This window comes from Ruminococcus sp. YE71 (genome assembly GCF_900119155.1).
Lineage (GTDB): Bacteria > Bacillota > Clostridia > Oscillospirales > Ruminococcaceae > YE71.
Window position 1 is genome coordinate 1 of record NZ_FPIR01000021.1, and the last position, 57,671, is coordinate 57,671.

The 57,671-nt window shown below is 48.6% G+C and carries 56 protein-coding genes and 1 pseudogene (1 of these 57 running past the window's edge); 20 read left to right on the top strand and 37 right to left on the bottom strand.

Translation table 11 applies throughout. The features are described 5' to 3' along the window. The 11 genes from BT142_RS15735 to BT142_RS15785 all read right to left on the bottom strand — a co-directional run. The coding region (locus tag BT142_RS15735; protein ID WP_072418238.1) for a hypothetical protein at window positions 1-309 on the bottom strand (309 nt) is incomplete at its 3' end. 12 nt (window positions 310-321) lie between these two features. Further along, entirely contained in the window at window positions 322-2,145 is a 1,824-nt protein-coding gene (locus tag BT142_RS15740) for a VirB4 family type IV secretion system protein (protein WP_072419138.1), read from the bottom strand. Beyond that, window positions 2,142-2,714, bottom strand: coding sequence for a hypothetical protein (locus BT142_RS15745; protein ID WP_072419139.1), 573 nt, complete (start codon window positions 2,712-2,714; stop codon window positions 2,142-2,144). The genes BT142_RS15740 and BT142_RS15745 overlap by 4 nt, the downstream gene beginning before the upstream one ends. Beyond that, window positions 2,715-2,888 carry a hypothetical protein gene (locus BT142_RS19730; protein WP_242940039.1) on the bottom strand — a complete coding sequence of 58 codons (174 nt, stop codon included), beginning with the start codon at window positions 2,886-2,888 and terminating at the stop codon, window positions 2,715-2,717. 156 nt (window positions 2,889-3,044) lie between these two features. Then, window positions 3,045-3,233 carry a hypothetical protein gene (locus BT142_RS15755; RefSeq protein WP_072419141.1) on the bottom strand — a complete coding sequence of 63 codons (189 nt, stop codon included), beginning with the start codon at window positions 3,231-3,233 and terminating at the stop codon, window positions 3,045-3,047. A gap of 83 nt (window positions 3,234-3,316) precedes the next feature. Then, complete coding sequence (locus BT142_RS15760) at window positions 3,317-4,243, bottom strand: conjugal transfer protein TrbL family protein (RefSeq protein ID WP_084659526.1); 927 nt, start codon at window positions 4,241-4,243, stop codon at window positions 3,317-3,319. Beyond that, the gene (locus tag BT142_RS15765; RefSeq protein WP_072419142.1) at window positions 4,243-4,524 is read right to left on the bottom strand and encodes a helix-turn-helix domain-containing protein; all 282 of its coding nucleotides are present in this window, start codon (window positions 4,522-4,524) and stop codon (window positions 4,243-4,245) included. Before BT142_RS15765 ends, BT142_RS15760 begins: the two co-directional genes overlap by 1 nt. A 13-nt stretch (window positions 4,525-4,537) precedes the next feature. Further along, a complete protein-coding gene (locus tag BT142_RS15770; RefSeq protein WP_084659527.1) occupies window positions 4,538-6,295 on the bottom strand; it encodes a VirD4-like conjugal transfer protein, CD1115 family in 1,758 nt (585 codons plus the stop codon). Window positions 6,296-6,402: 107 nt separating this feature from the next. Continuing rightward, a complete protein-coding gene (locus BT142_RS15775) occupies window positions 6,403-7,749 on the bottom strand; it encodes a DUF3991 and toprim domain-containing protein (RefSeq protein ID WP_242940040.1) in 1,347 nt (448 codons plus the stop codon). Between the two features lie 70 nt (window positions 7,750-7,819). Further along, the gene (locus tag BT142_RS15780) at window positions 7,820-8,581 is read right to left on the bottom strand and encodes a hypothetical protein (RefSeq protein WP_139182268.1); all 762 of its coding nucleotides are present in this window, start codon (window positions 8,579-8,581) and stop codon (window positions 7,820-7,822) included. 16 nt (window positions 8,582-8,597) lie between these two features. Continuing rightward, the gene (locus BT142_RS15785; RefSeq protein ID WP_072419146.1) at window positions 8,598-9,023 is read right to left on the bottom strand and encodes a hypothetical protein; all 426 of its coding nucleotides are present in this window, start codon (window positions 9,021-9,023) and stop codon (window positions 8,598-8,600) included. Between the two features lie 296 nt (window positions 9,024-9,319). On the opposite strand from BT142_RS15785, the gene BT142_RS15790 reads away from it, so the two are divergent. Next, window positions 9,320-9,814: a YgjV family protein gene (locus BT142_RS15790; RefSeq protein ID WP_072419147.1), complete on the top strand. Its 495-nt coding sequence runs from the start codon at window positions 9,320-9,322 to the stop codon at window positions 9,812-9,814. Between the two features lie 94 nt (window positions 9,815-9,908). Here BT142_RS15790 and BT142_RS15795 read toward each other — a convergent pair whose 3' ends face one another. The 13 genes from BT142_RS15795 to dcm all read right to left on the bottom strand — a co-directional run bounded on the left by BT142_RS15795 (window position 9,909) and on the right by dcm (window position 23,672). Further along, on the bottom strand, window positions 9,909-10,226 hold the full coding sequence (locus BT142_RS15795; protein ID WP_242872014.1) for a DUF3852 domain-containing protein: 318 nt from the start codon (window positions 10,224-10,226) through the stop codon (window positions 9,909-9,911). Between the two features lie 17 nt (window positions 10,227-10,243). After that, window positions 10,244-10,366 (bottom strand): hypothetical protein, encoded by a 123-nt coding sequence (locus tag BT142_RS19925; RefSeq protein ID WP_278277334.1) that lies wholly within the window; start codon window positions 10,364-10,366, stop codon window positions 10,244-10,246. Next, the gene (locus tag BT142_RS15800) at window positions 10,366-16,272 is read right to left on the bottom strand and encodes a SpaA isopeptide-forming pilin-related protein (RefSeq protein ID WP_139182269.1); all 5,907 of its coding nucleotides are present in this window, start codon (window positions 16,270-16,272) and stop codon (window positions 10,366-10,368) included. Before BT142_RS15800 ends, BT142_RS19925 begins: the two co-directional genes overlap by 1 nt. 71 nt (window positions 16,273-16,343) lie before the next feature. After that, window positions 16,344-17,267 carry a hypothetical protein gene (locus BT142_RS15805; RefSeq protein WP_139182270.1) on the bottom strand — a complete coding sequence of 308 codons (924 nt, stop codon included), beginning with the start codon at window positions 17,265-17,267 and terminating at the stop codon, window positions 16,344-16,346. Between the two features lie 119 nt (window positions 17,268-17,386). Then, window positions 17,387-17,737, bottom strand: a complete 351-nt coding sequence (locus BT142_RS15810) for a SpoVG family protein (protein ID WP_072419150.1) — start codon at window positions 17,735-17,737, stop codon at window positions 17,387-17,389. Window positions 17,738-17,750: 13 nt separating this feature from the next. Continuing rightward, complete coding sequence (locus BT142_RS15815; protein WP_072419151.1) at window positions 17,751-18,764, bottom strand: YodL domain-containing protein; 1,014 nt, start codon at window positions 18,762-18,764, stop codon at window positions 17,751-17,753. Beyond that, window positions 18,757-19,038, bottom strand: a complete 282-nt coding sequence (locus BT142_RS19255) for a hypothetical protein (RefSeq protein ID WP_072419152.1) — start codon at window positions 19,036-19,038, stop codon at window positions 18,757-18,759. The genes BT142_RS15815 and BT142_RS19255 overlap by 8 nt, the downstream gene beginning before the upstream one ends. Then, window positions 19,035-19,868: a DNA adenine methylase gene (locus tag BT142_RS15825; protein ID WP_072419186.1), complete on the bottom strand. Its 834-nt coding sequence runs from the start codon at window positions 19,866-19,868 to the stop codon at window positions 19,035-19,037. Before BT142_RS15825 ends, BT142_RS19255 begins: the two co-directional genes overlap by 4 nt. Window positions 19,869-19,950: 82 nt before the next feature. Next, window positions 19,951-20,139 carry a hypothetical protein gene (locus BT142_RS15830; protein WP_072419153.1) on the bottom strand — a complete coding sequence of 63 codons (189 nt, stop codon included), beginning with the start codon at window positions 20,137-20,139 and terminating at the stop codon, window positions 19,951-19,953. Window positions 20,140-20,175: 36 nt separating this feature from the next. After that, complete coding sequence (locus BT142_RS15835; protein WP_072419154.1) at window positions 20,176-20,754, bottom strand: hypothetical protein; 579 nt, start codon at window positions 20,752-20,754, stop codon at window positions 20,176-20,178. After that, window positions 20,751-21,644 (bottom strand): LPD28 domain-containing protein, encoded by an 894-nt coding sequence (locus BT142_RS18860; protein ID WP_072419155.1) that lies wholly within the window; start codon window positions 21,642-21,644, stop codon window positions 20,751-20,753. Before BT142_RS18860 ends, BT142_RS15835 begins: the two co-directional genes overlap by 4 nt. Further along, a complete protein-coding gene (locus tag BT142_RS15845) occupies window positions 21,644-22,402 on the bottom strand; it encodes a phage antirepressor (protein ID WP_072419156.1) in 759 nt (252 codons plus the stop codon). Before BT142_RS15845 ends, BT142_RS18860 begins: the two co-directional genes overlap by 1 nt. After that, on the bottom strand, window positions 22,395-23,672 hold the full coding sequence (gene dcm, locus BT142_RS15850; protein ID WP_072419157.1) for a DNA (cytosine-5-)-methyltransferase: 1,278 nt from the start codon (window positions 23,670-23,672) through the stop codon (window positions 22,395-22,397). The genes BT142_RS15845 and dcm overlap by 8 nt, the downstream gene beginning before the upstream one ends. A gap of 293 nt (window positions 23,673-23,965) precedes the next feature. Between dcm and BT142_RS15855 the strand changes: the two genes are divergently transcribed. The 7 genes from BT142_RS15855 (at window position 23,966) to BT142_RS15885 (ending at window position 32,247) form a co-directional block, all read left to right on the top strand. Further along, window positions 23,966-24,196 (top strand): DUF6809 family protein, encoded by a 231-nt coding sequence (locus BT142_RS15855; RefSeq protein WP_072419158.1) that lies wholly within the window; start codon window positions 23,966-23,968, stop codon window positions 24,194-24,196. Window positions 24,197-24,412: 216 nt separating this feature from the next. Beyond that, window positions 24,413-25,975, top strand: coding sequence for a type I restriction-modification system subunit M (locus BT142_RS15860; RefSeq protein WP_092983356.1), 1,563 nt, complete (start codon window positions 24,413-24,415; stop codon window positions 25,973-25,975). Window positions 25,976-26,118: 143 nt separating this feature from the next. Then, entirely contained in the window at window positions 26,119-27,240 is a 1,122-nt protein-coding gene (locus BT142_RS15865) for a hypothetical protein (RefSeq protein ID WP_072419159.1), read from the top strand. Beyond that, the gene (locus BT142_RS19735; RefSeq protein ID WP_242940041.1) at window positions 27,164-28,429 is read left to right on the top strand and encodes a restriction endonuclease subunit S; all 1,266 of its coding nucleotides are present in this window, start codon (window positions 27,164-27,166) and stop codon (window positions 28,427-28,429) included. The genes BT142_RS15865 and BT142_RS19735 overlap by 77 nt, the downstream gene beginning before the upstream one ends. Continuing rightward, complete coding sequence (locus BT142_RS15875) at window positions 28,426-28,890, top strand: hypothetical protein (protein WP_072419161.1); 465 nt, start codon at window positions 28,426-28,428, stop codon at window positions 28,888-28,890. Before BT142_RS19735 ends, BT142_RS15875 begins: the two co-directional genes overlap by 4 nt. A gap of 34 nt (window positions 28,891-28,924) precedes the next feature. Continuing rightward, the gene (locus BT142_RS15880; protein WP_072419162.1) at window positions 28,925-29,128 is read left to right on the top strand and encodes a hypothetical protein; all 204 of its coding nucleotides are present in this window, start codon (window positions 28,925-28,927) and stop codon (window positions 29,126-29,128) included. Window positions 29,129-29,139: 11 nt separating this feature from the next. Beyond that, window positions 29,140-32,247: a type I restriction endonuclease subunit R gene (locus tag BT142_RS15885; protein ID WP_072419163.1), complete on the top strand. Its 3,108-nt coding sequence runs from the start codon at window positions 29,140-29,142 to the stop codon at window positions 32,245-32,247. 819 nt (window positions 32,248-33,066) lie between these two features. Here the strand turns inward: BT142_RS15885 and BT142_RS15895 are convergent. The 7 genes from BT142_RS15895 to BT142_RS15925 are packed head-to-tail and all read right to left on the bottom strand — an operon-like array spanning window position 33,067 to window position 36,991. Further along, on the bottom strand, window positions 33,067-33,576 hold the full coding sequence (locus BT142_RS15895; protein ID WP_072419165.1) for a DUF4314 domain-containing protein: 510 nt from the start codon (window positions 33,574-33,576) through the stop codon (window positions 33,067-33,069). A 28-nt stretch (window positions 33,577-33,604) separates the two neighbouring features. Then, on the bottom strand, window positions 33,605-34,096 hold the full coding sequence (locus BT142_RS15900; RefSeq protein ID WP_072419166.1) for a hypothetical protein: 492 nt from the start codon (window positions 34,094-34,096) through the stop codon (window positions 33,605-33,607). Beyond that, a complete protein-coding gene (locus BT142_RS15905) occupies window positions 34,086-34,226 on the bottom strand; it encodes a ribbon-helix-helix domain-containing protein (protein WP_072419167.1) in 141 nt (46 codons plus the stop codon). The genes BT142_RS15900 and BT142_RS15905 overlap by 11 nt, the downstream gene beginning before the upstream one ends. Beyond that, the gene (locus BT142_RS15910; protein WP_072419168.1) at window positions 34,223-35,062 is read right to left on the bottom strand and encodes a DUF6329 domain-containing protein; all 840 of its coding nucleotides are present in this window, start codon (window positions 35,060-35,062) and stop codon (window positions 34,223-34,225) included. Before BT142_RS15910 ends, BT142_RS15905 begins: the two co-directional genes overlap by 4 nt. Then, window positions 35,059-35,337 (bottom strand): hypothetical protein, encoded by a 279-nt coding sequence (locus BT142_RS15915; protein ID WP_072419169.1) that lies wholly within the window; start codon window positions 35,335-35,337, stop codon window positions 35,059-35,061. Before BT142_RS15915 ends, BT142_RS15910 begins: the two co-directional genes overlap by 4 nt. 8 nt (window positions 35,338-35,345) lie before the next feature. Continuing rightward, window positions 35,346-35,888 (bottom strand): gamma-glutamylcyclotransferase family protein, encoded by a 543-nt coding sequence (locus tag BT142_RS15920; protein WP_084659529.1) that lies wholly within the window; start codon window positions 35,886-35,888, stop codon window positions 35,346-35,348. Between the two features lie 11 nt (window positions 35,889-35,899). Then, window positions 35,900-36,991, bottom strand: a complete 1,092-nt coding sequence (locus BT142_RS15925) for an amidoligase family protein (RefSeq protein WP_072419170.1) — start codon at window positions 36,989-36,991, stop codon at window positions 35,900-35,902. 323 nt (window positions 36,992-37,314) lie between these two features. Here BT142_RS15925 and BT142_RS15930 point away from each other — a divergent pair, with 323 nt between their 5' ends. Continuing rightward, window positions 37,315-38,685: a recombinase family protein gene (locus BT142_RS15930; RefSeq protein WP_072419171.1), complete on the top strand. Its 1,371-nt coding sequence runs from the start codon at window positions 37,315-37,317 to the stop codon at window positions 38,683-38,685. Window positions 38,686-38,750: 65 nt separating this feature from the next. Here BT142_RS15930 and BT142_RS15935 read toward each other — a convergent pair whose 3' ends face one another. The 3 genes from BT142_RS15935 to BT142_RS15945 form a co-directional block, all read right to left on the bottom strand. Continuing rightward, the gene (locus tag BT142_RS15935) at window positions 38,751-39,956 is read right to left on the bottom strand and encodes an IS256 family transposase (RefSeq protein WP_072419172.1); all 1,206 of its coding nucleotides are present in this window, start codon (window positions 39,954-39,956) and stop codon (window positions 38,751-38,753) included. Between the two features lie 68 nt (window positions 39,957-40,024). Further along, window positions 40,025-40,333, bottom strand: a complete 309-nt coding sequence (locus BT142_RS19260) for a hypothetical protein (RefSeq protein WP_139182271.1) — start codon at window positions 40,331-40,333, stop codon at window positions 40,025-40,027. A 558-nt stretch (window positions 40,334-40,891) separates the two neighbouring features. Beyond that, entirely contained in the window at window positions 40,892-41,662 is a 771-nt protein-coding gene (locus BT142_RS15945; protein ID WP_072419174.1) for a tRNA threonylcarbamoyladenosine dehydratase, read from the bottom strand. A gap of 400 nt (window positions 41,663-42,062) precedes the next feature. On the opposite strand from BT142_RS15945, the pseudogene BT142_RS15950 reads away from it, so the two are divergent. The 9 genes and pseudogenes from BT142_RS15950 (at window position 42,063) to BT142_RS15985 (ending at window position 50,813) form a co-directional block, all read left to right on the top strand. Beyond that, a pseudogene (locus BT142_RS15950) lies at window positions 42,063-44,528 on the top strand (pyruvate formate lyase family protein). Then, a complete protein-coding gene (locus BT142_RS15955; protein ID WP_072419175.1) occupies window positions 44,525-45,346 on the top strand; it encodes a glycyl-radical enzyme activating protein in 822 nt (273 codons plus the stop codon). The pseudogene BT142_RS15950 and the gene BT142_RS15955 overlap by 4 nt, the downstream one beginning before the upstream one ends. Window positions 45,347-45,362: 16 nt before the next feature. Next, a complete protein-coding gene (locus BT142_RS15960; protein WP_072419176.1) occupies window positions 45,363-45,725 on the top strand; it encodes a hypothetical protein in 363 nt (120 codons plus the stop codon). Window positions 45,726-45,738: 13 nt separating this feature from the next. Continuing rightward, entirely contained in the window at window positions 45,739-45,987 is a 249-nt protein-coding gene (locus BT142_RS19740; protein ID WP_242872015.1) for a hypothetical protein, read from the top strand. Continuing rightward, window positions 45,984-46,607 carry an ABC transporter ATP-binding protein gene (locus BT142_RS15965; RefSeq protein ID WP_242872016.1) on the top strand — a complete coding sequence of 208 codons (624 nt, stop codon included), beginning with the start codon at window positions 45,984-45,986 and terminating at the stop codon, window positions 46,605-46,607. The genes BT142_RS19740 and BT142_RS15965 overlap by 4 nt, the downstream gene beginning before the upstream one ends. 219 nt (window positions 46,608-46,826) lie before the next feature. Beyond that, window positions 46,827-48,194 (top strand): sensor histidine kinase, encoded by a 1,368-nt coding sequence (locus tag BT142_RS15970; protein WP_175444978.1) that lies wholly within the window; start codon window positions 46,827-46,829, stop codon window positions 48,192-48,194. Continuing rightward, on the top strand, window positions 48,191-48,970 hold the full coding sequence (locus tag BT142_RS15975) for a response regulator (protein WP_072419178.1): 780 nt from the start codon (window positions 48,191-48,193) through the stop codon (window positions 48,968-48,970). Before BT142_RS15970 ends, BT142_RS15975 begins: the two co-directional genes overlap by 4 nt. A gap of 447 nt (window positions 48,971-49,417) precedes the next feature. Continuing rightward, the gene (locus tag BT142_RS15980) at window positions 49,418-49,876 is read left to right on the top strand and encodes a hypothetical protein (RefSeq protein ID WP_072419179.1); all 459 of its coding nucleotides are present in this window, start codon (window positions 49,418-49,420) and stop codon (window positions 49,874-49,876) included. Window positions 49,877-49,886: 10 nt separating this feature from the next. Beyond that, window positions 49,887-50,813, top strand: coding sequence for a hypothetical protein (locus BT142_RS15985; protein ID WP_072419180.1), 927 nt, complete (start codon window positions 49,887-49,889; stop codon window positions 50,811-50,813). A gap of 101 nt (window positions 50,814-50,914) precedes the next feature. On the opposite strand, the gene BT142_RS15990 is transcribed toward BT142_RS15985, so the two are convergent. Together BT142_RS15990 and BT142_RS15995 are read right to left on the bottom strand one after the other, a co-directional pair. Then, window positions 50,915-51,463: a flavodoxin family protein gene (locus tag BT142_RS15990; protein WP_072419181.1), complete on the bottom strand. Its 549-nt coding sequence runs from the start codon at window positions 51,461-51,463 to the stop codon at window positions 50,915-50,917. Window positions 51,464-51,494: 31 nt separating this feature from the next. Further along, window positions 51,495-51,863, bottom strand: coding sequence for a NusG domain II-containing protein (locus BT142_RS15995; RefSeq protein ID WP_084659531.1), 369 nt, complete (start codon window positions 51,861-51,863; stop codon window positions 51,495-51,497). Between the two features lie 502 nt (window positions 51,864-52,365). Between BT142_RS15995 and BT142_RS16000 the strand changes: the two genes are divergently transcribed. Next, window positions 52,366-54,177: an ammonium transporter gene (locus BT142_RS16000; protein WP_072419182.1), complete on the top strand. Its 1,812-nt coding sequence runs from the start codon at window positions 52,366-52,368 to the stop codon at window positions 54,175-54,177. 81 nt (window positions 54,178-54,258) lie between these two features. Here BT142_RS16000 and BT142_RS16005 read toward each other — a convergent pair whose 3' ends face one another. Further along, window positions 54,259-56,082, bottom strand: a complete 1,824-nt coding sequence (locus BT142_RS16005) for an adenylate/guanylate cyclase domain-containing protein (RefSeq protein WP_072419183.1) — start codon at window positions 56,080-56,082, stop codon at window positions 54,259-54,261. A gap of 232 nt (window positions 56,083-56,314) precedes the next feature. On the opposite strand from BT142_RS16005, the gene BT142_RS16010 reads away from it, so the two are divergent. Next, window positions 56,315-57,671, top strand: part of the annotated coding region (locus tag BT142_RS16010) for a FecR domain-containing protein (protein ID WP_139275811.1) (this coding region is incomplete at its 3' end). The annotated region continues 1,426 nt past the right edge of the window; 1,357 of its 2,783 annotated nt are in view.

Here is a 57,671-nt window from a genome sequence, read left to right on the forward strand (position 1 = left end):
CGAATCGAGATCATGCTTGTCATAAATCTCACGGAGCATTTCGCTGAATGTTTCTCTTGCCGCTATATCCATCGGGTCGTAGCGGCTGGCAAGAGTGCCCATCAGCACCTCCAGCGGATTCTTGAAACTGAGCAGATAGTCAGCCGCATCATCGAGAATACAGGATTCAATATTCGTTCTGATGAACTTGACGGCTGCTATCTGTTCGGCGTTCTCAATCAGCTCATCGGCTGTCATGTCCCACCAGATTTCACGCATGGATTCGTATTCAAGGTTTATCTTTTTCAGCAGCTTATCGATCGCAGTCATGCTCTCACCTCACTATCTTCCCCCAGCCGCTCCGAACAGCGCTGCCTTGTAGGGCGGTGCGATGACCACCAGCAAATACCTCTCATTGCCGCAGCGGTACAGACATGTCCCTCGCTCAGGAAACTTTATTAGATCAAACTCCGAAGGTTCAAGCTGCAAGGTGTCGATGAACGGCTCGGCTGCGATATTGCCGGGGTTGAAAAGAAAATGATGAGACGGTATGCTGAACAGCGGTTTTGTGAACTCCTTTATCTCCGGTAATAAGAAATCCTCAATGTTCTGACTTGCCAGAATGAAACTCGATTCCTTCTTGCGAACACGTTTCATGCCATTGCGGATATACTCTATCGCCGTCAAGTTGGTGAGAAATAAATACAATTCATCAACAGCCGCCACCGTATTTCCCTTGCCAAGAAGCTGATTTGACATATAAGACAGAATATTGAACAGCAACGTATCTTTCAGCCGCTTGTTTGTGTCCATAAGACCCTTGACCCCGAAGCACACAAACTCGCCGTCTTTGACGTTTGTATGACCGTTGAAATACTTGCTCTCCGCACCTCTGCACATAGAGTGCAGCCCAAGACAAATATTCTGGAGCATATCCTCGGTATAGATATGCTTCACTTCATTGTCGAACGCCATGAACTCCTTTTCGATAAGGTCGTAAAGGTCACTCATTATCGGATAGTCCTCGTCTTTTAGCGTGTCAAGGTCGGTCATATCGTCAATGCCGAAACGTGCATATAGCTTTATGAGCATAATCTCGATAGTGTCAATTTCAGCGTCAGTGAAATCCTTGTACGCCCTGAAAAAATCCTTGAGGTAGCTGATATGCTGACTCAGCTTTGTGACCTTCTTGAACGCTTCGGGACTGTCACAGCCGCCCCTTTCACCGTCCGTCCACGCTTTCGGTTCGAGGGGATTTATCATAAATTCTCCCGACATCATATCGATATAAGTTCCGCCGAGATTGCGGCACAAGTCCTCATATTCATGCTCAGGGTCGAGAACAAGAACACTTTTTCCTGCTTCACGATTGTTACAAAGCAGCAGCTTCATGAGGTAGCTTTTGCCCTGACCGCTGTTGCCGAGAATCAGGACATTTGAGTTGGTCTTATCCTCTGTCCTGCGGTCGAAATCTACCAAGACATTTGAACCGTACTTGTCACGTCCGAGATAGAAGCCATGCTCATCGGTTTTGCCGGAATAATTCAGCGGATACATATTCGCCACACTCGAAGCCGGCAGCACCCTTTCAAACTGACTTGCAAACGAATTGCTGCCCGTAGGAAGTGCAGACAGAAACGCCTCTTTCTGCCGCAAAATCAGTCTATCTACACTTATTTTTGAACGGGTCAGTTCCATCTGTATATCCGACTGGAGTTCTTTCAGCTTGTCCTCTGATACTGCTTTCAGCTCGATAAACACAGCGCAGTGCAGCAGAGGCTCCTTGTTGCGCCGAAGCTCCGAGATAAGCTCCACCACATCGTTGATATTATCCTGTGCCTTGATATTCTCGTTGACATCGCTGACTGTGGTCATCATGTGGTTCTTCCGCATCGCCTGCTGAACGATTTTTCGCTGCTCCATGCTGTCAACAAGGCGGTTGTAGATGCGGAGTGTCACGCCGTTGCGGTCAGCAAGATGTGCGAGTATTGCCGTTTCATCAGTGCTCGGCGGATACTCGGTAATCGCCCAGCATGACTTGTAATAATTGCCGCAGATATAATGATCGGAATAAAAACGCAGTATTCCCGGCACAGCCCTGTCGAAGAATTTCTTGGTGTTTATTATCTCCCGCTGTTCTTCTGTCAGTTCTTTCTTTTTCTTCATACCGTCACCTCCATGTCAAAGTAATTTTCTCCCTCAATGTCGGGTATCTCATCGCCTGCGATTGAAGTTCCGAAGTATAGTGCGAGCATTCTCTTGACATCCGCTTTGGACATTCTCTTTGCAGAAAACCCATGCTCAGACAGCGTTTTATCCACACGGCTTACGATGTTGAAAATCTGCTCCGGCTTCTCCCTGCGGAAACGCACCGCAAACATGAACTGTCTCGCCGAGGACATTTCAAGCTGAATCTCATCGAGAAAATCGTGATCTGCCTGCAACAGCTTTCTCACCGCTTCGTTCTGCTCGGTCTGCAAACGTCTGCGGATATACCACTTGTTATCGTCAAACCTCTCGGCACTGTCTGTGGCGATAATTTCAAGGTCGGGTATCACCGACAGCACCATCATGAGATTATGCACCTTGCTCTCGATATTTTCAGCAGACAATACGCTGATATTCGTCGGCTCGACCGAGAAAAAGACCACCTCTGCCTTGTCCGTTTTCACGCCATAATTAGTAAAGCGTTCAAGCCCGATGAGTGCCTGAACGCCGTTCTTTTTCTTCTTCATTTATTCACCTTCCTTTAGCTGCCAGCGGAATTCTTGCTGTGTCAGCATAAAATACTTGACAGCGTTTATGATATAATCCATTACCGATGATTCGTCAGCGCGAAGGCTCAGAAACGCATAGCACAGTGTCACCGCCGCAGGTATGATGTTCCAAAGCTCTGCAACAACCGCCACAGACACAATGATTCCACCGCAAATAATTATAAAATCCCGAACGCTCCAAAACCACAGCTTTACGCTGGATTTTAAGTTTTCGGGGTAGATATAGGTCTTTATTTTCATCACTCCAATCAAAAAAAGCAGCCGGCATTTCTGCCGACTGCACAAAAATCATGAAGCTATCTCGAAGTTCTTGAGAAGCTGTTCTTCAGAAAATTTAGCCTGACCGCCGTCCGTCCAGTCAACAAATATCTGGTCGAAATCATCGATATAAACTATCGTTGCGGTTGAACCTATCGGGGTCTTTCCGTCAATATCTTTTATCAGCGTTATCATACTGCCGACTGTTATCATGTCCATTTCAATGCCTCCTTGCTTTAACTGCTTTATTATACTACTTCGGGTCGGCGGTTTCAATACAGCATTCCAACAATTTTATGAACTTATTTTACCGCCTTAATAAGCCCAGCCGCCTTGCTGCCAAGACTGACCGTCTGACTAATGCTCGTCATGTTCACCTTTACGCTCGTTTCAAGACCATACATCTGAGCAACCCTCGGAACTTCGGTCGCAGATAGACACAAGCCTATTGCAATCAGCGGATGTGCCGTGTAGGTTAGCAGTCCGAGGTACAGTATCGTTGTCTGCAAAAATGTCGTCAGACAGGTCGCAATTACCTGCTTGCACCAACCGTAGAATCCGTCTGTGAACCCTCTCGGAACGCCGAACATATATAGACTGCCGACCGCAATCTGACACAGCAAAATGCCCCCACGCTTGATGTTTGCAAAGACTATTTTCACCGTACAGTAACCGATGAGAATTATAAAAACGAGATTGAACAGCGTTGCATTTCCGCTGAGTTCCAAAAGAACCAACTTGGCGGTCGTCGAAACGTCAGAAGACATCGCCCCCGTGAAAGCACTTACCAGGTCGCCGGCAAACGACCCTTGCAAATGACAACAGAGAGCATACAATTTCGGCGGAATGTCCGCAAAAAGATACGCCGCCATGAAGCCCTTGAAAATGTTTATCGCCGTGTTTTTGATATTCGCACCGCCGTTCTCATATGCAACCGCACAGTCGAACACAGCGACAATGAATCCGCAAACGAATAGAATCTGCCCCATTGAAGCAAACAGCGAAATAAAAGTTTGCACCCACGCAAGAGTGAAAATGTTGCTTGTGGTGGAGTTGATGAATTCAAAAAAGTCGGAAAAGCAGCCGTAAACCGTTTCAAACAGCCACGAAAACATCATGTCCCAGACCGCTTCGGTCACAGCCGATGCTGCCGACCCGACTGTATCATCCCACAAGCTTGAAATACCGTCACCTATCCAATCAATCGCATCGCCTATCCAGTCAAACACTATGCACCGCCCCCTTTGCCAGAAATATCTGTCAGCTTGTAGAGGTTGGAGCTTATGCCGCCGCTTGTGCGGATACGCTGTTTTTTCTCTATCAGACCGCACTTTTCAAGGTCATTCAACGCCCTGAAGACCGTGCGTCTGCTGAGGCTGAGGTCAAGCGCTATCGTTTTTGCCGACGGAAAGCACTCGCCCATTTTATTTGCCCTGTCGCACAGATAACAGTAAACAGTCACCGCCCTGTGCGGCAGACCAAGATCGTAGATCCGTCTCGCTACTATCAATATATCAATCCCCCTAACTTCCGGTTTTTATTGGTCTGCCACGTTTCTCCGCAAAGCTGCCGTCCTCGGGACAATATTCGTCAGGCGGCTCCGGCTTTGCCTGCGGATATTTCTGCTCAATGGCTCGCATCAGCTTGTCTCGCTCGGCGTAGCTGACAAGCCTTGCACCCTTGTCCGACAACAGAAAAGGCGTACCAAACTTTATGCCCCATTTGAAGTATAATTTCAGCTTTGAGATCATCGGGTGCGTTCCTGTTTTCATCACGATGAACTGTCCTTTGGGCATCGACTTTAACTCATCGACCGTCATCAGCGGTCTGCCTATCATCTGTATCGACTGTGATTTTTCCTTGCCCAGCGACACCGAACCGCTCTGAACAGTCTGCTCTCCAAGTGCTTTGGACAGCACCTCTGCGCTTTGGCTATTCGGTGCAAAACCGCCGAAAACAGTCAATTGTGTGTTATCTGTGATTATCTCCATGCCTTCTTTGCCGTATTTTTGTTCAAGCTGGGCGAAGCTCTGAATTATCGCCACGATGGATATTTTTCTCGAACGTCCTGCGGAGAACATTGCTTCTGCGCCCTCTATTTTCGGGAAAGTGCCGAACTCGTCACAGTAGAACATGACACGGTTATTAAGGCTGCTGCCGTTCTCGTCAGCAATCGTCAAAATCTCACGATATAGCTGCTGAATCAAAAGCGACACCATGAAATATTTTGACTGATCTTCTTCCGGCAGGATTATAAAAATAGCTGACTTTTCGTTGCAAAATTTCTCCGCATCTATCGCCGTCCCAAAACACAGTATCTGCTCCATTTCGCTGTCGAGAAAACTGTTGAGCCTTGAAAGTGCGGTTGACATGACCGACATCATTGCCTGATCTGCCGAGTTGAGTGCCGCACCAGCAAGCCATTTTGCCTTGTGTTCAGAGGGAAGTTTCTCCATAAGAGAAGTGAAATACATCTGCGGTTTCTCTTTTGCAGACCTCGCCGGAGTTTTTGCGATGAGGTCTTGTATCAGCTTGAACACCGAAACAATGTGCCGTTCGTTTTTCTCTCCAAACTCCGCAAGAAGCAGTATAACCGACCCGAGCAGCCCCTCTGCCGCATCGTAGAAAAACGCATTCTGTCCGTAGTTTGCACTGTCACCGCCGCCGATGTTTATGATCGTTTTGGCGGTGATCTTTGCGTATTTCTCGGCTTTTGCCTTTGCTGACAGGTTCGTCCTGTCCGACAAATAAATATCCATATACTTGTTCACAAGGTGCAAAATATTATTTTCATCACTTCTGGTCGGATTACGCAGGTCTATCACCGAGACATTGTAACCGTAACAGTCACGGGCAATTGAACCGTAATTTCTCGCAACATCACCTTTGGTATCGGTTGACAAAAAACTCATACCCGAAGCACACGCAAATTCAATATTCGGGTACAGAAAATACGCCGTCTTGCCGACACCTGCCGCACCTATCATGAGCGTGTGAACGTCGCCGGTGTCAATAAGAGCAGTCGTGTGCTTGCCGCCATTGCAGGCAACGATCGTACCCTGAACAGACGGCAGATTCTTGCCCTGCCGCCACATCTCAGGCTCGAACAGCGAAGAAGAAAAAGTCCGCCGTATTTCACGCTTAGTCGCCCACCTCGCCGTTCCGTGCTGTCCGTCGCCTATTCGCTTTGACTTTATGCCGTTTATCGACTTGCTGTCCAGGATGCTCACAATGATAAAAAACACGATGAACGCCGCAGTCATCAGTCCTAAAGCTAACATTTGACTTTCATTCAATTAAACACCTCATTTTCCTTTTCCACTATTATAGAAATAGTTCATTTGAATACTTATTGTTATGCCACCATGACGCAGGGGATATGACGATTTTATCCGTAACCGAAATGCTGGGTCAGAAATTCATCTTCATCTTCGTTTTCAGACTGCTCGGGAACAGGCTTGTTGTACTCGTCCTCGACTGCGACACGCATAGCACAGTCAGCAAGTTCAAACAGCTTCTTCGCCGTCGCTACCGACTGTTCTTCCGTCCTCGCAGTCTGCCGCAAGTCACGCATGACTTCGCTGTATTTGTCCGACAGAGAGCGTGTTTTGGCGTTCATCCGACCCTTGTCGGCATACGCACGATATGAATTTGACAGCTTCTTTTTCAGATTCTGAAACCCCTGCGGTTCGTCCTTCACACGCATAAAAAACGCCGAGCCTGCAAGCGCATACTCGGCGAGATATTTCATCTGAGTGTTTTTATACGCCGTCCGGAGCTGTTCGGCAAGTTTGTCTGGGCGGCAGCGGTAATACTTCAACTGCGAAACAAACCCTTGATACAGAACCTTTCGCCTGTGCGGTTCGGCAGAAATGGGAGGCTGACCGTGAGCGGCTTTCAAGTCCTCGTTCCAGTCCTTGTAGGTCGGGTACAGCCTTGTGACATTGGTGAAACCACGCTCGTGAAGAATGTCCCTGATGCGTTCCGCACCGTCAATGCCGCCCTCGTCATCGTCCGTACAAAGCACAATGTGGCTGATATTTTCGTGAGTATCGAGCGCCTGCAATACCGCATTTTCATACACACCGTTCATGGCGATATAGCTGTGCTGCTGCCAGTTTTCGGGGCGGAGCGTGATATACGACAGCATATCGATCGGAGCCTCGAACACATACAGCCTCCCCGAAGTGCCAAAGTGAGCAAAGCTGTATTTCGTGTCCGAACCCTCGACAGTCAGCTTCACGGTCTTGCCCTTAGTGGTCGTGGAACGCTTGCTCGCCTGACGCGGCACACCGTTTTCGTCAACTCCCACGAACACCGCATTGTGATATTTTGCGTCCTCGTAGAGCTTGCCAGCCTTTGCAAAGTGTGTGATAATATCAGCACTTATGAACCTCTGTTTGATGAGGTAAGCGTAAACTCGGTGCATGGTTTTGTTCTTCGGCGGCAGTTCAAAGGGCTTTCTTTCTTCTTTCACCATGACCTCATTGCTCTTGTGCGACACCGGCGAAACAGACACTCCGAGCAGTTCCTGAACCGCTTCGGTAAACGTCATTCCGTAGAACTCCTGCATGAATTTTATAGCACCGCCGCCGATCTGCCGCTTGTGGTCGAACCACTGTGAGCCGTGTATCATGATGCTGTCGTGCCTGCCCGAGCCGTCCGTATAAATGAGCTTTGAGGAGATGCCGGCACGTTCAAGGCGTTCGCCACGCATACGCAGAAATCGTTCCAAATCAACGCTGTTTGCGAGCATTTTCTGCTCGTCTGAAAATGGAATATATGGCATATTGTCACCCCGCTTCTTAATATCTCACATTGTCGCACATCGCCGTCAGCAGAGCCGTGAACCCCTGACGCTCCATCATGTCGATTGACGAAAACTGTCCGGATACGACCGTCAGCGTATTATTCAGCAGAACAGCGTAGGTCTTAACATACCCGAACTGCGTCGCCGAACCGTCCGACTTCTGAACTGAGGCGGTACGCTCGAACTTGCCCTTTGACACAACACTGCTTATCATGCGGTATTTGCTCGAAAATTCGTCCTCGCTCACTCCGGTCATATTCCGGGCGGTGATTCCGAAATAATAATCGCCGAAAGTGCTTATCATTGTATCGAGGTCATACGATAGACCACTGCCCGAAAGGTCGATGACCATAACGTCAACGCTGCCGCTGCCGTTCTTGCCTTTAACGGTTATCTTTTCGATGCCGTTGCTTTCCGATTCGCACTCGAAAGGGTTGGTTCTGAGCGGTTCTTCGGTAATAGCTTTGGTATCCTCGAAAGTTATCTGCGAGTCGAAAAACTCAGCGATAAAAGTGTCCTGTTCGAGTTGCCGCTTTTCTTCTTCGCTGATTTCCGATGAACTATCGGCTATGGTTTCCGTTTCCATAACACTCTCAACTGGTGGCGAAGTAGTCACTGGCGTTGTGGTCGTTTCGGGGACGGGTGCTTCTGTGGCAACAGTTGTGGTCGTCTGTACCGGCGGCGAGATCGTGCCGCAGGCGGTCAGTACAGCAGCAATAAAAACGGCGGTCAGAGCCGACGTGATTCGTTTTGTCAATTTTATCACTCCATTCTTAGCTGAAAGTCGGATTCAGCAATTCATCTTCAAGAATATCCTGATCTGTAAAACAGCTCAGATAATCGTCCGTAGTTTCTGCCATTTTATCATAATCACTCTCGGTCGGGGCGAAGCCGTACCAGGAGACATCGCTGCCGGCACGCCAAATATGCGGAGCTACCGTATTTCCGCTGCGCATCTTCTTCATGCCGAGCAGTTCCGCAAGATCGATTATCTGACAGTCTATCTGTCCCTCTTTGCGATTAAACAGCGAAATCTTCAGGGCAGAATAATGGTCTGCGTACCCTCTTGTGACGAACTCCATTTTGCCCGTGACACAATCCGGCAGCCTGAACACAGCAACTCTGCCGACAAATTTCGGGTCCTGTATATACTCGCTGCGGTTGCAGATTTTCTTTAGTTCCTGTGTGAAAAAGTTCATAGCATTTTTCCTTTCGTATTTTTTATAAATATAGAATTTATGCCTGGTGAGTGAAAGAGCTGACCATAATTTTAGATTGATCTCCGTAAAAGCCAAAACCGCACGCTTTTTTCCTCATATTGTCGTTTATATTTGCTATTGATTTATTATTTCAAAGGTGGTATAATATATCTCACGGCAAAAACAAATAGGCTAATATACTTATATGTTTTTGCTGCTTACATAAATAACGCACGTATATAAAGAAAATATGAGCTTTTTACGAGGTGAGTATTATTTTATTATCAAATGCGGTGATGATCGGAAACATCATCTCTTTTTTCGCCTGCTCCCTTACGACTGCGAGCGGCTTCATCAGATCAAAAAAGATCGCCCTGCTGCTCCAGTCGGTTCAAATGACTCTGAGCGGTCTCGTTTGTATTATCCTCGGTTCTCCGTCGGGGGCAATAATCAATTTCATCTCAATATTCAGAAATATCCTCTGCTCAAAGGACAAGCTGAACAACACGGCTAAAGGCGTTATTATAGGTCTTTCGACCGTGCTTTCGCTGATGTTCAACACAAGAGGCATGATCGGACTTATACCTGTCGCCGCAACTATCCTTTACACGTTGTTCCTTGACAAATTTGAGGGGACAAAGTTCAAATGGCTGATGATAGCGACATGGGGACTGTGGACTGTTCATGACTTCGCAATTCAGAGCTATGTGTCCTCGGTGTTCAATGTGTTAACAATGGTTACTGCGTTTATTTCGATCGTCAGGAGTGGTTCAAAGACCGCAGAACCGTAACTTCTTACTGTAATGAACGGAGTTCGGACAGCAACACGGCAAAAGCTTTTGTCAGGCGGACTTCTGTTCCTGAGCAGTGTGAACCACCTCCTTATCAAATTATCGTCCAGACATACATCGGAGCAGTCAGACTGAACAGCAGACCGCCGAAGATTATCGCTATCGGTGTCCACTCAAGCTGTCCGTGCTTGCGGTAATCGAGATACGCAACGGCAATCTTCACGAACAGAAGTATCGCCAAAATAACGTCTATCACGGGAAACACAACGTTGTTGACAATATCCTGAATCTGCGATTTTGCCGTTGTCCAAGTCGAAGTCACCGCCCCCGACACGCTCGCACTTGCAGTAATCGTCATCATCGAAACCGCAAGCATTACCGACCCTATCGCTGCTATAATTCTCTTTCTCAAAGACATCACCCCTTTCGTCAAACCATTATCATTCGCCAGTCAAAATCAGCATAAGCCCCCGAAGCCGCAAACCATACAATCCCGCCGGCAAGGAGTGCGGCTGCCGAAACAGCCGCAATTATCGTGAGTAACTTTTTCATCAGTCGTTATCCTTTCTGCGTTTTGCAATCACCATAACAGCGGCACATAAAGACATGACAGCAAATGCACCATTCATGACCTTGCCGTCCATACCGGTGTGAGGGTTGCTCGTTGTAGTGGTTGTGGTAGTCGTTGTTGTAGTGGTAGTAGTCGGCTTGTGCTTGTCGTGCATTACGACCTCTGTCACAGTGCCGTCCGTGCTTACAGTGAAAGTCACATCGTTGGCGATCTCGTAACCATCGGGAGCAGTTATCTCACGCAGAGTGTAGGTCTCGCCGGCGATGAGTTTGCCCTCGATATAGTGAGCTTCGGTTGTGCTGACCCATTCCTCGACTGTTTTACCGTCCTCGTCAAGAATAATGAGCTTCGCACCCGGGAGTTCCTCATCGGTCGTGATGTCACGCTTGCTGATTCTGACCTTTGTAGTATCGTCCTTCATTATGACTATATCAACAGAACCGTCCTCGCCAACAGTGAATGTGATGTCATTAGCGATCACATAACCGTCAGGAGCAATTTCTTCGTGAAGAGTGTAAGTCTCGCCAGAAGTCAGCTTGCCCTCGATGATGTGAGCTTCGGTGGTGCTTACCCATTCATCGACAACATTTCCATTCTCATCAACGACTTGAAGTGTTGCACCCACAAGCTCCTTGTCGCCTGTGATGTCTGTCTTGGTGATGTGAACTTTAGTGGTGTCATCTTTCATAATGACCTTATCGACTGTACCGTTCTCGCTGACAGTGAATGTGATGTCATTCGCAACAACATATCCGTCAGGGGCAATTTCTTCGTGAAGAGTGTAGGTCTTTCCGGCGGTCAGCCTGCCCTCGATGATATGAGCCTCAGTCGTGGAAGTCCACTCATCAACAACATTTCCGCCCTCGTCAATGACCTGAAGCTTCGCACCCACAAGTTCATTTTCGCCGGTAATGTCAGTCTTGCTGATCTCGACCTTAGTTGTATCATCAACCATAATAATCGTGGGAACACCATTCTCGTCAGTCGCCAGAGCGTCGATATTATCAACAGTCACCACGTTATTCTCATCAATGCTGAATTCAATATCTGTTGCTATAACAAATCCGTCGGGCGATGCAACTTCGTGAAGCACATAGCTGCCAGCCGGGAGCTTTGTGACAATATGCTCAGTTCCGTCAGAAATCCACTCGTCGAAGATACTGCCGTCTGCGTAGATGATCTGCATAGTCGCCCCGGCAAGCTCGTTTCCGTAAACATCTCGCTTGGAAACCTGTAACTTTATCTCGGTATTTTCAGCCTTGATCTCGACCACATCGCCATCCTCGTCAATGACAACATCGTACTTCTCATCGCTGAAAATATAGCCTTCGGGAGCCTTGATTTCAGTCACAATATACGAGCCGTAGGGGATGTCATTTATCTCAAAAATACCATTTTCATCGGAAACAGCGGTTGCAATAGCGTTATCCGATACATAGTTCTCACAGTTGGTGCGGAAGATACCAAACACCGCATTTGCCAGCGGTTCGTCATGTTCGTTCACCTTGATGCCGTGAACAGTACCGCACTTGAGTTCATTCACGAACCTGCCGCCATCAATGTCAACGACCTCGGTGTCCTGTCCGGCGTACTCAAAAGTCACGATATGCTTTTCGCCGCTGATAACGTACTTTTCATCGGTCGAAATCTCCTGCACATAGTATCTTCCAAAGGGCAGTTTGGTGTTGAATCTCGCGGTCATATCCTCGCTGACATAAGCGACAGCCACAAGTCCGTTTTCGGGGATCGCGGTGCCGTTAGCAGCAATAATGTTTTCGTCAGCATACAGACCGAACACAACATTCTGTGCATCGGAATTATTGCCGACACCGTACTGCTCATCATGCTCCATGAACTTCGTAAGATGAACATTCACACCCTGATATTTGTTTGTAAAATCGGTCTTTACGGTGTCCCTGACCTCGACTTCCTGACCTGCGTAGGTCAGCTCAACAGTCTGCGGAGTGCGGTTAATGACATAACCGGGAGCCGCCTGAATCTCTGTCACCTGATATTTTCCGAGATAAAGCAGACCAGTCTCAGCGTTGCCGTTCTTGTCGGTGGTGATAGTCGCCACGACCTCGCCAGCATTTGCACGAACTGTACCGTCAGCGGTCACAATGTCCTCAGCAGCCTTCACCTCAAAAACAACACCTTCAAGGTCGCCCATTGCGAAAACGGGAGTGAAGATATTGTAGCCGTTCTCGTGGATAACGCCGTCCTCGTCCTTATAAATCGCCGTTCCAAGTGCAGACACGCTGCTGAAAATCTCGCCGGTCTTGTGGACAGCGATTTTACCCTGCTGACTGGTGTTGTCAAAGTCCATTTCGAGCCTGCTGTACTCCGCTTCATTGCCTGCAAAGCTGAACTCAAATGTCTTGCTGTCCTTTTTCAGAACATAACCGTCAACGGTGTGTGTCTCGGTCAGCGTGTATTTCGCACCCACATACATAACGGCATCACCGCTGTTTGCCCAGCCGTCAGCACCGGAAGTCATGGTGCAGATAAGCTCGCCAGAGGTGTGAATCTTAGTCTCGCCGAAGTAATAGTCATCGGCGGCTCTGACCTCGAACTCAGCACCGGCGAGTGCTCTTTTGGTGTCGCCGTCCTGCTTGTACACGAACAGTTTGCCTTTCTGGTGGTCGTTTGGGACAGTGACTTCAAGGGGGATTGTCAGCGTATTGTTGCTCTCTGAATTTGCCGTGAAAGTGGTCACGTTATTGGAAATGACGAAAGGAGCAGGAACGTAAGTCTCTTTCAGAGCGTACTCGAAGTTGGGGTATATTGCAATTTTCTTGGTGTAGCCCTGTGTACCGTCGCTCTCATACTCAACGTAGGAAGTGCTTGCAATGCCATTAGCGTCTGTTGTCAGAGTACCGAGCTTAACGCCAGCCTTCTGAATGGTCTTGCCATTGAAAACCACATCGGCAGTCGGGTAAATGTCGAAAGTCGCCCCCTTGATGTTGTTGCCGACCTCATCGACCTTGTGGACTGTCAGGTCAACGGTCTGGAGCGTGTTCGGAATATCGCAGGTGTAGGTGATGACGGGGTTGGTGCTGCTCTCGATATCGTCAAGAGTAGTTGTAATCGTAACGCTGCGGCTCACATCGCCGTCCTCATCTATCATGATATAGCTGTCATTTTTCTTTTCGGTGATTACATACACATTCTCGAAGGTCTTGCCGTTGAGCTTTCCGAGTGGCAGATGCTCGATGCAAGCATAGCCGTCAGCGTTGGTTTTCATAGTGCCGACACTCTTGCCGTTAAGGGTCACATCGAAAACAATACCCTCGACCTTGACATCGTTGATGACATCATACTTGTTGACCTCGATTTTCAGCTCATAAGGCTTGTCGTGAACCTCGCAGCTGTAATCGGTCAGCTTGGCGTTCTCGAAAGTATCGGTATCATTTACAACTTCATTACTGCGGTTGATCTTGTATGCTTTTTCATCCAGAACAAATCCGGCAGGCGGTACTAATTCCTTGACATAATAATCGGTGTTGGGAAGCAGATCGTAATGAAACCTCAGCTTGCCGTCCTTGCCTGTCGTGCCGGTTTTCAGGAGCTTTTTGCTTGAATTGTACAGACCGTACTTTGCTCCCGAAAGAACAGAATCCGCATCGTCCTTTTTGGTAAGGACAAGCTCATAGGAGGTCAGCTGATTGACGATCTCCGAATCGCTGTGAAGTCTGTTGCTCTCCAGCCTATTGGCACAAATGGGATAATACTTGCCGTTGCCGACAACATATTTGTTTGTGCTGTCTGTTATCGAAATATCACTGTTGGTGTCGTTCTTCACAAGCCCCTTTATGCTTCTCTTGTCGGAGACAGTGCCAAGTGCGGCGAGAGAGTACGCATTTTCAGTGTCAAGACTCTCATCGTAGCCATAACCCTTGTACCCGTTGACCTCAATAAAGAATACTTCCTGAGTATTTCCGTTACTGTCAAGCGGCAGAAGATTGAGGAACACCTCGCCGAAATGGTCGCAAGTGTCAGCGTCCGAATAGTTATATCCGGTTGAGAACACATACGCCTTCGACATATCGGTCGTGGTTCTTGTGCTGTCAAATGTGACCTTGTGATCGCTATTCAGCGTAGTCGGGGCATAGTACATTCCGTCGCCGTTTTTGTAGGTCACATCGGTGAAATCATTGAGGTCGGCAAGGTCGCCGTCAAAAGCTGATTTTGCCGAAAGATACGCATTTGAGAGATATCTCACCGTTGCGCCGTCCCAATAACCCGCGATGAACTTTGTAGATTTGTAAATGTCAGCAAGTGCGGCAGTATCGGCATCACTGTCGCCGTTTCTGACGATCTTATCGAGGGTAGCCGTGCCGAACTTTGCGTCATAGCTCGTTTCAGTGTTGTTCATCCTGACCGTCTTGATACCTGCGTTGGCGGTGAAGTCGTTCGTAGGCGAGGGGAGCGTCACGTCCTTCGTCAGTTTTTCATATCTGTCGTCATCGGGAACGGTATATTCGGTCACAGTGTAAGTTCTGCCGGATGATTTTGAAGTCGGTAGATCATAGACCGTGAAACTGCCCTTGCTGCCGTAAACAATATTTGCCTTGAATTTCGTTGCCTCGTTCTCGGTCGTGACATATTTTGAGAACCTGTAATCAGCGTTTATCGGCTCGGCGGAAACGTAGTAGATCTTGCCGCCGATATTGGTGGAGATTATGAACGAAGTCTCCGAAAGCAGATCACCGAGAGCAGTCGCCGTCACCGCATTGTTGTGCGAATCGGTGTAGGTTTTTTCGACCTTGAGGTCAGGCTCGTTGTACGCCGCCATGCCTATATATCCCGAAACAGGGTCGAGCTTGGTGGAGAGCAGACAGGTCTGGTAGCCGCTTTTGCAGAACAGAGACTCCTGCTTTTTCAGGTCGTTCCTCATCTGCATCTCGACAGCATCGGAGGTGTAAACAGTCGCATCGCCAGTGCTTGTGAACGGTCTCTTAACCGACCAGACAGTAAAAGTGGTATTGCCGTCAGCCTCTCTCTTGTCGATACCGTAGTCCTTGCCGAAAGTGCCGCTGAACTTAGACTTTACAAGGTTGGTCAGCTTGCTTTCAAGGGTGCTGAAATTATGGGCAAGGCTGTCAGGCTTGAGAAACGTCGTTGAAATAGAGAAGCTCGCCTCATAACGCAGCTTGTCTGAATTGTATTTCATGATGAGTGCAGGGTCTTCCTTTGCCTTCGATTTTGTCGAGCTGAGAGCAGAGGGGCGGTCGTAATGTGTCTTTACATTCGCAACAATGTCATTGTATGCCTTTTCAACGCCCGACTTAGTACACCAGCCGCCGTTTGGATAGGTGAAATCGTTCCACAGAACATCCGAGCAAGTTCCGAAAGTTGAAGTGCTGTGTCCCCTATACCCAAGGATAAGCTCCCAAATCAGAAGCTGGGTTGCAGCATAATAATCGCCGGTCTTGTGACTCGAATAGCCGTAATACTGAACAAGACCAATATATTTAGATAACGGTCCATTCGTGCCGCCAAGGGCATTCCAATAAGAAAGGCTATCCGCAGTATTTTGGTCAGTCTCATCTAAGGTATCGTATTCATTGAAACCGTTCTGAGTATACCAGGAACCGCTATTTGAACCCTGCATAGACTTCGCAGGCTCAATGCAGAATACCCAGTCATCATTCGTAGAGGATACGAAACGGCAGAGCTGCTCACCATATTTAACATACTGACCGCTTACGCCGTCATCCGTTGCATACTTGGTAGTGTAAATCGTGGGGTTGATATTGCTGTCCCACATATAACCAATATTTACTCCGCTTGTTATAGCTGAAGCACTCGTTCCGAGCGTTGTAACGCCGATAGCAGCCGCAAGCGTGGCAGCGACACAGCGTTTATAGATGTTTTTTATCTTCATGAATTTCTCCTTTGCAAAAAAAATGAGGGCGAACCGCTTTTTCAGCAATTCGCCCATGTTACGTTGTTCTTTTAATCTTCTGTTAGAAACCATATTGCCATATCTTCGTCGAAACCTACGTTAAACTCGATGTCAGAAGCATATTTCAAATCATTATTTATGCTGAATATCTCCCACCGATTAAACAGACCATAGTCTATTACATGGAGGCATTGTTCTCTCGTCTGCGAGACTATATCATAGATTTCGCTTTCGCTTGAAGCTAAATCAATCATAGCTTTTCGGTTAGGGTCGGTATATGCATCCATGTGAGCGTATGACATATTCTTTATATCATAGCGGATAGTCATATTCAGCGGCTTCTCATATGATATATCGTATTCATCATTGCCGAATTTAACGTGTATATCCTTCTTGCCGTTGAAGTTCTGCATGGCATACTCAAGTATCTCCGACCTGATAACGTCCTGCTCCGAATCCGAGAGCATATAGCCCTCACACAGCTTTCGCCACACCAGCATACTGTCCGACCACTCGATGCCGCCCGGATCGTCCGGGGTTTCAGTCGGCGGTGCTTGGGTGGTGGTCGTGGTCGGCGTTGTGGTCTGAACGGTTGTTGTAGCCGTAGACGGTTTAGTTTCAGCCACTGTCACCTCCGGCTTGGTCTGCTGAGTCGCCGGCTGTGTAACGTTGACGACATACGTCTGGACGTCGCCTTTCTGAGTCTGCTTTTTGGTAGTCACGGACGTTGATTTCTTTGTAGTAGTTGAGGTTTTCTTTGTTTCTGACACAGTAGCAGAGGTTTTTGAGGTGCTGCTTGTTTCAGCCGTTGTAACAGTAGGTACTGTAGTGCTTTCCGCTGTTGTTGTGATCTCGGTCTCGGAAGTTATTACTGCGGCTGTTGTTGTCTGGCTAACTGTCTCGGTTTCCGCACTTTCTTCTTTCGCCGTATTCGCACATCCTGACAATAGTGCTGTCAGTAATATGATAAACATTGTTTTTCTCATTTTATCAGCTCCCTTCATTCTTACCATACTACCAACTTTCGCTTTTGTCAAGTCTTTTCGGAAAATTTCTGCCAAACCGACTGTTTACACAGCCAAATCCAAGCACTTTACATAACATACTCCGGCACGTCAGGTTCAGTCTGCTGACCCTCGTCCTCCGGCACCTCGATCTCTGCCTGCTGAGACTGCATGAGTGCGATATTGTACGCCCTGATGACAGCAGCATTAAGAGCCTCCCTCGCACCCTTTGTAACGGCGTGGAAAATGTCGCTGTACTGCGTATTCCCGTCCTTGTCCTTGTAGGAATTCGAGGGCATATTCACAAACAGCCCCTTTTTCGAGTCCATGACCCTAAGCCCGTGAACAGCGAAGCAGCCGTCAAGCGACACGCTTGCGAACGCCTTGACTGCCGAATCCGGCTTATCTACAAGCCTGTTGATAGTTGCACTGATCTTCATAAAACTATTCCTTTCAATTCAAGTTCTGCCCTATATCCTCGGACATTTCTTCCGTTTCATCTACCTCCAAATCAGCCATACAGATCACCGACTGTGCGAACATCTGAGTATATTTGACTATCTGCTCATCAGTCAGCGAACAAGAATCATACTCGCCGTAAGCGTTCATTTTGTCGCCCGAAATGAAACAAGTACCATGAACAAGCACCTCGCCGATCTTTCTGTTCGGAGCAGACCCATTCAGCAGAAACTCATCGTTGCACCAGCAGACCGCATCGCCCTTCGGCTCGAAATACACAGTTTCAAAATTGCCGCCGACCACACTTTGCATGGCTTCTATACCATCATGCCGTATCTCCGCTGTGTATGGCAAACGGTCGTTTTCAAGTACAAGAATCTTCATCATCTTGCTATGGTCGGTCTTTTGAATATCGAAATCATCGAGCTTTTTGAAACCGAAGGCATCCACGAAATAGAAACCTGTGCCCATGCCCTCACAGACCTCGACCACATCGCTGACCGACAGCGAATGTCCGGAGTAACCGGGAGGATGGTCGCTGTTGCAAAGTGCGAACACTCCGTCAAGACCGTCCGCAAGCACTTCGCCGCCATAGACCTGACGATAGTTTTCAGCCTTAACACCGCTGTGAGCTGTTGTATGATCGTAGCTCATAAAGTGGGTGTCGGCATCGTTTTTGAGCTGAAAAATGCGTATTTTCAATTTCGGTGCCTCAAGTATTTCCAACCGCTTTGCCGCCCATTTTGGGAGCTGCTTTCTGTTGGCAACTCCAAGAAAATCACTGCGGTAAAGCTGATCTTTCTGCCCGTCGGCAAGAAAATATCCGAACACCTTTTTGTCGCCGTTTCCCGGCTTGCAACCGAAGCCGCCTGTCGCATAGAAATACTGCACCACCGGGTTCCTGAACTGCTCTTTTATCCTTTCAGGATTTATGATGAGCAGCCTGCCCTCGTAATCCTGCGGCGAATCGTGCTTTTCACAGTGCTTATCTGTCAGCATATCATTCATCTTCCCATTCCTCCGCACAGTTTTCGTACAGCGGACAGTCATCGCAGTTATCCTGCGCCTGACACACCATGTCGATTTCCTCATCGGAAATGCCGCAGTCACGGGGCTGTCTGCTGTAAGTCTCATCGCCGTTATCGTACATTACCGCAAGGATGACCTCATCCTCCGACTTTTCGAGGATGACATTTACGGCTCTGCCCTCGCTGTCAAAAAGACCCTCGATAGTCTGCTTTCCGCAGCCTTTTATAATCAATCCGGTAAAAATATCTTTCATAATATCACTCCATTTTCGTAGTCGCAGTCAAACAGACTCAGCTGTCTGACCATATTTTTTCTTTCACTCGTATCATAATTCGAGATAAGAATTTCGGGATACATACAACCGCCGTCATAACGCTGGGCGAGATTATTGAGCCTTTGAATCGCTTCGATTTGAATACCGGGCTTATCCCAAATCTCACGAATTTCCGGGCAGTCGTTGTACGAAACAAGAAACTTGCCCTTGATGCCCGTCAGCGTTTCCATGAGACGAATGTGGTCGGTACGCCCGAAACCTACATCCTTGTAATAACTCTCTGTGGCGAAATACGGCGGGTCACAGTAGAAAAAGCTCACCGGGCGGTCGTAATGCCTGATGAGCTTTTCAAAGTCCTTGTTCTCGATGATGACCTTTTGCAGCCGTCTTGCCGCAAGGTCGATCATGGGGAAGTCTACCCATATCGAATGCGGCTGACTGGCGAAGCTGTCAAGTCCGCTGGCGTAACTGTACCGAATCAGCTGATAAAACTTCGCCGCCCGGTCATAATCACGCAATCTCGGAAAAATCTGCCGCTTATGCAAGAGTGCGATATAGTCAAAGTCCTCTCGGCTGTTCAGCACATACCGCAGCTTGTATTTGAGCCTGTTTGGGTTCTGCCTGACGCACCGATATAGATTCGCCAAGTTGCTGTTGAAGTCATTATAAACCTCAAAATCCATCCCCGGCGGCTTGTGAAACAGCACCCAACCGGCACCGCCGAACACCTCGATATAACGCTCATAATAGGGCGGAAAGCGTGCCAGCACCGCATCACGCAGAGCTTTCTTGCCGCCCACCCATGACATGAAACTGTTCATTTTTTCCTTTCCGCCGTTTATACCGAACGGCAGAAAATATCGCTTCGCCATTCGGCAAAACGACTTGAACTTATTTTATGACGATTTTCACATACTCGGCGAAAACTTCCTTCTGCTGCTTGTAGCTTTCCTCACCGAGAACTCTGTCACGAAGTCTGCAATACTCCGCCGCTGACAGCTTCGGTTTGCAGGCTTCAAGCATTTTCTCGACATTTCCCAAGCAGAAGGACATATCCACCTTTGGCTTATCTGACTGCATTGTACACTCCCTCCTTTTGTATGCGGTCGAGCTTTTTCATTCCGAAATACCTCCCTCGTAGTCCATTGTATCATCCTCGGTCATATCTTCCTCCGAGCAAATCTCCACATACTCACCGATGATATTCAGGGCTTCCGAATAGCTGCCGGAGCTTGTGACCCTTGCACACATTTCCTTTGCATTGTCCGCCATACCGTTGTTTTTCAGCGTTTTTGAAGCCATTCCCATGAGATTGAAAATGTTACCGTCAGCACCGATGAGCGGACACTTCGGCTTCTGATGCTTTTCCGAAACAAAGCCTCCTTGCCTGTTCGGGACGTAGTCCGACAGCCATGTACCGCCGAACATTTCGTGCGTCTGCAAACGCCACATTGCGAACTTGCTGACATCAAACTTCACATTTTCAAACGGAAACAATATGCAGGTGCCGCCGTCATAGTGAAAAACAGAAATATTCTCAAACTTGCTGCCGTCCTGCAATACACCTGCTTCGGTCAGCATATCGTTGATGCCGTCAAGCCATTCCTGCGGATCGCCGCAGCAGCCTTGTAACACAAGTCCCTCTTTGCTGCTCATTCGGCGGAGTTGTTCCGGTTCTATCATTTTAATACTCATTGCGGCACCTCCATTCCTAAATTCTCATCTTCCGACTGCTCCGGGGCATACTCTCTGAACTCATAAAGCGACATAGTTTCACCCGTGAAGTTGGGCGAAGTGTCATCTGTGAAAGAGATATATCCCTGACTTCCGAGATCAAGCGGCTCTTTCGTCACAACCGAGCCGGCATGATTGACATTGACACGTTTTTCAACAGCACAGAACTCACCGTCATCACCGTGTCTGATCTGATAACTGTACATTCCCTTTGGAATATCCACATCGGTGATACGCTCATTGGTGAACAAAGCCGGCTTTCCGAAAAGCTCGATAAGCTCGAATTCATCGTCATATTCGATATTGATATAACCGGTCTCACTCGCATTCAGATACAACCCGAAATCTTCTTCGAGCTGCCTGTCCATAACAGCGGCGGTGAACTCTAAGCTCTCCTTGCCGTAGTCGGGATAGTATTCCTCAACACGCTCGCCGTCATAGTAGGTTCGTCTGCCGCAGTTCATGCCGATGTCCTCGTCCGCCCACTCGTGCTCGATAGTTATGGTCGGGAACATCTGTGATAGCTTTTCAATGACGGGATGCGGTGCTGACCAAGCAGTCAAAAAAGAGATAGTGTCTGCGTTTTCGGCGGTCTCGAAATTCTCATATCCATAGGAATTCCACTTTGTACCCCAGTTAGCGACACTCCAATCGTACCAATTGTTATTTCCGTACAATTCTCGTTCTTTTTCACCGAGGTCACCCTTGAAAACGTCAGCCGGCATCGGAATCACCTTATTAAAATCAAGGCTGCCAAGACCGAAATCATCGACCTTGACAGCCTCCATAACTCTGTGAATCTCCGATGGTTCACCTATCAGCTTAATTCTGTTCGTGATATGATTCGGCATTACTGAACCTCCTGAAAATTCCTGATAATTCGGGCAAGTAAATACTGCTGACCCTTACCTGTGACATAGGTCTGCTGATATATTTTCGGCTCGCCGCAGTAATCGAACACCGATTCCTTGACACGAAAATACCCACGTTCGATATACCTCTGATACGGCAGATTACCAGCCATGAGAAAACCATTTGCCCTCAGCCACGCAAACAACCTTGTCCTTCCGATGCGTATTCCGTGATCCGTACACAGCTTCGCCATTTCGCTCATGTCGATGAGGTCGCTGGTATCGGAAACATGGTCGGCGAAGCGTACCTTCGGCTCGTCACGGCAGATGCGGTCGTTGAGCTGGTTTATCACCTGACACTGAATCTTGAAAAGCCCCTTGACAGCATCATCAGCGAAAGGAAGATAGGTCTCCACGAACATATCCTCGTTGGCAACATAGCCGCCGGTCTTGCGGATAGTGGGGAGAATCACAGAAGTGACCCAACGCTTGAACTTTTTGGCTGACGGCAGCTTGCTTGACAGCACAAGACTGTAAAAACCAGACTCGTTTATTAGAGTTGCCATCGTACCATTGACGGTGAACGTTTCGTTCACCGTCCTATCTTCGGGGTCAACGTGATCTCTTATAGCCTTCTGGGGGTTGGTGTACTTCAGAATCACTGCAATGTCTTTTCCTACCAGCCAAGGCTCGTCGTTTATGATCGTTGATCTTACCGAGCCAAACTCTTCATTAACAAAAGTCATTATTTCATTCATTCACATTTACCTCCTTGTCAATCTCCTTAATAAAATTCGCCAACGCCTCGATGACATTCACCGTCACAGCATTTCCAGCCTGCTTGTAGAGCTGTGCGTTGGAGATACCAGCTGCTTTTGCCTTTGCAAACTGCTCGTCCGTAAACCCCTGTAATCGCCAGCATTCCAATGGCATCAGCTTGCGGATAAGACCGTTATACATGACACCGTTACGGTCGGTGACGGTTATTGTGAACATCGGGTCGTCGGGATTCTTGAATCTGCGTCCTTGCTGACGAACCTTTTCTTTCATTGGTGTCAGCACGGGAACAGGCTTTTCCAATAACAGTGCCGCCGATTTCTCGCCTTTGTGATGACCGATGCCGCCGTCCTGACGGGCAGTGATGCATCTTGCCAAGTCAGTTATTGCCGGGTCGGGGTTAATATCTATGCACTTCATTGAATAAAATCCCTGTGTTGCAGACGGCGTTACCGTATGAGCGATGTCATGCCCGACCCTGCCACGCCTTGAATTCATATCGGCGTAGGCAAGGTCGATACTGTCGCCCGGCACAGCCATCTGATACCCTGTTTTTGTAAGAGACTTTATCGGCAGTCCGAGTATCTCATACAGCCCCGACTTACCGCCGAAACCGCCAGCCGTTCCCGTGAGCGTTATGCTCAGTCCTTCGGGGGAATAGACCCGGCATCCTTCTCGTCCGGGTATGCGTTGGATAAGAGTTTTTGGATTTGCGTCAGTGAAAGACAATACTCTGCCGGTACATTCGGTTCTAAGAAATCCGATAATGAACACTCGTTTGCGGGACTGGGCGACACCAAAATCCGCGCTGTTAAGCACCTGCCAAGTGACATCGTACCCCAACTCATCCAGCGTAGAGAGGATGGTCGCAAATGTCCTGCCGCTGTCATGCGATAACAGTCCGGGAACATTTTCAAGCAACAGATACTTAGGTCTTTTAACGGCGGCAATCCTGGCGATCTCAAAGAAAAGGGTTCCACGGGTATCGTCAAAGCCTCGTCTTTTTCCTGCGATGCTGAACGATTGGCAGGGGAATCCTCCGCAAATAAGCTCGAAATCAGGCATGGTCTCTGGGTCGATCTTTCTTGCGTCATCGTAATACACCTCCTGTGATGTGTCGTACAAGGCTTCATAAGCCTTTTTTGCGTACTTATCGCACTCGCAGTAACCGACACACTCAAAACCGCCTGCCCTTTCAAGGCCTGAGCGGAAACCGCCGATACCTGCGAATATATCGAAAAATCTTATCAAGAACTTTGTCCTCCTTTATTATTCCGAAGATTTTTCTAAGAGGATATTTGTTCATTTTCAGTCACTTCCTTCATATTGATATGTAAAAAGCAGCAGTAGCTTTTGGGTTACTGCTGCGGCTGAGAACTGCTATGCTATTTTACATAGACATATCCTGCTGTTCAATTTCGTCCTGATTCTCCGACTGCACCTCATCGGGAACGATAGAACAATCAAATGGATATAAATCCAAATCAGCTTTATCAACTTACAGAAAACCGCTGATATAGCGATAAATGAAAGGACTTATATCTATGATTGATGCACTTTACAACTACCGCCAGGGCGATATTCACTCCGCTGAATTCTCTGACGAGTTTGACAACCTCTGTATTCCATTTGAAGATTCGCTGAACGAGGAGCAGATTGATGTATTCCACAAAATTCTCGACTGTGTGAGTGATACCGCTGCCGCTGAGATGAGAGCTGCATACAATGTCGGCTTCAAGGACGGCGTGGCACTGATGAAGGAAATTCAGGAATAACTGCATAGATAAAAGGGATATGTTCTCCGATGTGAATTGCGAGGACATATCCCTTAGTTTTTACCCGTAACAGCCAGCGCTTTTCTGATAAATTCCCCAGTGAAAAATATAGATTTTGTTTTGCAGAATGATTGACTATTTGTGCAAATTGTGGTATAATATAAAGATACATAGTATCTCTCGGATACCATACCTAATGAAAGCGAGTTATGACTTATGATAGATAATAAGAAAGAGCAGGAGCGTGCTGAGCTGCACCGCACGATATGGGGCATCGCCAACGATCTGCGTGGTAGTGTGGACGGTTGGGACTTTAAGAATTATGTCCTCGTTATGCTGTTTTACCGCTATATCTCGGAAAATCTGACGAATTATATCAATGCAGGCGAGATTGAAGCAGGCACTCCCGATTTTGATTATACAAAGCTGTCTGACGATGAAGCGGAAACCGCCCGTGATGATATGGTGCAAACCAAAGGCTTCTTCATTTTGCCGTCACAGCTTTTCTGTAATGTGCTTGCAAAGGCTGATTCGGACGAAAACCTCAATGAAACACTTGAGGGCATATTCCGCAGCATTGAAGGCTCTGCCCAGGGCTGTGAGAGTGAGGACGATTTCAAGGGGCTGTTCGATGATTTCGATGTGAACAGCAACAAGCTTGGTGGCACAGTCGCAAAGCGTAATGAGCGACTTGTCAAGCTGATGAACGGTGTCGCTTCTATGCAGTTGGGCGACTATCAGGAGAACACCATTGATGCGTTCGGTGATGCTTATGAGTATCTCATGGGTATGTACGCTTCTAATGCAGGCAAGTCGGGCGGTGAGTATTACACTCCGCAAGAGGTGTCGGAGCTTCTCACACGGCTTGCAACAGCAGGAAAAACAGAGGTAAACAAGGTCTATGATCCTGCCTGCGGTTCTGGTTCTCTGTTGCTGAAAGCTGCCAAAATTCTTGGAAAAGACAAGGTGCGTCAAGGCTTTTTCGGGCAGGAGATCAACATTACAACATACAATCTCTGCCGTATCAATATGTTCCTGCACGATATTGACTACGATAAGTTCAATATCGCTCACGAGGATACCCTCACCGAGCCTCAGCATTGGGACGATGAGCCTTTTGAGGTCATCGTTTCAAATCCGCCGTACTCGATAAAGTGGGAGGGCGATGCTAACCCTCTGCTGATAAACGATCCTCGCTTCTCGCCTGCGGGTGTGCTTGCTCCGAAGTCTAAGGCTGATCTTGCGTTCATTATGCACTCGCTTTCGTGGCTTGCAAATAACGGTGCCGCTGCTATCGTATGTTTCCCCGGCGTGATGTATCGTGGCGGTGCAGAACAGAAAATACGCAAGTATCTGATCGACAACAACTTTGTTGACTGCATTATTCAGCTCCCCGATAACCTGTTTTACGGCACTTCTATCGCCACCTGCATTATGGTTCTGAAAAAGAACAAGACCGCAAACAGCACACTTTTCATTGATGCTTCAAAGGAGTGCGTTAAGGTCACGAACAACAACAAGCTGACCGAGGAAAATATCTCGAAGATCGTGGCAGCGTTCACCGAGCGCACAGACAGCGAATACTTCTGCCGTCTTGTGCCTAACTCTGAAATCGCTGAGAATGACTATAATCTGTCCGTTTCGACGTATGTTGAACAGGAGGACACAAGAGAGGTCATCGACATTGCCGTGCTGAATGCGGAGATTGCTGAGATCGTAAAGCGTGAAGATGTGCTGAGAAGTGAGATAGACCGCATTATTGCAGAGATTGAGGGATAATGAATTCTGCCACAAGTTGGGGCAGATTTCACAACAGGTTGTTGTGGATTTGAAAAATAATAAAAGTCCACAAGTAGTGGACTAAGTGAGGCTATACAAGATGAGCAGAATTGACTAATATTATTGCGGAGAGGTGTTAAAGTATGAGCGATGCAGATGTACTCAAACAAGAAAAAGAATATAATACATTTCTCGAAGCTTGTGAATACTGTGAAACGAATAATGTTAATATCAGAACATTAAATATTATGCGGTTTCTTAATGGTATACCTATTTCAAGACAAAAGAATGATAGACCTGATATTATTTGCAATTGTAATAAAGGAAAAAAAGAGTACATTGTTGGAATTGAAATGTTTTTAGTTGACCAAAACTCCAAAAATAAAAAGGGAAAGCTACGCTCTCCAAGTCAGGAATCAAAAGCTATTATAAATAAGATTTATGATAAAGGACATGATGAAATAATTCAAAACGGTCAATCATCTAAAGAAACAAAAGAATCATTATTAAGTAACGTAGTCAATTCGATATCAAATCGCTACAATAGTTCATATGATGATTTGATTGCAGCATTTAAGTATAATTTTGATAAGCATGCAGAGAATGTACAAGAATACAGAAAGAATGTGATGGCGTATGCGAATGGAAAAGAAATTAAAATAGCGTTCTTTATTGAAGTTGAGAGTCACTTTTTTAATCTTTTCTTGAATGATAGAAGAGTAGTTGAATACAAATCGTATATAATGCCGTTTTTCAGAGATATTATAAATATAATTAATTCTAATCCAAACAACAAGTATATTGATTACTATGTTTTTTATCTTACATCTTATGATAAAATAGAGAAAAAAGTAGTAGCAATTAGATCAGGAAATATTCGTAAAAATATAGAATCGCAAAACATTATAGTTTATGAATATGTTGGAGAAAGTTTCACACAAATAATTACCTCTGAGACAAAGTATAAAGAAGAAGAAAACGGCGATTATTCTGTAAAACTTAATTTTACAAATCCGGCTATTTTTCAAGAGGAGCTATCAAGTCTTTGTCAAAAAGCGCTTATATTAAAGAAGAAAAGAATACCGTTTGTTACAACAAGAATAGTGCAATCATTTTTATACTCTGCAAATGCAAAAACAATGGAAGAACAACAGCGATTAAGAGAAGAATTTGTGTCGAAGTATCCTGTTGAAGAACAACAAAGATTTAGAGAAGAATTCTTATCAAATGATCTTAGCAAGGAGAAAAAAGATGACCAAACTTGAACAACTGCTAAAAGAGCTTTGCCCAAACGGAGTAGAATACAAAAAGCTCGGTGAAGTTGCCACTATCAGCAGGGGCGGCAGCTTTCAGAAAAAAGACTTTTGCGAGGACGGTGTGCCTTGTATCCACTATGGGCAGATATACACAAGATACGGCTTGTTTGCTGATAAAACGCTGACTTTCATCAGCGAAGATGCCGCCAAAAAGCAGAAATACGCTGTCAAGAATGATATTGTAATGGCGGTAACAAGCGAAAACATTGATGATGTGTGCAAGTGTGTTGCGTGGCTTGGTGATGATGAAATTGCCGTTAGCGGTCATACCGCTATTATTCATCACACCCTAAACCCGAAATACCTGTGCTACTATTTCCATACAGCGATGTTCTATGCTCAAAAGAAAAAGTTAGCACACGGAACAAAAGTTATAGAGGTCACTCCCGACAAACTTACCGATATAACAATCCCTGTCCCTCCCATAGAGATACAGGTTGAAATTGTCAAGATCCTTGACGAATACAATACAAGCGTAATTGCCTTACAGCAGGAACTTGAAAATGAGCTTACAGCTCGTAAAAAGCAGTACGAATACTATCGTGACCTCCTGTTAGACTTTGGTGTCCACGGGGGGGGGACAAGTGAGTGTGAATGGAGAACAATCAAAGAAATTGCTGAGAATTGCGATTCTAAGAGAAAGCCTGTTACTAAGGGCAAGAGAACTTCGGGAATTTATCCGTACTATGGTGCATCGGGAATAGTTGACTATGTAGATGATTATTTATTTGACGGAGATTATTTGCTTATTTCAGAGGACGGTGCAAATCTTCTTGCAAGGTCAACCCCTATTGCGTTTTCAATATCAGGAAAGAATTGGGTGAATAATCATGCCCATGTTTTACGGTTTGATACTTATGTTACAAGAAGATTTGTTGAAATATACCTTAACTCTATCAATCTTGAAAAATATATCTCAACAGCAGCTCAACCAAAATTAACACAAGATAATCTAAACAAGATACCTATTCCATATCCAACGATAGAGGAACAAACCCGAATTGTCAATATCCTCGACCGCTTTGACAAGCTCTGCAACGACATTTCTGAGGGCTTGCCTGCGGAGATCGAAGCAAGACGGAAACAGTATGAATATTATCGGGACAAGTTGTTGTCCTTTGAGGAAGTGAGAATATGAGAATAAAAGGATATGCCATTAATAATGATGTCGTTAGCGAAATAGGCAAGTTTGCAATATTGTGGAATTGCTTTGAGAGGACGATATGCAATAATCATTGTAAGCCAAAAGTGATTTCTGAAAAAGCAAAGTCTATTTGTATTGATCAGAATAAAAAAGATGATCTTATTCGTGCTATAAATGACAGAAAATACTTACTTAACTGGAATGTGTCTGAATACATTGAAAATGGTCTTTATCCGGATAATGCAATAATAAATCAATCATTTGATAAGGATTGTAAGTCCATAAATAATTTTATAAACCAAACTGATGAGAATACAAATGAAGGGTGTTTATTATTTATATATCGGATTCGTAATAACTTGATGCATGGATTAAAAATTCCGAGAGACCTGAATGGTCAGTATGAGCTTTTTAAAGCTGTAAATGGTGTATTAGAGAGTATAGAAACAATATAATGAACAGATTATTGTCTTTTAAGGAGGAATAAAAATGAATAAAGAAAGCATTGTTATTTGCGAAAACTGTGGAAGGAAATTCAGATGTGTTGAAACAGGAAATATATGGCCAGGCGGATTGGAAAGTGAGGATGCTAAATGTCCTTATTGTGGCACAATTGCTTTTTCAAGTATGACAAGTGGATTTATTTATGTATACAAATTAGATAAAGAAAGCGAAAATGATGAAAATAAATAAGGAGTAATTTTATGAGCTACTTCAACATCGTAGCCGCAACGACCGAAAACACCGTAGTCACCGAGTACACCCCCGAACCCCGCACCGCCGACAACTATCAGAGCGAGGCGGAGCTTGAAAAGGAGTTTATTCGCAGACTTGGCGAGCTGGGCTATGAGTATCTGACCATTCACAAGGAAGATGACTTGATCGCCAATCTCCGTGCGCAGATCGAACGGCTCAACAGCTATACTTTCTCCGACAGCGAATGGAAACGCTTTTTTACGGAATATATCGCAAACGCCAATGAGGGTATCGTGGAGAAAACAAAAACGATACAAGAAGATAGCGTAAAGAATTTGAAGCGTGATGACGGTACAACAAAGAATATCACGCTTATTGATAAAAAGAATATCCATAACAACAGCCTGCAAGTCATCAATCAGTATGAAGTTGACACAGGCAAGCGCCAGAACCGCTATGATGTGACGGTGCTTGTAAACGGATTTCCGCTGGTACATATCGAGCTGAAACGGCGCGGTGTGCCTATCCGTGAAGCGTTCGATCAGATAGACCGCTATCAGCGTGACAGCTTTTGGGCAGGCTCAGGGCTTTTTGAGTATGTGCAGATATTCGTTATTTCCAACGGTACGAATACGAAATATTATAGCAACACTACTCGTTTCAATGCCGTGAAAGAAGCGGGCAAGTCTAAGAAAAAGACCAAAACAAGCAATTCCTTTGAGTTTACGAGCTTTTGGGCTGATGCAAGCAACAAGGTCATTCCCGATCTTGTGGACTTCACTAAGACCTTTTTCGCAAAGCACACTATCCTCAATATTCTGACAAAATACTGTATCTTCACTTCCGAGAACCTGCTGCTTGTCATGCGTCCGTATCAGATCGTTGCGACTGAGCGTATCCTCAACCGCATTGAAATTGCCCATAATTACAAGAAATACGGCTCAATTGCAGGCGGCGGATATATCTGGCACACAACAGGTTCAGGCAAAACACTGACCTCGTTCAAGTCGGCTCGGCTGGCTTCAAAGCTCGAATATATCGACAAGGTGCTGTTTGTTGTTGACCGTAAAGACCTCGACTATCAGACGATGCGTGAGTATGACCGTTTTGAAAAGGGTGCCGCCAACAGCAATACTTCTACCACGGTGCTGAAAAGACAGCTTGAAGATCCCGACTGCCGTATCATCATCACTACCATTCAGAAGCTCGCCACATTCATCAAGAAAAATCCTGCACACGAAGTCTATGACAAGCGAGTGGTCATCATTTTCGATGAGTGTCACAGAAGCCAGTTCGGTGATATGCACGCTGCTATCACAAAGAAGTTCAAGAAGTATCATCTGTTCGGCTTCACGGGTACGCCGATATTTGCTATCAATTCGGGAACAAGCAAGAATCCGAACCTCCGCACTACGGCGCAGGCTTTCGGAGATCAGCTACACACCTATACCATTGTTGACGCTATCAATGACAAGAATGTCCTTCCGTTCCGTGTGGACTATATCAAGACGATGGACAAGGAAGAAGATATTGAAGATGTCAAGGTGTGGGATATTGACCGTGAAAAGGCATATATGTCCCCGAAGCGTATCTCCCTTGTGACCGAATATATCTTAGACCACTTCGACCAAAAGACCTACCGCAGAGCTTTTGAGCGTACATATAGTTACAGCGTTCTGACGAATGTTTCAGAGGTAGCCGATGCCAAAAGGCGTGAGCAGGTGCAGGAGATCAAACAGAAACAGCGAATCAGCGGTTTTAACTCCATATTTGCAGTTTCCTCGGTGCAGGCGGCAAAGCTCTACTATGAGGAATTTATGAAGCAGATGACCGCAAGCCCCGAAAAGGCTCTGAAAATTGCCGTAATCTACAGCTATGGTGCGAATGAGGAAGATCCCGACGGTATTCTCGATGAAGAAAATCCCGAAGATACTTCTGCACTTGATTCGACTGCAAGGGACTTCCTTGAAAGAGCGATAAGCGACTATAACAGGCAATTTGGCACAAGCTACGATACGTCAAGCGACAAGTTCCAGAGCTACTACAAAGATGTTTCTCTCCGTATGAAGAACAAGGAACTTGACCTGCTGATCGTGGTCAATATGTTCCTGACGGGCTTTGATGCAACGACACTCAATACGCTGTGGGTGGACAAAAACCTGAAAATGCACGGTCTGATCCAGGCATACAGCCGCACCAACCGCATACTCAATTCTATCAAAACGTTCGGAAATATTGTATGTTTCAGAGCATTGCAAAAGCGAACGGACGCAGCTATCTCCCTTTTCGGAGATAAAGCGGCGGGCGGTATTGTGACCTTGCAGAGCTTCGGTGATTATTACAACGGCTATGAGGACAGCAAGGGCAAGCACGTTGACGGCTATGTGGATATGATAGACAAGCTGCTGAAAGATTTTCCGCTTGACGAACCGCAGATCATAGGAGAAGAACGGCAGAAGGAGTTTATCGCTCTGCTCGGTGCTATCCTGCGTATGCGTAATCTGCTTGTGAGCTTTGATGAGTTTGAGGGCAGAGAGATCATCTCGGAGAGAGATTTTCAGGACTACCTCGGACGGTATCAGGATTTGCGAGACGAATGGGCTGAGCGACGCAAAAAAGGCGAGTTGGCTGATATTGATGATGATATTGTCTTTGAGATAGAACTTATCAAGCAGATAGAAATCAATATTGACTATATCCTTATGCTTGTAACTAAGTATCATGACAGTCATTGTACGGATAAGGAAGTGCTTATCACCATTCAGAAAGCTGTTGACTCCAGCCCTGAGCTAAGAAGCAAGAAAGACCTTATCGAGAACTTCATCAACGGTATCAACGATGTTGATGATGTCATGAACGAGTGGCACAGCTATGTTGCTGAGGAGCGCGAAAAGGCTCTCGTCGCTCTTATCACGGAAGAAAAGCTCAAAGATGCCGAAACAAGAGCATTTGTTGATGGTGCTTTCCGTGACGGTGGTATAAAAACCACGGGTACAGATATTGATAAGATACTGCCTGCCGTGTCACGATTCGGCGGCGGTAATCGCAAGGCTAAGAAAGAAACTGTCATTGAAAAGCTCAAGGCTTTCTTTGAACGGTTTTGGAATATAGGCTGATTGTAGTCCAATAGCCCAAAGTCTATTGACACACTGGATTTCCGTCCCACACAAGTCAATTTCAGCATTATGGCGCGCGCCACAATAACAGCATACTCTATTGGAACTGAATAACAGACAAAGCCCTGAGATTAGCTTACTATGATGTGATTATGGATATGTTCATGGTCGCAATGGACGGCAAGCATATATTGATACTCGTCATTGAAAAGTGCCTTGCATAGTTCCTGACCTATCAGCAAAGCCCGTTCGGGAGAAACTTCCCCAGGGGCAAAGCTCTGAATTATGTGCTGGGCGGCATTTCTGCACCGTCCTGTGCCGACTGTTTCTCGGATATTTCGGAATTGTTCTAATGCTCCAGATGGAGAAGATACGCACAAGTTGCTAACAACATATAGCCGTGCGTAGCTAAGGCGGCGGTCTGCGGTTTTGTCCGGGTTGCAGATATAAGCAATTGCGCCCAACGCTCCCGTGTGGATCGTATGGATACGAGTAACTGCCAAACTATATCTAACCTCGCTTTCATATCGGCAATATCTTCATCGTACAGCTTATAATCATGATTAATACCCTCACCATACTCAAATAGATATCCTAACCGACACACTCGAAGCCGCCCGCCATTTCAAGGCCTGAGCGGAAACCGCCGATCCCTGCGAATATATCGAAAAATCTTATCAAGGACTTTTTCCTCCTTTATTATTCCGAAGATTTTTCTATGAGAAAACTAGTTCATTTTCAGTCACTTCCTTCCTATAATATGTAAAAAGCCGCAGCAGCTTTTGGTATTGATACTGCGGCAAATAGTCTTATGAATTTTTACATAGACATATCCTGCTGTTCGATTTCATCCTGACTTTCCGACTGATCCTCATCGGGAACAGTGGCAGTAATGTCAAGCGTATTCTGAAACGGTATCCCGATGTCATGTACCGCTGCATTTTCAACACCCGGAAAAGATCTGACCATTTCGCTTAATGTGTCAATCAGCTCTCGGCGGAAGTCTTTTTCTTCAAGCAACTCATCAATATCGAAGCTGGTCTCGCCCTCTTCCGCACGAATAGCAATGTCTGTCGCTACATTTAACAGCTTTGTATGCAGCCTTTTTTCTGCTGAGACTTCCGCCTCCTGCTCCGAAAGCAGAGTGTGAAAGCCGTCCTTGCCGGGAGTCAGCGAGCGAAAACTTCCGTTGTCCCAATACATCATGATCTGACCGTTATTTTTGTCTATCCCGATCACAGTTCCCTGACATCCGGCTTTTACACTGCCGGTCTCCTGAGAAATATCACAGCAGATTCTCATGCCAGCCGGATATTTCTTTTGAAGCATATTCAAAACATTCTTATCGATTATAGTTTCACCCCATGTTCATTGACATATCGTCCAGTTCATCATAGTCATCGCCGAACTCGGGTTCAGCATCATATTCCTCATCTTCTGATTCTGTATCTTCGGGTTCATCATCTTCCTCTAAGTCATTCGCATACTCAGTTTCCACGGAAAGTTCTTCTTCATCAGTTTCGGATTCATCCTGAGTTTCCACAGCCATTTCCTGCTGATCTCTGTCCAGCTCCGCCTTGATAAGTCCGATGACGAAATCCTTCTGTGTCAAATGGTGACGATTCAAATAGTCTTTTATCTGCTGAAAAAGTTCCTCCGGCACCTGAAAAGCCATCGTCCTTGTGTTATTCATACCCTGTCCCTCCTGAATCTTTGGATGAAGCTCATTGTCGAGAGCCTGTTCAACAAAATCGTTCATCGTCATGCCGTGAGCATCAATATACGCCCTGACCTGAGCATGAAGCTCGGCATCGACTTTCACGGTTATGCCTTTCTTTTCATCCGGCATCGGTTCTGCTCCTTTCTAAATAATTTCTAAGAACTGTTTCGACCATCTCATCAAGCGAAACGCCTTGCTTCTTCGCAAGCTGTTCAATGATTTCAACATACTGCGGCGGTATCTCAACTTCTGTTTTCATGTCATCACTCCCATTCCCATATCCTCGCTCTGTGCGAGGCTGTCCAGATACTCTCTTTCGGGCAGAAGCCGCCAGTCATCGCCGTCATTCCAAAAGCTGACATTGACCTCGCCGGCATCAGTTCTAAGGTACTTTTGTTCAAGGGATTCGCCCCAGCCGTCACTCAGGCATGAAGAACAGAAGCTGATAAACTTCTCCATAGCTTCATCCGAAAGCTCGCCGACCACCTTTGCCGTGATGACCCCTGCCAGCTCGCCCTCGATGACATCAACAGAGCAGTGAGCCGAAAATATCTTGTTCTCCAGCTCATCATTCTCTCCGTTGGGGTGATACCAGTGCATCAGCCCACGTTCCTGTTCTTCGGGAAGGTCATTCTCACGGATTCCCATGTTGATGACATCTGCATACTTTGTCATCTCCGCATTGTCAGCGATACAGCACTCACGGGGATAATTGTCAACGTGAAGATAAATCTCCAGTGGGCAGCAGAACCGCATTTCATGAGCATGAGTTTTAGCAAACTCTTCCAAAATCAGCTTTGCCTGCGGAACATACTGCGCATATCTGAAATAGTCAAATCCCTCACTTTCTACCAATAGACCGTCGCCATTTTCCTTATCGTAGATCAGCAGACAATGATACTCGCCGTTCTCGCTGAACATACAGTCAAGATTATCCGAGATTTCCTTGTAGTCCTGCATCGGACAGGATTTCATCTGTCTGAACCGATAGTTGCTGACAGGTATAGCCTTTTCGACCACGCAAGTCTCGGTGTTGAATGCTTCTGCCTTTCGTTCGAGATACGGAATATTGATCGTCAACTTTTCCTCGTTCATGAAATACCTCCCAATGTCAAATCCGGCTGTTCAAGCCTGAAAGTCTTGTCCTCGCATGACACCACGTCCTTTGCGAACTGCTCGGCTTCTTCCATATCTTCGGCAAGTATTTCGTAACCCACCGCCGCCGTGAATTCGTCAAACTTTTCTGTCCTCGTTTCATCGGTAAACACCGAAAAAGAAAACCCCTGACAGATTACCTCGTTTCCGCTGCTGTCGCTTCGGACGATGTGATCGTCGGGGGTAATGTCGATATAAAAACCTTTGTACTTCATCTGACCTCCTAAAACTTGAAACTCATCTGAATGTCATCGTCAAGTCCCAAGTCCTCATCATCGTCAAACGACTCATCAAACTTGCTATTCATATCAGATGCGTAATCGTAAGCTCTCGCCGCAGCTTCCAACAAATAACTCGTATCCATACCATTCGCCTTGTAGCCGTCCCAGATGGTCTGCAAGTAACCGTCAGAGGGCGGCGAGATCTGTCCCCGGTTCATGAGATAGACCATGCCTTTAGCTGTTCCGTTTTCCGTTTCGACCTCGATCTCTTGCTGACGGTAAAGGTGAGGAAAACCCTCATATCTGTTGAGTGCCGGAACATCCCGTGGGTCGAGTTCCCACAGCAGAACAGGCACCTCAGTATCGGGCTTCGGCACGATAGTCGCCACGCCCCTGAACTCCAACTCCCAGCCTTTGACCATTGCAGTGCCGACTATCCTTGAGTGCGGACAGCGGAAAGCCATCTGCGTGAGATTGATATTCGACCCGTAAGCAACATACAGCATCGGCTTTGTCGGCAGATTGTAATCGCTCTTTTTCTTCACAAAATCACTCCCTACATATTCATTGTGACCGTGCTTTCTTCATCCTCGAAACTGCCCGACAAATCGCTCACAGCGGCGGTCTGTTCCTCAGCGGGTGTTTCCACGACCTCACTTTCATCTTGCGACACGGCTCGCACACGCTCGTTACGGGCGGCTTCACGCTCAGCTTTGAGCCTTTCACGCTGTGCGAGGGCATCTTCCGGATGCCGCCATGCGATATTGCCAGAAAGGTGTTTCAACAAGTGCGACCGATAATTTTTATACTCGTCTCCAATAAACCCGAGATTCAGCAGAAAAACACGAAAGCTGTACCGCATATTGTCCGAATGCGATACAGCCGGTGAGCAGTATTTCTTAGTTACCGCCGCATTTGAAATAGCGAGAGCCAAGAGGATTTGAGCCTTGACCTCGCCAGCGTGTAGCGAAGCATTGCAAGCACGAATTTCATAATGACCCTGCTGAAAGAAACTGTGCAAATTCAAGGCGTGGTAACGGGTCGGGTTGTAATGTGCATTCGGACTGCTGGTCGTTTCGGAATACCAAAGCTTCTTGATGCCGTCCATTGTCTTTGGTTTGCGGCGGTTTAGTTCTTCCACAAATTCACGATTAATCTTCCGGCAGTAGTTCGACCGTGCGGATGACACCTGAAGTGCATCCCACAGGAAATCTTCCTTGCTCGACCACAAGTTCACAAGGTTTCTGATCTGCTGTGGAGTATAGTCAGCCGCATCAATGTGAATGTGCGTTCCGCAGTCGTAATCGGGACCTGTGATAGCACCTTCTTTCCGCAAAGCTCGAATGACCTCCTGAAGCAGATCAAGGTCTTCAAATTCGAGGATAGGGGAGTTCAGCTCCACCTTGTAATAATCCGAAGCAGTCTCGCCGGTTTTCTTTCGAGCATAGATGCTGCTGTCGAAAACAATCTGCCATTTCCGACCCTTGTCATCACCGACCGTGTACTTGTCATAACTTCCGCCAACATGGTCAATGGAACCTCTCAGCACCGTCTGGATAGCCTTCGCAGCCGAGCATCGGGTGATGCCGGTCATCTCGATCTCGACACCGAACCGCCGGGTTTTGATGCCGTCAAAGTTTCCTGACATTGTTTCACCTCCGATCTTTGATATGTATCAACAAAAAAAGCCCGTATCTGACGTTCTCACGGTTCGTGAAAGTTTCAAGATACGGGTTTCAATTTTATTTATAATAGTACTATGATTTTTATTCTACTTTGGAAGGAATATGTATCAAATCGACCAAATTGTAATATCATGGAAATTGTGTATTGTTACGGGGTGTTCTGAGAAAAAAATCCCGAAAAATCATCCATGAAATAACAAAGTGAAAATCGAGTGTTTTTAGGCTCAGAAACGCTGTATTTACGGGCGTTATAGGCGTTTTCATCTTTTTGAGGGAAATGAGGGATATGAGCCGTTTCGGAAGAAACTATATCCAGGTCGGACAGTATGTGGATTACCTGTTCCCGATGTACAATATCCGCTTCATTGCACTGACTGACAACATTGATACTGCAAACTCTGATAGTGCAAGTATGGATATGATGCCGATCATGAACGTCTTTAATGAATGGCACTGCGCCAACACTTCCAAAAAGCTGAGAACGGTGTTCCACGCTAACGCTAAGGCAGGCAAGTATATGGCTACGTTCTGCACCTACGGCTACTACAAGGCTGACGATGATAAGCGTACTCCGCTGATCGATCCCGAAGCCGCTGCCGTTGTTCAGCGTATCTTCAAAATGAGGGCAAGCGGAATGGGACATAAGTCCATTGCAGATGCTCTCAATCAGGAGCATATCACACCTCCGCTTGATTACAAGTATGACAAGCTCGGCAGGACTTATCCGCTGTATTTGCACCACCTGTGGAATGCTCAGACGATAAGGCGTATTCTGGACAATCAGATGTACCTCGGCAAGCTCGTTCAGATGAAAGAAACCACGGTAAGCTACAAGAATCACAAGGTTATCCGCAACGATGAATCTGAGTGGGTATTCGTTGAAAACAATCATGAGCCTATCATTTCTCAGGAACTTTGGGATAAGGTGCGTGAGCGTGACAGATCGGTGAGCCGTGGCAGAGTTACAACGGAAAGAATAACAAGTCCGCTTTCGGGACTGTGCTACTGCGATAGCTGTGGTGCTAAAATGAAAATGCAGAAAACACCTGAAAGCAAAAGTCCTTACTCTTACAGATGTGGGCTTCACGTCCGCTACGGCAAGAGCTTCTGCACCTCGCACAACATTCGTGGAACTATCCTTGAACAGCTTATCCTTGAGGATATTAGGAGACAGATCGACTTCGTTACCAATGACGATAAAGCAAGGGCGAAATACCTCGCAAGAAAGCAGGGCAACATTGCTCTTGTAATGGCGGAGGATAACAAGCGTAAGCGTGAGATCGAAAAGCGTCTTGATGACCTCGGAAAGCTGATGCAGAAGATCTATGAGGACAGAGTGCTTGGCAATATGCCCGACAAGGCTTGTGCTGAGTTGCTTGAACAGTATCAGCAGGAAAAAGAGGACTTGCAGGCAGAGCTTAATGAACTGCGTAAACGCTTCGATGGCTACAAGCGTGAGGAAGAAGATGTTGACGAGTTTATCCGCCGTCTGAAAAGCTATGCAGGTGCGGAGGAGCTTACAAGACAGATGTGTCTGGAACTTATCGAGTATGTGACCATCGACAAATATGTGGATATGAAAACTCAGCGTGACATTCACATTTACTACAAGCTGATCGACAAACCGCTTAGGGATAAAACGAATGCCCTTGCTTAATGCAGGGGCAAATATCCCGAAATCCGCAATATACCGCTAAAAGCCGTATGGCTATTTTTTTGAAATCAATACCCAGTCCATATAGGTCTGTTATCCCAGTTCCTGAGCGGCATAGTCCATTTCTTGGCTATCTCATGAGTAGCCAGATACAGAGCCTTCAGCAGCGCTGTGTCGCTTGGAAATACGCTTCTCTGCTTGTTAAGGCGGCGATATCCGCTGTTAAGGCTCTCGATGGCGTTAGTGGTATAAATGACCTTCCTGACGTCAGCTGAGAACTTAAAAATCGGTGATATTACGTCCCAGTTCTTGTACCAGCTCTTCATGGAGTTTGGATAATCATCTTCCCATTTTTTCGTAACACGGTCAAGAGCTTCAAGAGCAGCATCCTCGGATGGCGCATGATAGATCGTTTTCAGGTCGTTGGCAAATTCTTTTTTATTCTTATCACCAACGTATTTCAGCGTATTTCTTACCTGATGAACGATGCAGCGCTGGAGCTCGGTCTGCGGAAACGCTGCTGATACAGCTTCCTTCATGCCCGTGAGACCGTCTGCACAGATGACAAGAATGTCCTTAACACCGCGATTTTTCAGCTCGTTCAGAACTCCAAGCCAATACTTTGCGCTCTCGTTTTCACCGATATGTATTGAAAGAACTTCCTTGTGACCTGTCATACTAACAGCAAGTATCACATATGCCGCAAGCTTCCTGATCTGACCGTTATCGCGGACGGAGAAGTGTACTGCATCGATGAAAACTATCGGGTATACTTCGTCAAGCGGACGCTTCTGCCAGTCCTCTATCTGCGGAAGAAGGCGGTCTGTGATATTAGATACCATGCCGTCGCTGACTTCAAAGCCGTAGATATCTTCGATAGTTTCGCTTATCTGACGAGTTGTTATGCCTTTTGCGTACAGTGAGATTATCTTCTGCTCGATGCCTGAGATGTCCTTCTGACGCTTCTTTACGACCTTTGGCTCAAAACTGCCGTCGCGATCCTGCGGAACTTCTATTTCGGTTTCTCCAAAGTTCACGCGAATCTTTTTGGTTTTCTTGCCGTTGCGATAGTCTGGATTGTCGGAACGCTCATATTCCCGATATCCCAGATGTTCGTCCATTTCGGACTCAAGCATTTCCTGGATAGTGCCGCCGAGAAGGTCTTTAAGGGCGTCCTCAATATCCTTTGCCGACTTGATGTCGTATTCTTCAAGCAGCATTCCTATGATGTTCTTCTTGCCTTCACTCATCGGTTTTCTTTTTCTTCTTGCCATAAAAAATCAGCCTCCTGTGATATTAATTCTATTTTACCACAGTTTGCTGATTTTTTACAGACTTTTTTTCAGAGGGTCATTTTCTCATGGGAAAGCTTTCCGGTTTCAATCATAGCCATAGCGCTTTTTATCATGCGTTCTCTTTCTGCTTCATCATCCGCTTTTCGGCTTATCTTATACATGATTTCACACATACTCTCCCGACCTCCTTTGGTATTCTTTATCAAGTTCATACGGCTTGCGAGCTGCGGGTAGTACATATCGTCGGCGTTCTTACATTTGAAGTCGTGCATGAGTCTGCTTAGCGGAGTATCTTCATCATCTATTGAGGCGTTCACATAAATGATACGTGAGCCATCGCCAAAATCAGCGGACATTTCACGAACTATGCGGTCAACGTGATAGATTGGCAGATTTCCACCAATAATATCCTGCTCACCATAGCTGTCAACGAGTGCTGAAAACTTCTGTCCGTGCGGTTCAGAATGATGTTGAGCAGAAGTGCTGCCGATATGAATATGTCGTCCATCAATATGAACTGCTTGATCGTTTCGTAGTTATTCCTTACAGGACATTTTCGGCGGATACCACGATTTTCAAGTGCAGGGTGGATAATTCTACGAAGAGAAGGTTCACGTACCTGGTGATTGCGAAGGTGAACGGCAAGTGGGAGACCGCGAATATTGAAAAAAGAGCGAAAACGCTTGACACGAAAAAGGGATTTGTACACTAAAATGCCGTGATCACATGGGATTTTACAAACAGCGGTTCGGATTTGTTGTTTTATTTCGGTATTATATTTTTGTATCATTGTCGGGTATATAAATCACTTACTTAAAATTCAAGGGCTTGTTCCGATTTGGAGCAAGCCCTTTTTCATTTACGACCGCGTTCCCCGTCCATATGGTACATGGTCATCAATATCCATTATATCATCAAACCATATTATTCTGCCTTTTACACAGATCCAGTACGACTTCGTTAGCGATAAGCAGTCCCGCGACCGCAGGCACAAAAGCCGTGCTGCCGGGGATATCCCGCCGCTCGGTACACTTGTGCTTTGCGTCGGGCGGACAGATGCAGTGGGTGCGGCAGCTGATGGACATATCCTCTATGGGACGTGTGGGCGGCTCATCGGAGTACACGACTTTGAGGCTCCTGACGCCCCTTTTGCGAAGCTCATGCCGCATGACTCTCGCCAATGGACAGACGCTTGTCTCGTAAATGTCCGCTGTTTTCAGCCTGCCTGCGTCCAGCTTGTTCCCTGCGCCCATAGCGCTTATGACAGGCACGCCTTCTGCCTTTGCGCGGAGGATTATTTCGAGCTTTGCTGTGACGGTGTCCACAGCGTCGATGACGTAATCATATTCGCGGAAAGGAAAATCGTCGGCATTTTCAGGCAGAAAAAAGCACTTGTGAATGTTGATCTTCACGTTCGGATTGATCTCCGTCATACGCTCTGCCATGACCTCTGCCTTGTATTTGCCGACGGTCTTTCGGGTGGCAAGTATCTGCCTGTTGAGATTTGTAAGGCAGACCTTGTCATCGTCCACAAGGTCAAACTCGCCGACGCCGCTTCGCACCAGAGCCTCGCAGACATATCCGCCCACGCCGCCTATTCCGAATACCGCCACTCTCGACGAAGCAAGTCGGTCGATGCCATCCCTGCCGATAAGGAGCTGCGTCCTTGAAAACTGATCGAGCATATATTTCCTCCTGAGGTAGATTTATTCAATGCACTTCGCTCTTTGTCACGGAATCAAAGCCGGCAGAGCGGATAAGGGATATCGAGTCCTGATACTTATTGTTAAGCCCTGCGATGCGCAGTCATCGCCATTTGTGCCATTGCGAGCTTCATAGTATCACTTCTTCAAAAAAATATCAGCCATAATATTATACCATCTCATATCTATTAAGTCAATAGACTTAATAGGTAATTTACAAGGCGGAAATCAAAAATACCGAAGGATATGGCAGGTTATGAGACCCGAAAAAAAATAAAAATTATTCGGGGATGGGCAAATTGACTTTGATATGCCTATCCGATATAATGAAGTATAACCACTAATTTTGAATATTATCGGCATCGACACTAAGGAGGCACAAATGGCACAGGAAAAGGTTTATTCTCCCCAGGAGATAAGGTTGAAGAATTCACAGGGTCTCGGCGGGAAACGTGCAGGCAGGATACTTGAGGGTTTCCAGGGCTCGCGTCCTGTCATTGACATTGAAAGAGGAAAGTATTTCACGGAGAGTTTCAGGCAGACCGAGGGTCAGCCGCTTGTGCTTCGCTGGGCGAAGGCGCTTTATCATTATGCCGAGAATGCGACGGTCTACGTCGATGACGATCAGCTGATAGCAGGACGCGCAGGCAGAGAAGGACGCTACGGCATCCTTTATCCCGAGCTTGACGGCGATTTTCTCGATGAGACGATCAGGAGCCTGCCCGAACGTGACAGCTCGCCCTTTGACATCACCGACGAGGACGCGGAGTATATCATCAACGAGATATCACCCTACTGGAAGGGCAGGACCTTCCATGAAGCCCTTGCCGCTGCTATCCCCGAGGACACCCGAAGATATACCTACAATGACGACGAGGAGCTTACGTCGCGCTTTATCGTGAATGAGACGGCGTCCTTCCGCTCGTCGATACAGTGGGTGCATGATTATGAGACACCGCTGAAAATCGGCTTCAACGGCATTAAGGCGCAGGCTCAGCAGAAGCTCGCCGAACTTAACGAGTTCAGCCCTGTGGACAATACCGAAAAGCGCCCCTTCCTCGAAGCGGTCATCATCACCGCCGACGCGATAATTATATGGGCGAACCGCCACGCAGAGCTTGCCGAACAGAAGGCTTCCGCCGAGACTGATGAAAGGCGAAAGCGTGAACTCACCGAGCTTGCCCGTATCTGCCGAAAAGTCCCTGCCGAGCCTGCGGACAGCTTCTACGAAGCGGTGCAGAGCCAGTGGTTCATACAGCTGTTCTCGCGCGTAGAGCAGAAAACGGGTACGATCATCTCCAACGGCAGGATGGATCAGTACCTCTACCCCTACTACAAGGCTGACAAGGAAAAGGGTCTCATCGACGAGGACGGCGCGGAGGAACTGCTCGAATGTGTCTGGGTGGCTATGGCTCAGTATATCGACCTGTACCTGTCAAAAGCGGGCGGTGCATTCAACGAGGGCTACGCTCACTGGGAAGCGGTAACGATAGGCGGTCAGACCCCCGACGGCAGGGACGCGGTCAACGAGCTGACCTACATTTTCCTGCGCTCGAAGAGAGAGTTCCCCCTCAACTATCCCGACCTTGCGGCGCGTATCCACACCCGCTCCTCCGAGCGTTATCTGTATGAGGTCGCCGAGACGATCAAGGACGGCTCGGGCTTCCCGAAGCTGATAAACGACAAAGAGGTCGTGCCGCTGCTGCTTGCAAAGGGCGCGAAGTTCGATGAAGCGTATGACTACAGCGTGTCGGGCTGCGCCGAGTGCAGGATGCCCAACCGCGACACGTTCACCTCACCGTGTGCGTATATCAATTTCGCGGCGGCGCTGGAGATGACGGTATACAACGGCAGAATGCTCAAATACGGCGACGAGGTCATCGGTCTGCAAACGGGCGAGGCGGAAGACTTCCACAGCTTCGACGAGTTCCTGAACGCATACCTCAGACAGCAGAAGAACTTCATGAAGCAGGCGTTCATCCAGCAGCATGAGATAATTCGGCTGCGTGCGGAGCACTTCGCATCGCCGCTGGGTTCGTCGCTGCATAAGCTCTGCATGGAGCAGATGAAGGATATCCATCAGCCCCACATCAAGGGCGGAATCGTTCTCGGCTACTTCGAGTTCATCGGCTACGGTACGGTGGTGGATTCCCTTGCCACGATCAAAAAGGTCGTGTTCGAGGACAAGCGCCTGACCCTTGCCGAGCTGAAAGAAGCCATGCAGCACAACTTCGAGGGCTATGAGCCGATACGTCAGCTCGTGAAGAACGCCCCCGCATACGGCAACAACGACAGCTATCCCGACGAGATCGGAAAGCTGCTCGACCGCGAACTGCTGGAGTTCACGGGCAAATATTCAAAGGAACTGGGCGTTCATCTCGACCTGCGCTATGTGCCTTTCACCTCGAATGTGCCTTTCGGAAAGGTAGTCTCGGCTACTCCGAACGGCAGGCTTGCCTATCTGCCCCTCTCCGACGGCTCGTCGGCTTCATAGGGCGCGGACAAGAACGGTCCCACAGCAGTCCTGCTGTCAAACTACGCTACAAAGAATTACGATATCCGCGACCGTGCCGCAAGGCTTCTGAACATAAAGCTCAGCCCTCAGTGCGTGAAGGGCGAGGACGGCACCGAAAAGCTGGTGGACTTCATCAAGGCGTGGCGCGAACTTAAACTCTGGCACTTGCAGTTCAACATCATCAACCGCGAAACGCTCATCAAGGCGCAGGAAGATCCCGACGCTTACCGCAGTCTGCTGGTGAGGGTCGCTGGCTACAGCGCGTATTTCTGCGAGCTTTCAAAGGATCTCCAGGATGACATCATCTCCCGCACCGAGCACACGGCGGTATGAGAGGGACGGTCTTCAATATCCAGTCATATTCGCTGCACGACGGCCCCGGGATACGCACGATAGTGTTCCTGAAGGGCTGTCCCCTGCGCTGCGGCTGGTGCTCGAATCCCGAATCGCAGGAGACTTTTCCCGAGGTGTATTTCGATAAGGAGAAGTGTATTTCCGACAAGGGCTGCGGCTTTTGCAGCGCCCTCTGCGATATCGGCAGTTTCTCGGCGAGCCGTGCGAACGCCGAACTTTGCGGCAGCTGTGACGCTTTCCGAAGCGTCTGTCCGTCGGGGGCTCTCGGGGTCTACGGCTATGAAGCGGAGGTCGGGGATATCCTCGACCGCGTCGAAGCGGAGAGCGCGTTCTATTCCCACGGCGGAGGCGGCATGACCCTCTCGGGCGGTGAGCCGTTCATGCAGGGGGAGTTCGCTCTTGAACTGCTCCGCGAATCAAAGCGCCGCCGCATCAACACCGCCGCCGAGACCTGCGGTATGTGCCGAAGCGATGTGCTCAGAGATGCGGCAGGACTGCTTGATACGGTGCTTTTCGATATAAAGACCCTCGATGAGCAAAAGCATATCGAGCACACGGGCTGCTCAAACAAAATGATACTCGAAAACCTCGAAATGCTGTTTTCCGATTTTCCGAAGCTCAGGAAGATCATTCGCACACCCGTGATACCGGGGGTCAACGACAGCGAGCGTGAGCTTTCGGACATAAGGAGATTTCTTGACGGCAGGGAAAATTTCAGACATGAGCTGCTGCCGTATCACCGCTTCGGGGAGAGGAAATACGCGCTTCTCGGGAGAGGGTGCAGTACTTATCCGTAAAAAGGAGGGAGCCGCTGTGTACAGCGTTTTGCTGCTTTTTGATGACAAACAGCTGGAAAGCGAGCTGCGCTCCCTGACTGTCTGGGGCGAGGTCGGCAGTTTTGAGATGACCTCGGGCAGTTATGCGACCGACCTCGACGGGCTTGCAGGTCACGAGCTGATAATCGCCGAGAAAGCGAAGGGGCTCGAACTGCTTCACGCGGCACACCGTCAGCGCAGAGAACTGCGCGTTGAGCTGTGCAGCCGCGACAGGGATTTTGAGAGCGCAAGGCTCGGGATAGTGCTTGGGGCTTACGACTATATCACCGCGCCCTTTGACCCGATGCAGATCCATTCGATCCTTACAAGCAAGTTTGTCAAGAAGGCAGCCGGTAAGTGATCGGAGGTGCGATATGGCAGACAACTGGAAAGAAAAACTCTATGAGCCCGAGGGTGAGCTGATAAAGGTCGAGAACGTGAACTTCTCGGGGCCTGAGCCTCACGTCGAGGGCGAGGAGCTTATCACCATCGACAGCGTTGATCTCAGCTATTCGGGCAAGACAGGCTCGATAAAGGCGCTGGAGAACATCCACTTCAACATCTATCCCGGTAATTCATCTGCGTTCTGGGGCCTTCGGGCTGCGGCAAAAGCACGCTTTTGAAAATAATCGCAGGCTTTATCAAGCCCACCGCAGGCACCATAAAGCTCGACGGCGAAGAGATCAAGGGCACCGACTGGCACAGAGGAGTCGTGTTCCAGCATCCGCCGCTTTACGAGTGGTTCTCGGTGCGCTCAAACGTTGCCTTCGGACCGAAGATGAGGAAGGTCCCCAAGGCGGAATACGAGCCGCTGGTGGACGAATACCTCAAAAAGGTCGGGCTCACGGAATTTGCAGACAAGAAGATATATGAGCTTTCGGGCGGCATGAAGCAGCGCGTTTCGATCGCAAGGGCGCTGATAAACGACCCCGAGATACTGCTCATGGACGAGCCCTTCGGAGCCCTCGACGCGCTCACCCGTGAAAGCGTTCAGGATCTCACAAGAAAGATCTGGTGGGACACGGGGAAAACGATCTTCTTCATCACTCACGACGTCGAGGAAGCGCTTCTGCTGGCGTCAAGGGTGATAGTTCTGAGCCGTCACCCGGGGAAGGTCATAGAGGATATTCCCGTAAATTTCTCACGGCAGATAATAGAGGACGAAGCGACAGACATCAAATTCACACCCGAGTTCTACAAGTACCGTGAGCAGCTGCTGAAGCTGATAAACGCACAGAGATGACGGGCGGACACGATAAATGTCAAAGATTCATAAGCCGTGTATTTCTCAGGTATATCGTCAACGATGGTGCATTCGGGCTGTTCGGGCTCGGTAACAGTTATGCCTTTTTCCTGCAAGACAACGTCCATCCTGCTCCTGCCTGCTCTTTGTTCCTTGACAAAGGCAGAAATAAAGTATATAATCAATTATGGCAATATAAGTTATATGCGGGGTGGAAAAATGTCGGAACTTTTAAAACGCATCGGTATCCCGACCTTTGTACAGCTGATACTCGAATGCTGGAACGAGCTGTTTCTGCTCCTGCTCATCGTCGTGATGCAGGTCGGCAAGATGAAGGACAGGTCGGACGAGCTGGTGAGCAGGGTCAAGATACCCCTCACGGTGGAGCTTATCGTTTTCTACGCGGCGGTGTTTATATATAATTTTGCGAACATAATCACGCTCATCGCCGAAGGGAACGATACGCTGAGCTCATACTATATCATGCGGATAGGAGTGTTCTGCTACTATCTTCTCGGCGCGTTCCAGACGCTGTTTTTCCTACAGGTCACAAAGACCTATGTCGCCGACAGGAATGATAACAAACGGCTCGGGCGCATCATCTTCGGCTTTCAGCTTCTCGAACTGCCGAACCTGTTCCTGCTGGCGATAACGCCGTTTACGGGGGCACTGTATTTCATCGACGGTCAGAACGTCTACAACCGCGCATGGGGGTATTACCTGTGGCAGGGGATAACCATCCTGACGTTTGTTTTCATCGGTGCCGCCGCGATACTTTACAGAAAACAGACCGACAGCTTCATCAAGAAGATAGTCGTGGTGGCGTTCCTGTTCCCGACCATCGGCTTTCTGATGAGCATGGTCTCCTCGGAGCTGAATTTCAACAACATCATGGTATCGGTCTCGGAGCTCCTTATGTTCATGCTCTATGAGAAAAACAAGACCGAGGTAACGCTGAAATACGGCTGCGCCCTCGAAAAAGCCAAGACCGAGCTTGCGGAAACGCGGCTCACCCTCATGCAGGCGCAGATAAAGCCCCACTTTATCAACAACGCGGTGACAGCCGTTCAGGAGGTCTGCTACACCGACCCAGAGCGTGCGGCGGAGCTGCTCGATCATTTCGCCAGGTATCTGCGGAACAATATAAACGCCACCAGCAGTATCGCGCCCGTGCCTTTCAGGAACGAGGTGCAGGCGGTGAAGGAATATCTCGCCATCGAGTACGCCGACACGGGCAAGAAGTTCAGCTTTGATTTCGACATCCGCTGTGACAGCTTCGGGGTGCCTGCACTGAGCATCGAGCCCCTTGTGGAGAATGCCGTCAAGCACGGTATCGACAGGTATTCAGAGGAGGGCAGGGTAATCCTCGCTTCCTTCGAGACGGCGGAGGCGTACCATGTGGAGATAAGGGATAACGGCGCAGGCTTCGACCTGAACGCCGAGACGCTCGGAAAGGGCGGCATCGGTCTGAAAAATACCGAGGAACGGCTCAGGATGATGTGCGGCGGCACCCTTGAGATAAAGCGCTCGGAGGGCTGGACTGTGGCAGAGATAATCATCCCGAGGGCAAAGGAGAAAAAACAATGATAACAGCAACACTCGATGACGAACAGCTGGCGGTCAATGCCCTTCTCCGCAAGCTGAAAAAGATAGACCCCACGGGCACCCATGAGGGCTTCGTGAATCTCACCGACCTGATGGACTACGCCGACCGCACCCGTATCGACATCATGTTCATCGACATCGACCTCGGCAGTTCGATAAACGGTCTGGAGCTGATACGGCACCTTTACGACAAGTACGGCGACATGAACATCATCATCTACACGGGACACCCCGACGCCGAATACAAGATGACCGCACTGGACAACTTCGTCTGCGGATACTTGGTGAAGCCCGTGCAGGAGGATGAGTTCCGCGAGGCGATAGCCCACATCCGCATCCCGATACGTGAGCTCCATGTGCAGTGCTTCGGTTACTTCGAGGTGTTCTACGGCACGAGCCCCGTCAGATTCGACCGCAAGGACAGCAAGGAAGTGCTGGCATTCCTCATCGACAAGAGGGGAGCAGAGGTCTCGGAGGAGGAGCTCCGCTGTCTTGTGTTCAGGGAGGAGGACGACGGCGACAGCAAACGCGCCTACGTCAGAAATATCATCTACGACATCCGAAAGACTCTCGGCAAGTACGGCGTCCCGAAGGAGATAATCGTCAACTCAAAGGGCAGCTACAGCATAGACAGGTCGATGCTGAGGTGCGATTTCTACGACTACCTGAGCGGTATCAGCATCCCTTCCGCAAGGCTGAGGCAGTACATGGAACAGTATACCTGGGCTGATAACGTCAGGAACAGCCTGTTCGGATGAGATACGGCTGAGTGAAAGAGCGGCAGTTTCTTCGGGAACTGCCGATTTTTTTGTATACAGCGGCGGCTGAAATGTGTGAACCCGAGATTGATAAACATTTAAAGTTATAAAATATATCTATAAATATCACGCTCTGCGATAGCGTTATCTTATTATCACGGCTTTTTCGTATCAGGCGCCGTGATACAAGGGTGAAAAACTGCCGCAAACGCCGCAATATCAATACTGATAACGTTGTCGCAATTGGCGCCGAAACGGTATTTTTGCAGGAAACAGGCTGTGAAAATGCGGCTTTTTGCGCGGCTCGGGCAGAAGTTATCAGTTTGCTGTGAAAACGTTGTCACAACTTTTGGTTGACGTTCCCGCCTTTTTGCGGTAAACTAAGTTCATCAAAGAAAAACTTCAAAAGCGTGATTAAGAAGACTGATTTGATGGAGTGAAGTAAAGTTGATCGTAACAGGAAAACGTAACAGGATATGCACAGCGCTTGCGGTGTGTCTGCTGCTGAGCGGATGCGGAAAAACAACAGCTGCCGAGTCTTCGCAGGCGGCTGCCGAAGCAGTTACTTCGCCGCAGACCGAAAAGGTCACGGCGGCAGAGTCGGAGCTGCCCGAAGGTTATGAGACATTCTACGGGGTGCTCATAGACGAGGATTGCAGCGACACGGACGAACCCGAACTGCACGAACTGCCGTGTATGTTGATGGAGAGCTGCCGCGCCAGCGGTTACGGGCTGGACATCCTTCAGGACGACGGCTCGTGGAAATTCGTTATGTTTGATGAGAACGGTCAGCAGACAGCATGGGATTATCTGAACCAAACCGAGCGCATGGACGGTCTTTTCGTGACTGTTACAGGCAGGCTTGAGAATGGTGTGATAATAGTAGAATCATTAGAGGAAAGTTGAGGAAAAGAAAATGAAAAGTATTGGAGAGATCAAAAGACGATTCGCGGCAGGTATAGCAGTACTGCTGCTGCTCACGCTGTTCGTGGCAGTTATGCCCGTAAGCGCGGACACTGAGGCGAAGAAGGTAGTCACCGAGTACAGCGAGCTCTGGTCGGGCGACATCACCGTGACCGCAGGCGTGCCTGTTGAGTGGTACGTGAACGTTCCCGAGGGCACCAACCCCAAGGGCTGCAAGGCTACCGTCAAGATCCCGGGTCTGGGCTTCGGCACCGACACCCACAACAAGGAAGAGGGTCACATCGTTCTTCAGGAAGGTGAGAACTTCATCTACGCATTCACCCCCGAAGAGCCGGGAGAAATCCTTTTCACCTGCTGGATGGGCTCGGGATGCCACCACAATTACATCCACGTTGTAGAGAACCCCGACGCTGTAAGCTCCGAGGACAGCTCTGAGACCGTTTCCGAGGATCCGTCCGTAGCAGATACTTCTTCCGGGGATGTCAGCGAGCCCGACAGCAGCTCCGAGTCCGCACAGGATGAGGACAGCTCCGTAGCTTCTGTGACTTCGGAAGTTTCCGAGGACAGCTCTTCCGAAGGCTCGTCGTCGGCAGCCGATCCGAGTTCCGACACCGACAGCAAGACCGACAGCTCTTCTGTAACATCTTCGGACAGCTCGTCTGACAGCTCATCGTCCGCGTCTTCTTCGACTGCGTCGTCTTCCACCGCTTCGTCGTCCTCCTCTGCAAGCAGCACGGCTTCGACAACTTCGACATCTGGAACCACTGCAAAGACCACGACTACAGGCGGTTCGGCAGGCACAACAGGCGGCTCGTCGGGTTCTTCCAACCCCGAGACAGGGACAGCTGCAACAATTGCAGGCGGAGCACTCGTGTTAGTGACCCTCGGTGCAGCTGCAATTATCAGAAAGAAGCGCTGATACCTGAAAATACCGAAAACATCAAATATACCGTTCCCATAATGTAAAGAGATATCCCCCTTTCGGTCGTGTGCCGTAAGGGGGATATCTCTTTTTTCGTATCATTCAGACAGTGCCGCCGCCAGCCTTCCGACTGCTTCGGCGGCCTGAGGGTCGTCCGCCGCGGCGAGCCTGTCTGTGTTTGGGCTTATGACAGGGGGCAGGACATCTTTTATCCCGATGCTCATGAATATCAGCTTTGCGGTCTCGAAAGCCCGTTCAGCACCGCCGCTGCCGCCCTGAGCGAGTATGATCGCCCCGCGCTTTGCCGCTGTCGGCAGAGCCTCGTGACGGAATATCAGCGCCGAGCTGTACACCTGAAACCTGCCTGCGGCTTTCAGCAGCCCTGCGGACAGCTCCGCGTAGTGGACGGGCGACGCTATCACCACGTTTTCGCACTCCGAGAGGGCGGTGTATATCTCCTGCATCCCGTCGTTCACGGGGCAGCAGGGGAGCGTGCGGCAGGCTCTGCAATCGCTGCACGGCGAAATATTGTCCGAACAGCAGTCGATGACCCTGACTTCGCCTTTCAGCTGTGCCGCCAGCTGACTGACGAGCGCCGCAGTATCGCCGTTCTTCCTCGGCGAGCCGTTAAGTATCAGTGTTTTCATCCCTCGTCCCCGCCTTTCCCGCGAGCCGTCCTCACACTGCCGCATCGAGGCCGCCGTCCGTTTTGCGCCGTATCATCAGCTTGTTCGGCAGGCAAACTATCGGCACGCCCGACTTGCTCAGCCTGCCCGTTCTGATGCAGGTGTGGTCGGGGCACTCGGCTTCCAGCATGAAGATGTCGTGGTCTTCTATCCTGATGACGTTGCGCCTGCCCTCATACTCCACCACGATGTCCCTGTCGGGTTCTTTCGAGAGGTCGAGGGTGTACAGCACTTCTCCGCCGCTTATTATCTCGACGACGCAGCTTTTCGGGCGGGTCAGCAGGTAAATGCACGCCGCCGCGCTTACAAGGAATATCGCCGCCGCCGTTATGCAAAGCGCCTTCGTTTTCCTGTTCTTCACGGCGTTTCACCCTGACGGTGGCATATCGGCAGCAGCGTCACGAACGCCTGAGTTCTGTTAGGTATAGCAGTCATGCTTTTCTCCTTACAAAAAAAATGATCCGTGCGGATCTGCTTGTCATTATATCCGATGGGACAGCTTCTTTCAAGAGTGGTGCTGTAATTATTTCATTAATTTTCTGTAAAACGTTCACGATTAGCCGCGAAAGTGGGTCTGACAGGCTCGGGAAATGTCTTTTTTGCCTCGGATTTTGTATTTTATTTACTATATCAAGTCGGATATCCGCGGATAATCTCGTTTTATTCTACAAAATTGACAAAACCCTCTTGACAAATTGACAAAAGCGGAGTATACTTGTTACATGAACAGCAATGGGGCTGCGGAAATGTAAAGGTTTCCGCAGCTTTATTTGTTTACAAGCGCTTGAAAAAGATTTTTTTGCACAACGGGGTGCGTGGGCAGTGAGGTCCATGCACCCTTATTTTTTTCTGGAGGGATTATTATGGACGCTCAGACGATCATAGAACAGGTGACGCAATCCACCGACAAGACCATATTCGGAGTATGGTTCATGATCGCAGTCGCACTCGTTTTCTTTATGCAGGCAGGATTCGCGATGGTCGAAACAGGCTTCACCAGAGCGAAAAACGCAGGCAACATCATTATGAAAAACCTTATGGACTTCTGTATCGGTACAGTAATGTTCATTCTCATAGGCTTCGGACTTCTTCTCGGTGAGGATGCCGCGGGACTTATCGGAAAGCCCGGCTTCGATATCTTCACAAGCTATGACAGCTTTGCATGGGATCAGTTCGTATTCAACCTCGTGTTCTGTGCCACCACCGCGACTATCGTTTCGGGTGCGATGGCAGAGCGCACAAAGTTCCTTTCCTACTGCATCTACTCGGGCATCATCAGTGCGCTGATCTACCCGATCGAGGCACACTGGATCTGGGGCGGCGGCTGGCTCGCACAGCTCGGTTTCCACGATCTTTCGGGTTCATGTGCGATACACATGGTCGGCGGCATCTGCGCACTGATAGGTGCTAAGATCGTCGGACCCCGTATCGGCAAGTTCGTCAAGACAAAGGACGGCGACGTCAAGGTAAACGCTATCCCGGGACACAACCTCATAATCGGTGCGCTGGGCGTATTCATCCTCTGGTTCGGCTGGTACGGCTTCAACCCTGCGGCTGCTTCGGAAGTTGGTCAGCTTGATTCGATCTTCCTGACCACCACCGTAGCACCTGCTATCGCAACTGTTACAGTAATGATCTTTACATGGCTCAAGTACGGCAAACCCGATGTTTCGATGTGTCTGAACGCTTCGCTGGCAGGACTTGTCGGCATCACCGCAGGCTGTGACGTTATGGACTGCTTCGGCGCTATCATGGTCGGCATCGTTTCGGGCTTCCTGGTATGCTTCGGCGTATGGTTCCTCGACTACAAGCTCCACATCGACGATCCTGTAGGTGCGGTAGCAGTACACATGATGAACGGCATCTGGGGCACAATCGCGGTAGGTCTTTTCGCTACCAAGGCAGCTCCCGGATACGCGATCCAGATCGAAAACGGCGGCATCAAGGGCGAAGGCCTTTTCTACGGCGGCGGTTTTGAGCAGCTCGGACTCCAGCTCCTCGGTTTTGTAAGCGTTGCTGCATGGGCAGCTGTTTCGATCACCATCACATTCCTTATCATCAAGCACACCATCGGCCTCAGAGCTTCCGAGCAGGAAGAGATCATCGGTCTCGACATCACCGAGCACGGTCTGGTATCCTCGTATGCTGACTTTGCACCTTCGATGAACGACGCATCGGTTTACGGCTACACCAAGGACGACGCTAAGAGCGTAAAGAAGGTCGGCAAGGACGTTCCTCCTATCAAGCCCGTACCTGTTGAGAAGGCAGTCGAGGTCGAGAGCTATGTAGCACCGACCGTAGGCGGCGCACCCAGAATGACGAACATTGTCGTAGTATTCAAGGAGCAGAAGCTCCAGGACTTCATTCAGGCTATGGAAGCTATCGACGTAACGGGTATCACGGTAACTCACGTACTTGGCTGCGGAATGCAGAACGGTCAGCGTCACTACTACCGCGGCACCAGCATCGAGATGAACCTGCTGCCTAAGGTAAAGGCTGAGATCGTTGTATGTGCAGTTCCCGTTAACAAGGTAATAGATGCGGCGAGAGCGGCACTTTACACAGGTCATTTCGGCGACGGCAAACTGTTCATCTATCCTATCGAGAATGTCGTAAAGGTACGTACAGGCGAGCAGGGATTTGATGCATTACAGAATTATGATGAAGTAGGCTGATAAAAGCTGAATGGTATCCACTCCACATAACGAACGGACCCCGTGAGCGATCACGGGGTCTGTTTGCTGTTATCCGTCGGTTTAGTCAGACGTTTCTTCCGCCGCCGTTTTTTCCTCGGCAAGCCCCGTCAGCGAATACACGAACACTTCCTTCGATTTGCCCTTGAGCGGGATAGCGCCGATGGGTTCGGCAGTCACCCTGTCCTTCACTTTCTCGTAGACCGACTCGCTTATGAGTACCTGACCTCTCTTTGCGTTGGCTTCGAGCCTTGCGGCGGTGTTTACCGTGTCGCCTATGGCTGTGTAGTCCATTCGGAAACTGCATCCTATATTGCCCACAACGGCTCTGCCGCAGTTGACGCCGACTCCGAACCCTACCGAGCGTCCGTACTTTTCAAGGAACTTGCTCTCGATAGCGTCGCCGCCCGCAACGATGTCGAGCGCCGTCTTCACAGCCTTGAAAACGTAGTCGTCGAGGTCGAAAGGCGCATTGAATACCGCCATCGTAGCGTCGCCGATGAACTTGTCGAGGGTGCCGCCGTTGTTGAAGATGGAGTTGGTCGTCAGTTCAAGGTAGCTGTTCAGGATATCGACCACCTGTTCAGGGCTGAGGTTTTCCGACATGGGGGTGAAACCGCGTATGTCTACGAAAAGAACCGCTATCTCGCGGCTCTCACCGCCGAGACTGATGCTGTAGCCCCCCGACTTTGTTATCTCCTCAACTACCTGAGGTGCGACGTACTTTTTAAAGGTATCCGAGATCTTCTTTCGCTCAGCCGACGCCGAGATGTAGCTGTGGATAATGCTCAGCGCACAGACCGCCACCGCCGAAAGCGGGAAGTAGATGAACGGGAGCCGAAGTCCCGCGTTGTTTATCGCCATGACCGCCGCCGCGAAGCCTGCCACGATGACCGCCATCAGCGTTATCGAAAGCCCGGGTCTCATACGCCTGAACAGCAGGAAGATGAGCCCTGCCGTGAATGCGAACATCAGTGATGCGGTCATCCTGTCGGCGACGACGGGGTACTTTTTGTCGATGAGCGCCTGGATGATGTTGGCGTGTATCTCACATCCGAACATAAGTTCGGAGCTGTTGGGTACGGCGTACTGGTCGTAAAGACCCGTCGCATAGGCGCCTATAACGACGATACAGCCGCTGAACACCCTCGGGTCGATGTCGCCGCTGAGTATGTTGCACAGCGGCACTATCTCGTAGTTGCCCGGTCTGCCCGCGTACTGGATGTTCATCCTGCCGTTTCTCAGCTCGGGAGCGGCTTCGGTGATGCCGTTTTTCTCGCAGTACATCTTGTACGCCTTGTAGGAAAGGCTGTACAGTTCTTCTCCGTCGTGGCTGCTGGTCAGCAGAGCCGAGCGCAGCACGCCGTCGGAATCGGGCAGGGCGTTCACGAAGCCTGTTGCACAGCTGCCGCTCATTATCGGCTGGTCGATGGTCTCGATGTTGAAGTTGTCGATGTAGCCCGTTCCGTCCTCGCGGTATTTGTAGACGCGGCTGTAGTTGATGTAGGAGCCCGAGATGACCCTTCCGCTGGCGGCGCAGGCATCTCTGAGCGCCTTGTCGCCTGCCTCGTCCATGCTGCCCGTCAGCAGCAGATCCATCACGATAACGTCGGGATAATCGCTCAGACTGTTGATGACATCCGCGTACATCTGTCTCGACCATGTGCCCATATTGCCGTATTCGCGGAGCGTCTGGTTGTCGATAGCGATGATCTTTATCTTGTTGTTGATGCCTCTCGGACGCTGATACAAGCGGTCGGTGACCAGCTTCTCAAAGGAGCCGAGGATATCGAAATAGCAGAAAATGAAGGACACCAGTATGATGAACACCGTTTCGGCTGTCTTGACCAGCAGCTCCCGCTGTTTTCCGCTGAGTTTTTCTTTCATGACTCAAAATCACCCTCATCTGTACTGCCGTCGGCAGCTTAGTATACCTTATTATATCATATCGCCGAGGGTTTGTCACTATTTATCCGAAAAATATATTGACAAAACAGAATTGTTATGCTATGATTATATTGGATGAATATGTTTAAATTTTATATTAATTTTGTATACATTATATAATAGATCAGGATAACTGCCGCTGATTCAAAAGCGGCATAGGGGGGATCAGGCTATGAAACTGGCTTCGCTGCTGCACAGTAAGCTGTTTGTCGGTATAACTGCCGCTGTCGTTTCCGCGGCTGCGGTCGTTACGGGCATAATGCTGAAAAACCACGACGAGGATTACCGTGTTATAAAGGTGTTCGAGGTGAACGGTCAGGCTTTGGTCGAGCGCTCGGATGTGGGAGAGATAGACCCGTATTCGGGCATGAACCTTGAAAACGGCGACAAGGTCTCGACATTCAAGGACAGCACCATGCGCATCGTGCTGGACGACACCAAGTACGTGTTCATGGAGCAGGAGTCTCAGCTTGAGCTTGAAGCATCGGGAAACGCTTCCGACAGCAAGACGCGCTTAGTGCTCAAAAGCGGCGCCATCCTCAACGAGATAACCGAGCAGCTTTCGGCAGGCTCGGCTTACGAGGTAACTGCGCCCAAGGCGACTATGGCAGTCCACGGAACGAGTTTCAGAGTCTCGGTCTCGAAGGACGACTACGGCGATTACATAACCAAGCTCGAAGTATTTCACGGCACAGTGAAGGTCTGTCTGCTTGACGAAAACGGCAACCCGACAGACAAGACCGCTATGGTCGGCCCCGATAAGTGCATCATAATCAAGACCGTCCACAACGAGCACAGCGGCAACGACCCATCCATCGACGGCACATCCTTCTTTGTGACGCCCGATGAGAACGGCTATCTCGTGATAGTGCCCGATGGCGAAGACCCCCGTCAGCCCATCGACTACAATAAGATACCATACTCGACTCTCGAAGAGCTTTACAAGACCGACGCGCAGAACGAGATAACCCTCTACGAGGAAGTTATCGAGAAGATTATCGAGGCGATGAACGGTCAGGAAGGCAATTCGCACGACGATACCCCGAGTCAGACTGATAAGGACAGTTCGTCGGAGACAACGACAACTACGACCACCAAGGCGCTGAGCTCCGAGCCCGATGAGACGACCACGACAAAGGCTCACACGACCACCAAGGCTCAGACCACAACTGCCCCTGTGTCAACGACCGCTCCGAAGGAGAACGGAAGCTCGACATCGACTACCGCAGGTTCCTCGGGTTCATCAGGTTCTTCGGGCGGCGGCTCAAAGACCACCACCAAGGCAGTCACGACCACGACGACCACCACGACCGCTCCGCCTCCCCCCGTGTCCGTTGAGTACACGGTAAAATTCTATGACTATGACGGCACACTGCTGAGCACTCAGACGGTCGAAGAGGGTGGCTCGGCCACCGCGCCGACCAACTACAAGGGTTCGTATGTCGATGCCGACGGCTGGACATGGATATTCAGTGAGTGGGATAAGTCGTTTACGAAAATCAAGGCTGATACCACGATCACCGCAGTCT

Bases quoted from the DNA above. Each gene is read 5' to 3' on its own strand.
- BT142_RS15880 (WP_072419162.1), top strand. From the start codon at position 28,925: ATGAATAAAGAAAGCATTGTTATTTGCGAAAACTGTGGAAGGAAATTC.
- BT142_RS15810 (WP_072419150.1), bottom strand. From the start codon at position 17,737: ATGAAGATCAGTGCAACTATCAACAGGCTTGTAGATAAGCCGGATTCG.
- BT142_RS19260 (WP_139182271.1), bottom strand. From the start codon at position 40,333: ATGTCCGCTGATTTTGGCGATGGCTCACGTATCATTTATGTGAACGCC.
- BT142_RS15900 (WP_072419166.1), bottom strand. From the start codon at position 34,096: ATGCCGGATGAAAAGAAAGGCATAACCGTGAAAGTCGATGCCGAGCTT.
- BT142_RS15915 (WP_072419169.1), bottom strand. From the start codon at position 35,337: ATGAAGTACAAAGGTTTTTATATCGACATTACCCCCGACGATCACATC.
- BT142_RS15985 (WP_072419180.1), top strand. From the start codon at position 49,887: ATGAAAAGTATTGGAGAGATCAAAAGACGATTCGCGGCAGGTATAGCA.
- BT142_RS15975 (WP_072419178.1), top strand. From the start codon at position 48,191: ATGATAACAGCAACACTCGATGACGAACAGCTGGCGGTCAATGCCCTT.
- BT142_RS15855 (WP_072419158.1), top strand. From the start codon at position 23,966: ATGATTGATGCACTTTACAACTACCGCCAGGGCGATATTCACTCCGCT.
- BT142_RS15745 (WP_072419139.1), bottom strand. From the start codon at position 2,714: ATGAAGAAGAAAAAGAACGGCGTTCAGGCACTCATCGGGCTTGAACGC.
- BT142_RS15945 (WP_072419174.1), bottom strand. From the start codon at position 41,662: ATGCTCGATCAGTTTTCAAGGACGCAGCTCCTTATCGGCAGGGATGGC.
- BT142_RS15930 (WP_072419171.1), top strand. From the start codon at position 37,315: ATGAGCCGTTTCGGAAGAAACTATATCCAGGTCGGACAGTATGTGGAT.
- BT142_RS15790 (WP_072419147.1), top strand. From the start codon at position 9,320: ATGATCGGAAACATCATCTCTTTTTTCGCCTGCTCCCTTACGACTGCG.
- BT142_RS15845 (WP_072419156.1), bottom strand. From the start codon at position 22,402: ATGAATGAAATAATGACTTTTGTTAATGAAGAGTTTGGCTCGGTAAGA.
- BT142_RS15755 (WP_072419141.1), bottom strand. From the start codon at position 3,233: ATGGACATGATAACAGTCGGCAGTATGATAACGCTGATAAAAGATATT.
- BT142_RS15800 (WP_139182269.1), bottom strand. From the start codon at position 16,272: ATGAAGATAAAAAACATCTATAAACGCTGTGTCGCTGCCACGCTTGCG.
- BT142_RS15740 (WP_072419138.1), bottom strand. From the start codon at position 2,145: ATGAAGAAAAAGAAAGAACTGACAGAAGAACAGCGGGAGATAATAAAC.
- BT142_RS15785 (WP_072419146.1), bottom strand. From the start codon at position 9,023: ATGAACTTTTTCACACAGGAACTAAAGAAAATCTGCAACCGCAGCGAG.
- BT142_RS19740 (WP_242872015.1), top strand. From the start codon at position 45,739: ATGGCAGACAACTGGAAAGAAAAACTCTATGAGCCCGAGGGTGAGCTG.
- BT142_RS19255 (WP_072419152.1), bottom strand. From the start codon at position 19,038: ATGAAAGATATTTTTACCGGATTGATTATAAAAGGCTGCGGAAAGCAG.
- BT142_RS15860 (WP_092983356.1), top strand. From the start codon at position 24,413: ATGATAGATAATAAGAAAGAGCAGGAGCGTGCTGAGCTGCACCGCACG.
- BT142_RS15805 (WP_139182270.1), bottom strand. From the start codon at position 17,267: ATGTTTATCATATTACTGACAGCACTATTGTCAGGATGTGCGAATACG.
- BT142_RS15825 (WP_072419186.1), bottom strand. From the start codon at position 19,868: ATGTCATGGGTGGGCGGCAAGAAAGCTCTGCGTGATGCGGTGCTGGCA.
- BT142_RS15925 (WP_072419170.1), bottom strand. From the start codon at position 36,991: ATGTCAGGAAACTTTGACGGCATCAAAACCCGGCGGTTCGGTGTCGAG.
- BT142_RS15875 (WP_072419161.1), top strand. From the start codon at position 28,426: ATGAGAATAAAAGGATATGCCATTAATAATGATGTCGTTAGCGAAATA.
- BT142_RS19925 (WP_278277334.1), bottom strand. From the start codon at position 10,366: ATGAAAAAGTTACTCACGATAATTGCGGCTGTTTCGGCAGCCGCACTC.
- BT142_RS15865 (WP_072419159.1), top strand. From the start codon at position 26,119: ATGAGCGATGCAGATGTACTCAAACAAGAAAAAGAATATAATACATTT.
- BT142_RS15895 (WP_072419165.1), bottom strand. From the start codon at position 33,576: ATGCTTCAAAAGAAATATCCGGCTGGCATGAGAATCTGCTGTGATATT.
- BT142_RS18860 (WP_072419155.1), bottom strand. From the start codon at position 21,644: ATGCCGAATCATATCACGAACAGAATTAAGCTGATAGGTGAACCATCG.
- BT142_RS15815 (WP_072419151.1), bottom strand. From the start codon at position 18,764: ATGAATGATATGCTGACAGATAAGCACTGTGAAAAGCACGATTCGCCG.
- BT142_RS15835 (WP_072419154.1), bottom strand. From the start codon at position 20,754: ATGAGTATTAAAATGATAGAACCGGAACAACTCCGCCGAATGAGCAGC.
- BT142_RS15935 (WP_072419172.1), bottom strand. From the start codon at position 39,956: ATGGCAAGAAGAAAAAGAAAACCGATGAGTGAAGGCAAGAAGAACATC.
- BT142_RS15990 (WP_072419181.1), bottom strand. From the start codon at position 51,463: ATGAAAACACTGATACTTAACGGCTCGCCGAGGAAGAACGGCGATACT.
- BT142_RS15770 (WP_084659527.1), bottom strand. From the start codon at position 6,295: ATGTTAGCTTTAGGACTGATGACTGCGGCGTTCATCGTGTTTTTTATC.
- BT142_RS15885 (WP_072419163.1), top strand. From the start codon at position 29,140: ATGAGCTACTTCAACATCGTAGCCGCAACGACCGAAAACACCGTAGTC.
- BT142_RS15905 (WP_072419167.1), bottom strand. From the start codon at position 34,226: ATGAAAACAGAAGTTGAGATACCGCCGCAGTATGTTGAAATCATTGAA.
- BT142_RS16000 (WP_072419182.1), top strand. From the start codon at position 52,366: ATGGACGCTCAGACGATCATAGAACAGGTGACGCAATCCACCGACAAG.
- BT142_RS15970 (WP_175444978.1), top strand. From the start codon at position 46,827: ATGTCGGAACTTTTAAAACGCATCGGTATCCCGACCTTTGTACAGCTG.
- BT142_RS16005 (WP_072419183.1), bottom strand. From the start codon at position 56,082: ATGAAAGAAAAACTCAGCGGAAAACAGCGGGAGCTGCTGGTCAAGACA.
- BT142_RS15910 (WP_072419168.1), bottom strand. From the start codon at position 35,062: ATGAACGAGGAAAAGTTGACGATCAATATTCCGTATCTCGAACGAAAG.
- BT142_RS15830 (WP_072419153.1), bottom strand. From the start codon at position 20,139: ATGCAGTCAGATAAGCCAAAGGTGGATATGTCCTTCTGCTTGGGAAAT.
- BT142_RS15955 (WP_072419175.1), top strand. From the start codon at position 44,525: ATGAGAGGGACGGTCTTCAATATCCAGTCATATTCGCTGCACGACGGC.